Origin of the sequence: Streptomyces sp. MBT53 (assembly GCF_016654115.1) — a bacterium.
In the GTDB taxonomy this organism is placed as follows: Bacteria; Actinomycetota; Actinomycetes; order Streptomycetales; family Streptomycetaceae; genus Streptomyces.
In genome coordinates this window covers 1-57,671 of the sequence record NZ_JAEQAZ010000040.1, presented here as the reverse complement: position 1 = coordinate 57,671, position 57,671 = coordinate 1, and the positions used below count along the sequence as shown (strand labels likewise).

Below are 57,671 nucleotides of genomic sequence, written 5' to 3'. Positions count from 1 at the left end.
GCCGGGCGGGGTGGGGGCGGCCGTCGTGGTGGGCATCGGACGGAGGACGGTGACGGCGGCGAGGACGGCGACGGCCGCGGTCAGGCCGGCCGTGACGAACGCGGTCGCCCGCCGCGCCGGGCGGCGGGCGAGGCCGAATAGGGCGAACGCCGCCCGGCCCAGCACTCCGCCGGCCAGGGCGCCGCAGACGAGACCGACGATGGCCAACACCGGCACGCTCGCGGTGACGAACGCCGCCGCGAGGAAACCGGCCACCGCCACGGCAGGGGTCAGCAGGAGAGCCAGGAACAGCAGGACACCGCCGGCGACACGACGGAGAAGTATGCGTGACATGCCTTCGAGGCTAGGAAGCCGACGCGCGCTTCCCGTCCAGCTCAGGGACGGTTTCGGCGGGGGAGAGGGCCGCCGTGCGGCGGGGTGTCGTCCCCTCCTTACGGCGGGGGAACCGGCTCGGGTACGGCAGGCGCGGTGCCGTAACAACTGTCAGGGGCCGTCCGCCAGTTGGATCGAGACTCCCGCGCCCGGCCGACACACCCACCCCCGCCCTCACCCTCCACCACCCGGCCTGATCAACCCCGTCTCATACGCCGCGATCGTCGCCTGCACCCGGTCCCGCACCCCCAACTTCCCCAGCACGACCGACACATGGTCCTTCACGGTCGCCGCGCTCACCCCCAGCACACCCGCGATCTCCGCGTTGGACAGCCCCCGCGCGACGTGCCGCAGCACTTGCGTCTCGCGCGGCGTGAGCGGGGAGAGGCGGGCGGGGTCCAGCGGGCCTGGCGTGTCCGTGAAGCGGTCGATCAGTTTGCGGGTGACCGCCGGGTCGAGCAGCGCGGCGCCCCCGTGGACCACCCGTACCGCGTCGATCACCCGCTCCGGCTCCGCGTCCTTGAGCAGGAAACCGGCGGCCCCGGCGCGCAGCGCGGCGAACAGATACTCGTCGAGACCGAAAGTGGTGAGGACGAGGACCCGGGTGGAGGGACTGCGCTCGGTGATTGCGGCGGTCGCCGCGAGCCCGCCGATCCCCGGCATGCGGACGTCCATCAGCGCGACGTCGGGTCGCGCCGAGAGCGCGAGTTCGACCGCCGTGTCGCCGTCCGGCGCCTGCCCGACGACGCACAGGTCGGGTTCCGCGTCGAGGATCGCCGCGATCCCGGCGCGTACGACGGCCTGGTCGTCCGCGACGGTCACTCTGATCGCCATGGGAACGCCTCCGGGAGCCACACGCGGACCGCGCCGCTGTCGGTCGTCGAGAGGGTACCGCCGGCGGCGTCCGCGAGGACGCGCAGCCGCCGTTCCACTCCGGGAGCGGCGGGTGCCGGACCGGAGACCTCCACGCCGTCGGGGAGCGTGCGCACGGTGAGGGTGACCCCTACGGCCATGAGCGCGGAGGCGGTCCGGTACGCGAAGACCTCCACGGCGGCGGGCAGTGGACGGCGTGCCCCGGCGTAGCGGACGACGGCGCCGTAGCGCGCGGCCAGCGCGGTGATCCCGGAGACGGTGGGCGGCGGGGCGTCGTCGGCGGCGTCCCCCGCGCACGGCGCGGACAGCAGGTCCCGCAGAGCGGTCAGTCCGGCGCGGGCCTCTTCCCGTACGGCCCGCAGGTTCCCCTTCTCCGCGGCGGCGACGACCGCCCGCGCGTGCCGGAGCGCCGTGTCCCGCAGCCCGGTGGCGAACAGCAGACGTTGCGCGGACACCGCCGCGTCGGCGTCCTCGTCGAGCAGCACCCGCCGCCGGGCATCCGCGGCCCGCAGCCGCTCGTGCCGCCGGGCGGTGCAGCGCCCCCACGACCAGACGGCGAGGGCGGGGAGGGCCAGCACGCCCGCCAGTACGGCCCAGGCCGCGGTACGGCTGCCGGTGATGCCGCTGCCGCTCGCCAGTGCGAGCCCGCCCACGACCGCCACGGCGAGCGGCGCCAACAGGCCTCGGCGCCACGGCAGACGCAGACCGACGCTGTGGGCGAGCGTCAGTTCGACCCACCCGTACACCAGGAAGATGTCGCTCACCGGCGGCTGGGTCCAGCCCGCCCGGTCGCAGGCCCACCACAGCAGCAGCGCCGACAGCACCGCCGCCAGCGCGCGGCCGGGCGCCCGTGAACGCCAGGCCAGCGGCACGGCGTGCAGGCCCGACAGCACGACCGTCACCAGCGCGGGCAGCAGACCGCCGAACGGAGCCGGTACGTCGGCCGACAGCAGGCTCGCACCGAGCGACAGCGCGATCGCCAGGGCCACCAGCGCGTAGTCGAGCGCGGCCGTCCCACGCCACCGGGGCCACCGGCGGCGGGGAAGAACCGTCGCCGCAGGCAGCGAGGCCCGCACGCGCCAGCCCTCTCCACGGCCTTGCCCCACGGGTCCCGCGCGGAATGTCCCGCCCGCCGCGGTGACCGTGGCCGCCAGCCCCGCGAGACCGCGCCCGGTCCCGAGGCCCGGCTCGACGGCCGTACCGCCGTCGTCCGTGACGGTCACGACGAACACGTGTCCGCCACCGGCCTGCACGGGCTCGTCCGGGTCGTCCGTCGCCTCGATCCGGACGCGCACGGTCGCGCCGTCGGCGTACCGGGCCGCGTTGGTCAACGCCTCCCGGACGACCCGGTACGTCGCTTCCGCACTGCCCGCCGGTGCGCTGTCGACCGTGCGCCGGTAGTCCACCGCGTGCGCGGCGGCCAGGGCGTCGACCTCGGTGAAGCCGGCCGCGGTCGCGTCCAGTTCGGTGAGGCGTTCCAGTTCGCGGACGGCCTCGCGGCCCGCCTCGTCGGCGTGGCGCAGCGCGTCACCGGTCCGTTCCCGGTCGGCGAGCCTGAGCGCGGCGCCCGCGGCCACCACGATCCCGGTCAGCCGATGCGCGGCCACGTCGTGCAACTCCGCCGCCAGCCGGTCCCGTTCCGCCAGCGCCGCGAACAGCGGGACCGCCACCGTGCCGGCCTCGTAGTCCGCCAGCGCGGACCGGCGGGCCGACCGCTGCCGACGGGAGCGGCCCGTCGCCCAGACGACCGCCATCAGCCCACCGGCCGTCAGCGCGACCCCCGCCACGTAGTGCGGCGGTTCACCGCGTACGGCGGGGACCGCGGCGACGGCCAGCGTGAGCACGACGGCTCCCGTGAGGGAGGCACCGGCGGTCCTGCGTACGGCAAGCAGACGGACCGTGATCAGGACGCAGACCGCCGCGACGAGGGAGAGGGCCCACACGTGTCCCGCGACGCCGTTCATCGGCCTACGTCGACGACGGGCGACCGCTCGACGATCTCCATTCCGGCAGACTAATCGGCTTTTTCGGCGGAGGTGAGGAGACGTCGTTGATCGTCGACTGGTGCGCGGACGGGCAGGGGTGACGCCCTCACCGGGGCCGGTGGCCCGCAGCCGGGCGACTTCACGGGGCTGGGGCGCGGGCCGGGGGCAGACAAACCGTTCCTTCCCGTCAGCTGGCGAGCAGCCTTCGGGCCGCCGGTATCGAGGCGACGGAGCTGAACATCCCTGCCTGGTCCCGCGGTACGGCCAGATCGGCGACGACTTCGCCGGCGTCGACGAGCATCACCGCCCGGTCGGTGGCGACCCTGCCTGGATCAGGTCCGGCCCCGCGCGGCCGACGCGGCCGTAACGTCGTCGAGTACGCGGCGGTCGGGCCGGTGACATCGGCGCGAGATCCACCAGCAGGCACGCCTCCGCATGTCCGACCATCCCCGAAGTATCGGCACCGACCTGGGTCGTGGGACGCAACCCGATACCCCGCACGTGGAAAAGTCCTCTCCGCCTGGACTGACAGAACCCCTCAGCAAGGTTCATCGCCCCAGGTCGGCAAGGACATTCGCGTTTCCGCCACGACAGCCGCCCTGCCCGGCCGCCATGGCGAGGTCAGGGACACCCCTGATCCCGGCCTCGGGGTGGCCGGACCGTTGTTCAGGGAAACCCCTTCGTCCCCGAGGTGGATTTGTCGAACTGGCGTAGACGGGCAGCATCGTCCACGCCACTACGACGGGGATCACAGGGAACAGTGAGGGCGGGAGAACGATGAGGGGCTCACTATGCGGGGCGTTGACACTGCTGACGGTGTGCACGCTGGTCGCCGCGGCGGGCGGTGCGGTCGCCGCACCGACCGCCGCGGCACCGGACGTAACCGCTTTGCAGGCGGCGCTGGATCGGGTGACGGCAACCGGTGCGATCGGCGCGGTCGCCGAGGTTCGGCAGGGTGGCGCCGTATGGCGCGGCAGCAGCGGCAGGTCCGTGCTCAACGGTCGGCAGCCCGCGCCTGTCGACGGCCGATTCCGCGCCGGAAGCGTCACCAAGACGTTCACCGCCACCGTGGTGCTCCAATTGGTGGGTGAGGGACGACTGCGCCTGTCAGACACCGCCGAGCGTTGGCTCCCGGGCCTCGTTCCCGCCCCCGGAGGCGACCGGATCACGGTCCGGGATCTGCTCCAGCACGCCAGCGGCCTGCCCGAGTACACCGACGGACTGCTCGACGGCGACGCCCCCCGCGACCGCTTCCGCACCTGGACCCCCGCCGAGCTGGTCCGACGGGCCGTCAAGGACGGCGCCGGGAACCGCCCTCTGCTGTTCCCGCCGGGCACCGATCACCACTACTCCAACACGGACTACATCGTGCTCGGCATGATCATCGAAAAGGTCACCGGCCGCTCCTACCGCACCGAGATCGACCAGCGCATCATCCGGCCCCTCGGACTCCGGGACACCCGCCTGCCGGGCTCCTCCCCCTTCCTCACCGGGCCCCACTCCCACGGCTACGAACCGGTGGAGAAAGCGGACGGAACACTCGTCCCGGTCGACTACACCACCGTCAACATGTCCGTCGCCGGTGCTGCCGGCGAGATCATCTCCAGCACCGCCGACCTCGACCGCTTCTTCCGCACCCTGCTCAGCGGCGGCCTTCTGCGCCCGGCCGAACTGCGGGAGATGACCGCCGACCCCAGCGGCGGCGGCTGGGGCCTCGGCCTGGAGATCGCCACGCTCCCCTGCGGCACGATCGTGGGCCACGGCGGCGGCACTCCCGGCTATCGCACCGTCTCCTTCCACACACTGGACGGCACCCGACAGGTCACCGTGGACTGGACCGACTGGGGCACCGACGCCGGCCCCGCGGCCCTTGCCCTGCTGACCGCCGCCCTCTGCCCCTCGTAGCCGCCAACGGCCGAACTCCTTGCCTGGTCCGCAACGAGGTAGCAGCTGGAAACGGTGGGCTGAGGGCGCTCCTTGCATTCGGCCACTCGGTGGTCGGCTCCACGCCGGATGCCCTCGCCGGGATGGCGATCGGCGGGTCGGAAGGGACCTTTGGCATGGGGCATTCGGTCGAATGGTGTCGCGGCGGGCCTTCGCCGGCGTCCCGGTGTCGGTGTTGTCGTGGATGGCGGCCCGCAACCTACCCCGAAGGGCGACACCGGTGAGGCGAGAAGAAGACAAGACGCCGGGCAACGTACGGGTCACCGATGATGCTTTCGCCGCGTGCATCGAACCGGTCGTCGCAGTGAATCCACTCGATCCGCGCAACCTCCTGGGCGTCTGCCGGGTGTTCGTAGGATCCGGCATCGGCTCAGCCGCGTACGCGTCGTTCGACACCGGCAGCACGTGGCGGGCCGGAGGCCTGTTGCCCGGCCTGGTACCGGACTTCGACGGCAATCCGGCCGTGGCCTTCGACAGCCGTGGCCGCGCCTTCGTGTGCTGCGTCGTGGCCACCCAGGGGCCGCCGCGCCGTCCTGATGTGGCGCAGCGACGACGGTGGGCGCGGTTTCCACCCGTCGGCCACGGCGATCGCGAGTGGGCCTGGTCTGGTGGACCATCCCAGCCTCACGATCGGCAAGGGAAGCCGCCGCGCATCCGCGCCTCTGTACCTCGCCGCGGGGATGTACGGCACCGCCGACGACGGTGTGGTCGTGGCCCGCTCAACCGACGTGCCGGTTCGCGCCGGACACCTCAAGGGGTCGCCCGGGTGTTGTGGCGGTCGCCGACATGTTCGCGGCGGCGGCCGCTGTCACCCGCCTGACCCGGCTCGGCTCAGGATCGGCGATTCTTCTCGTCGGCGTCGAACCTGCGCACCTCATTGCGTATCCGCGGGCCCCATTCGGTGAGCAGCGCCGTGATCTCCGGTGTGGCCACGTGCTGGTCGAGGGCCTCCTGGGACGTCCACTGCTCCAGTACCGTGACGGCTCCGGTCGCCGCGTCCTCCACGCAGAACGACATCAGCACGTTCCCCGGATTCGCCGCGGCGAGCGGGTACGAGGTCGCGCGTGCCTCGGCGACGAACGTCTCGACCTCCTCGACGGGAACGAAGACGCGGCCGGCGATGATGACGGTCGTCCGGGCGTCTTCCTGGGGCTTGTTCAGCGCATTCATGGTTCTTTCTCGTCCTTCGTGTCGGTCAGGCGGCGTACTGGTAGGCGGGGTAGGTGAGATAGCCCGAGTCGCCGCCCTGGTAGTACGTGGCCGGGTCGTCGGGCGCGACGGGCAGTCCGGTACGCAGCCGTTCCACCAGGTCGGGGTTGGCGAGGAAGGCGCGGCCGAAGCTGATCAGATCCGCGCCCAGGCCCAGCCAGCGGTCGGCTGCGGCCCGGTCGGCCTGCTTGGGGCCCATCGGTACCGCCGGGTTCATGACCAGGCTGCCTGGCCACGCGCGGCGCAGTCCCACCAGCACCTCCTCCTCGGCGGTCGCCTCCAGGTGGACGTAGGCGAGGTCGAAGCGGGCGAGTTCGGCGAGCAGGGCCCCGTACAGCTCCGGCACCTCCCTCTCCTCGACGCCCCAGAAGGTGCCGCCTGGGGAGAGCCGGATCGCGGTGCGGCCGGCGCCTATGGCGTCGACGGTGGCGGCGACCGCCTCGACGGCGAAGCGGATGCGGTGGGCGATCGGGCCGCCGTAGGAGTCGGTGCGCAGATTGGCGTTGGACGACAGGAACTGTGAGATCAAGTAGCCGTTCGCGCCGTGCAGTTCGACGCCGTCGAAGCCGGCGTCGACGGCGCGCCGGGCGGTCTCGGCGTAGGAGCGGGCCTGTTCGGGCACCTCGGAGAGGTTCAGGGCGCGGGGGACGGGCGCGGGTCGAGGCCCGGTCGGGGTGAACACGTCGCCCGCGGCCGCCACCGCCGAGGGTCCGACCGGTTGCAGGCCCGTGGTCTCGGGGTGCGAGACCCGGCCGCCGTGCATGATCTGGGCGAAGATCCGCCCGCCGTTGGTGTGCACGGCGTCGGTGACGGGCCGCCAGGAGGCCACGTGCTCGTCGGTGTACAGGCCCGGGGTGCCCGGGTTGGACTGCCCGACCAGGCTGGGCTGCACGCCCTCGGTGACGATCAGACCGGCGGTGGCCCGCTGGGCGTAGTAGATCGCCATGGACGGGGTGGCAAGGCTCCCGGCCGCCGCCCGGCCCCGGGTCATCGGAGCCATCACCACCCGGTTGGGCAGCTCCAGACCGCTCAGGCGGTAGCGGTCGAACAGCGTGGTCCTGCCGGTCATGCCACATCTCCTTCGTACGGGTGGAAGGCCCAGGAACGGCGGGCCCGACAGGTACGCTAGAACCTGACATCAGTGTGAGGGGCAAGCCCCTGGGGCGGGGGCACCACCGGGAGGGTGAGATGCGGATCGGTGAACTCGCGGCGCGGACCGGGGTGAGTGTCCGTTCACTGCGCTACTACGAGGAGCAGAACCTGCTCACGAGCACCCGCAGCACCGGAGGGCAGCGGCACTACGCGGACGGCGACATCGAGCGGGTCGTCTTCATCCAGCGCCTGTACGTGGCCGGGCTGTCCAGCCGCACCATCCTGGAACTGATGCCGTGCAGGGACGCGCCCAGCGACGAGAACTCCGACGCCGCACTGGAACGCATGGCCAAGGAACGTGACCGGCTTTCCACCCACATCGTGGAGCTTCTCGGCACTCGTGACTCCCTCGACGGTCTGATCGCCGCGGCTCAGGCCCATCGCGACACCCGTAGGACCGCGGCATGAGGTCGCCCGCGCCCGAATTGATCGAAAATTCCTTTGATGAATTCTACGAGTTCATGATTTTCATCATTCCAGAAGTGGTCGCGCGACGATATTGATGCTCACGGTGCGCCTACTTCGCTCCATCCCCGAGCTCAATGCCTTCGCAATTGCTGCGGGTGTGTGACCCCTGTCGGCACTGTTTTAGTCGGGCGGACTGCTCACCTCTGCTGTGAAACGGCATCGATTCCAGGCTGCCACATTTCATAGTTTCCACATTCTGCCGTGATCTCGGCCGTCTCCTGAGCGGCGGTGATGAAGTCATCGACCACTGGCGAGGTCTGCGATGCCGCCACCGCGAGGCACACCTGGTCGGGCGTCAGTTCCGGGATGGGCACATAGATGATGTTCGGATGTGAGTAGAACACGGTCGCCGAACGGGCCAGGAACGAGATGCCCCGGCCGGCCGCTACATGCTCGAGCGTCTCGTCCACCCCGCGAGCCAGGTATCCGGCGTTGGGGTGCGGGCGCCTGGTGGGCTGAGTGGCCGGGTCGGCATGCCAGACCAGGGGTTCGCCGACCAGGTCCGCCTCGGTGACCTCCTCCTTGCCGGCCAGCCGGTGGCCGGCGGGCAGCACCGCCACCCGCGGCTCGGTGTACAGCGGCGTGACGTGCAGTCCGGCCTCGTCGATGGGCAGCCGCACATAGCCGATGTCGATGCGGCCGTCGAGAAGCATCGGGCCCTGGTCGTCCCCTTCGATCCGCTGCACGTCCACGACCACGTCCGGGTGCCGGGCCTCGAACGCACGTGCCGCCGGGATGACGGGGATGCCGGCCCGGAAACCGACCATCAGCCGCCGGCTGCCGCGGGCGGCCACGGACACCCGGCGGCGGACCGCATGCGCGGAGGCGAGCAGCGGACCGGCGTCGACCAGCAGTTGTCGGCCCGCGTCGGTCAGCGCGACGCCGTGGCGATCCCTGGTGAACAGCGAGGCGCCGAGATCCTGCTCGAGCGCGCGGATCTGCCGGCTGAGCACCGGCTGCGCGATATGCAGCTCTTCGGCGGCGCGGCCGAAGTGCAACCGGTCGGCCACGGCGGCGAAGTAGCGCAATTTGCGCAGGTCCAGATCCATGGCGTCTCCCAGTCCGGTGATGCCTTCAGGGTATCACCGCGACCAAAAGAAGTCTTGGACACCCACTCAGGACAATGGCAGCCTGAATAGGTACCCAGTGAATTTGATTCGGATGCCCATTAATTCAACGGAGTGATCGTGGGAAAGCTCGATGGCAAGGTAGCGGTGATTACCGGCGGATCCACCGGCTTGGCACTGGCCGGCGCAAAACTGTTCGTCGAGGAAGGGGCGCACGTCTTCATCCAGGCCCGGCGGCAGGAAGCATTGGACGATGCGGTCAAGCTGATCGGCCGCAATGTCACCGCCGTACAGGGCGACGCGGCCGAACTGGACGACCTGGACCGCTTGTACGACACCGTCAAGCGGGAAAAGGGCTCGATCGACGTGCTGTGGGCCAGCGCCGGGACGGGCGAACCCGCCGTCCTCGGCGAGATCACCGAGGACCAGTTCCACCGCGCCTTCTGGCTCAACGCGCGCGGCACCCTGTTCGCCGTGCAGAAGGCACTGCCGCTGATCAACGACAACGGCTCGATCTTCATGACCGGATCCAATGCGTCCCTCGGCGCCTTCCCCGACTGGAGCCTCTACGCGGGAAGCAAGGCCGTCCAGCAGGCCTGGGCCCGCGTCTGGCTCAACGAACTGCGCGACCGCGGGATCCGGGTCAACGTCCTGACCCCCGGTCAGGTCGCCACCGCCAAACAGGAGGAACTGTTCGACGAGGCGGCCAAGGCCGCATTCGAGTCCCTCATCCCCCGCGGAAAGATGGGCCGCCCCGAAGAGATCGCCGCCGTCGCCCTGTTCCTCGCCTCCGACGACTCCAGCTACGTCAACGGCCTGGAACTGGTCGCCGACGGTGGCACCACTGCCATCTGACCCACCCACCAGGAATGCCGCGGGCGCATCCCGCAACGCCCTGGTCGCCACAACGACACCTTGAGCACAGAAAGAGGGCACACCTCATGAGCAGCATCACCCTCATCGGTACGGGCAACATGGCCCGTACCATCGGCACGCTCGCCCTGGCGGGCGGCAACACCGTCGAGGTCATGGGCCGCGATCAGTCCAAGGCCGATGACCTGGCCAAGGCTCTGGGCGGCGGCGCGACGACGGGCAAGTGGGGCGCCGTTCCGGCCGGGGACATCGTCATCACGGCTCTGCTGTACGACGGTGTCGTTCCGGTCGTCGCCGAGTACGGGGACGCCCTCGCGGGCAAGGTCGTCGTCGACATCAGCAACCCCTTCAACGCCGCGTTCGACGGACTCGCCCACGGCGAGGAGACCTCGATCGCGCAGGAGGTCGCCAAGGTGGCCCCGGCCGGCGCCAGCGTGGTGAAGGCCTTCAACACCATCTTCCGCAATGTCCTGGACAAGGGCCGGCCCAACGTCTTCATCGCCGGTGACAGTGCGCGGGCCAAGGCGGGCGTGGGGGCATTCGTCGAAAGCCTCGGGCTGCGCCCGCTGGACGTCGGCGGCCTGAAAATGGCGCACTGGCTGGAAGGAATGGGCTTGGTCACCATGGGCCTCGCCGGCAACGGGGTTGGCCACTGGGACTTCGCCCTCGGCGTCAACGAATTCACCGGCTGAGCCCCCTGGGCCGAGGAGTCGGCGAACAGGGCGCCGTGCGCCCTGTTCAACGGGTGACCCGGCCGGGGAGATCGTTGTCCTCGCCGTGCCCTGGGTCGGCGAGGCGGCGGTGGTGAGTGAGTACGGGGACGTACTTGCAGGGCAAGGTCATCATCGACATCACCAACCCCGTCTCCCCGGTTTCCAGGGCTTTGCCACCCCTGACGGCAGTTCCGGCGCGCAGGAGATCGCCGAGGCCGCCCCCGCCGACGCGCATCTGAGACCGGGCAGCCGCCAGTGGCGCGAGCTCCGCAGGACGTCGCCCTGGCGCAACTGGGCCTTGTCGCACACTCCGTCAGGCACACCGAACCTTCCTCGGCGTCAGCATTCGCGGCTGAGCGCACCCGCACCACCACGTCTCGCGCCACATCACGCCAGTGGATCTGCGGCACGGGGAGAAGCAGCCACTCGACCTACTCTCAGGAGGAGCAGCACCATGCGCGTTTTCGTCACCGGTGGGACCGGCCATTCCGGTTCGTACATCGTCCCCGAGCTCATCGCCGCCGGACATGAGGTCACCGGCCTGGCCCGCTCGGACACGGCCGCGGCGGCGTTGTCCGCGCTCGGCGCGAAGGTGCGCCGCGGCGACCTCGAGGATCTCGACGGGCTCAAGGAGGCTGCCGCGGACTCCGACGGTGTAGTCCACGTCGCGCACCGGCAGGATCTGCTTTTCTCCGGCGGGATCGACGCCGTGGCCGCCGCGGAGCTCCCGATCATGCTCGCGTACGGCGAGGCACTGGCGGGAACCGGAAAGCCGCTGGTCGCGGCGGGGAGCATAGGCTCGCCAGGTAACCTGGGCCGGCCTGCCACCGAGGAGGACCCGGCCCTTCCCGGCGGCGACGACTACAAGGGCACCCTGCGGGCTCGCAACGTCGTGGAAACCGCCGTGGTCGGCCTCGCCGAGCAGGGAGTGCGGTCTTCCGTCGTGCGGATCGCCAACATCGCGCACAGCACGACCGATCGCGCCGGATTCCTCGTGCGTCCTCCCGCTAGGACGAGGTCGCTGATACCTCGGCCCGGCACCGGTCGCCCGCGCGGCGGCTGGAGTGGTCCCGCTGGCGCCGCCGCCATCAAGGCATCGCCCGCCGCTGCCACTGCCAGCGCCGCACGCGCCCCGATCGAGTGAGTCACGAACCACCACCGGCCTGATGCGGCGTCAGCCGACCAGGCGCCGAAAGGGCCCCGTGACCAGGGAACATGGAGAAGTGCAACTGGAGTACCAGCACCAGTGCCGTTCTTTGCGACCAGACGCCTGAGCCACCTCCTTGGTCGCGAGGAGGGGCGACGTGCGCGCAGTCGCAGGAGGCCTTCCGTCGGCGATCGGGACGCTGTTGACCATGGTCGGCGCCCAGGAGTTCGCCTCTCGCCGCGCACGCCTTGACGCCGCCACCCGCCACAAGGATCTCCAGCCCGGCAGTGCCGACACAACGGGGGACGTTCACGTCGGCAGCGGCAGCTCCGCCCAGATGGTCTTTCCGGTGGGCGTCTGCCGGCTGCCCCAGCGGTCCGCGAGCTGGGCGACGAGGAGGAGCCCGCGTCCGCCCTCGTCGAAGGAGCGGGCCCGCCGCAGGTGCGGGGCGGTGCTGCTGCCGTCGGAAACCTCGCAGACGAGTGCGTCGCCGCGCAGGAGGCGCAGTTCGACGGGGGCGCCGCCGTAGCGGATGGCGTTGGTGACCAGTTCGCTGACTATGAGTTCGGTGGCGAAGGTCAGCTCTTCCAGTCCCCAGGCCGTCAGCTGATCGCCGGCCATCCGACGGGCCCTGGCGACGATGGCAGGGTCCGTGGGGAGCTGCCAGGTGTGAACCCGGTCGGCACCGAGTGCGGACGTGCGGGCCAGGAGCAGCACGATGTCGTCGGCGGGGGCGGTCGGTATCACCTTGCGGACCACGTGGTCGCAGATGTCTTCCAGCCCGCAAGGTGGATGGCTCAGCGCGTCCCGCAGCAGGCCCAGTCCCTTGTCGATGTCCCGGTCGGCGGCTTCGATCAGCCCGTCGGTGTAGAAGGCGAGCACACTGCCCTCCGACAGTTCCACCTCGACGGCTTCGAACGGCAGGCCCCCCACTCCCAGGGGCGGCCCTGCCGGCAGGTCGAGGAACCGCACGGTCCCGTCGGGGCTCACCAGGGCGGGCGGCGGATGACCGGCGCGGGCCAGACGGCAGCTGCGGGAGACCGGGTCGTAGACGGCGTACAGGCACGTCGCGCCCACCTCGCCCGACGCACCGCTCGTCGATCCCCGGGCGTCGGGTCCCTCCTCCCGGTCGAGCCGGACGACGAGGTCGTCGAGCTGGGTGAGCAGTTCGTCGGGGGCGAGGTCGACGTCGGCGAGTGTGCGGACCGCGGTGCGCAGACGGCCCATCGTTGCGGAGGCGTGGATGCCGTGGCCGACCACGTCACCCACCACGAGGGCGACCCGTCCTCCGGACAGGGGGATGACGTCGAACCAGTCGCCGCCCACCCCGCTCGCGGAACCCGCCGGCAGATACCGGTGGGCGAGCTCCACGGCCGTCGGGGAGGGCAGCCGCTCGGGCAGCAGGCTGCGCTGAAGTGCGAGCGCGGTGCGGCGTTCCTGGGTGTAGCGCCGGGCGTTGTCGATGCTCACGGCCGCTCTGGCGGCGATCTCCTCGGCCAGCAGCAGGTCGTCGTCTCCGAAGGGTTCCGGCGTGCGGTGCCGCACCAGGTACACCAGGCCCAGGGTGACGCCACGGGCGCGCAGCGGGACCAGCAGCACCGAGTGCATCCCGTACCGGCGGGCCGACACGCGGCGAGCCGGGGACGCCGCCAGCCACTCGCGGAGCACCGGGTCCCCCATGCGGTGCAGGGTGCCGCGGCCGGTGCGCAGCGCCCAGGCCGCCGGGGAGTGCGAGGGGCGGGTGGCCGTCTCGCCCACCGGCACCACGGCCTCGGGGCACCCCGGGAGCACCGAGGCGTGGGCACAGCGGGACAGGACGACCGGTCCCGTGGGCGGGACCGGCTCCGGTTCGTCTCCGCGGACGACCGACTCCAGAAGGTCGACGACGACGAAGTCGGCGATTCCCGTGACGGCCACCTCGGCGAGTTCCTCCGCGGTCCGCGTCACGTCCAGGGTGCTGCCGATGCGCGCACTGGCTTCGTTGAGCACCTCAAGGCGGCGTCTGGCCCAGTACTGCTCGGTGGTGTCGATCACCAGGGCCGACAGGCCCCGCACCGAGCCGCCCGGGTCCTTGAGCGGGGTGAGATAGACCGACCAGGCATGGTCCTGGACCTCGCCCGGGGCCCGGCCCGGCTGCTGCTCGCTGTGGATCGCGTCCCCGGTGCGCAGGACCTGCCGCTGGAGAAGGTCCATCTGCTCGTGGCTCGCCTGTATCTCGGTGAGGGTCAGACCTTTCATCTCGTCGCTGGTCAGGCCCATCGCCTGGCTCATCACCTGGTTGCATGCCACGAACCGGGCCCCGCGGTCGTAGACGGCGACGGACAGCGGGAGCTGCGCGAGCGTCAGGTCCCACAGTTCGGCGGCGTCGGCCGTGCTCGGGCCGGAGGCGTACGTCACCGCGGCGCCCGTCACGAGCCAGAGCGGGCGGGTCTCACCGGTCGGCAGCGGGGTGCCGCGCAGCCGTGCGACGACCCGGTCGCCGTCGCGGTGGCGCAGTGCCACGTCGCTGGTCCAGGGTTCTCCGGCGGACAGGCGTCGGCCGGCGGAGTGGGGCAGGTCCGTGGCGAGCAGGTCGGCGGCCGGACGGCCCACGGCGTCGTCCGGCGAGTGCCCCAGCAGGGCCCGGGCGCCGGCGCTCCATGCCATGACGTTCAGTTCGGCATCGATGACGACCGCGAAGTCCTCGGGTACTCCGGTGCTTCGTGCCGCACCGGAGACGGCGGACTGGTTGTCCATGGGACGACCCACTCTCGTTTCCTGCCATGACGCCGGACCCGCCGTACCACACGTCACGGGCGGTGCGTCCAGCATCGCGCCCTGGCGCGTCCCGCTCAACCGATGCCAACGTTAGACAAAATGAGTACTACTTATATCTGTCTGTAAGTGCTGGAAAATATTAGCGGTTCCGTCGGGTTGATCGGAGTGTTAGTCGCAACTACCTGGTGTGTTGCAAGGGTTGGTGTCACCTCAGTGGAAAATGTGCCTGCCTATCATCTTGACTCAGGCTAGGAGCTGCCCCGATAAATGCAACTCATGAGCAGTGTTGCTCGGAGAGGACACCCGCATGAGACCCCTACACATAGGCTCCGGACTGGCCAAGGCACTCGCGGCCGGAGTCGTAGTCTTCGCAACCCTGGTGCCGGTCCAGTCGGCGCAAGCGGCCACGACGAACTTCTACGTCGACCCCACCGGCGGTAACGACAGCAACTCCGGAACCAGCACCGCCGCCGCCTTCAAGACAATCCAGGCGGCCCAGGCCGCCGTCCGCGCGTCGAACACGAACATGTCCAGCGACATCGTCGTGAACCTGCGCGGCGGCACCTACAACCTGTCCAGTCCGATCACGCTGGGCACGAGCGACTCCGGTACGAACGGCCACACGGTCGTCTACCAGGCCTACAACGGCGAGACCCCCGTGATCGGCGGCGGCCGGTCGATCACCGGCTGGACCGCCGCCTCGAACGGCGAGTACAAGGCTTCGGTGGGCAGCCTCAACTTCCGTCAGCTGTACGTCAACGGAGTGCGCGCCACCCGCGCCCGGTATCCCGACCTGGGCTCGGACTTCCAGCTCCAGGGCAGCGACAAGGCCAACAAGCTGCTGCAGGTGCTCAGTTCACAGATCTCCAACTGGAGCAACCTCAGCCGGACCGAGATGGTCCTCGAGCTGCAGTGGGCGGAGAACTACCTGCGGCTGAAGTCGTTCACCACCGCGGGCGGCACCGCCAACGTCTCCATCCAGGACCACGAGGCCGGCATCCTCTTCCAGCGGCCCTTCCCCGTCCTGTCCAACGGCTCCCCCCTGCACTTCGAGAACGCCCACGAGTTCCTCGACGAACCTGGCGAGTTCTACGTCGACACGGCCGCGCAGACGGTCTACTACAAGCCGCGCTCCGGCGAGGACATGTCCACCGCCACCGTGCAGGCACCCACACTGCCGACGCTCGTGGAGGTCAAGGGCACCAGCCTCGACGCCCCGGTCCACGACCTGCGCTTCTCCGGCATCACCTTCGCCCAGACCACCTGGATGGAAGCCACCGACAACGGTCTGCTCAACGGCCAGGGCGGCCTCTACAACCTGTCGGCCGACTCCTCGAACCACCAGTACATCGACCGTCCGCCGGCCGGGGTCCACGTCGCGGACGCCGACCGCGTCTCCTTCACCGGGAACACCTTCACGCAGATGGGGTCCACCGCCCTCGACCTGGACCACGGCGTCCACGACAGCAGCGCGACCGGCAACGTCGTGTACGACATCGCGGGCAACGGCATCATGGTGGGCAAGTTCTCCGACCCCACGGTCGAGTACCACACCATCTACAACCCGCCCACGTCCCCGGCGGGGGAGGACGCCCGCGAGGTCGTCAAGAACGTCACCGTCAACGACAACCTGATCACCCGGATCGGCGAGGACTACCTGGGCACCGCCGGCATCAACGCGGGCTTCGTCAACAGCACCACCATCAACCACAACGACATCAGCGACGCCCCGTGGGCCGCCCTCTCGCTCGGCTGGGGGTGGCAGTCCGCGGCCAACGCCGAGGGCAACAACAGCATCAGCTACAACCGGATCGGCAACGTGCTGAACCGGCTGTGCGACACCGCCGGCATCTACCACCTCTCCAACGACCCGGGCACCGTCATGAACGGCAACTACGTGCACGACGTGGTCCGGGGGCCGGCCGCCTGCGGGTCCGCGGTGGCGGGGCTCTACCTGGACGAGGGCTCCAACAACATGACCCTGTCCAACAACGTGCTGTCGCACACGGACGGTTTCATAAACCAGAACGCCAACGGCAGCAATGTGACGCTGTCCGGCAACGCGACCTCGGGCACCTCGGTGATGCAGGCCTCCGGGCTGGAGCCGGCGTACCAGTCCCTGGCGGTGAAGCTCAACCTCGCCTACAACAAGCCGGCGACCGCGTCCACGGTCCTGAACTCGGGCGTGGCGGCCTCCAAGGGCAACGACAACGACAGCTCCACCGGGTGGTCGCCGACCGGGACGGACACCTCGGCCTGGTGGCAGGTCGACCTCGGCCGGCCCTACCAGCTCGGCCAGTACTCCCTGACGATGCGCCAGGACATCGACCAGCCCGAAACGCGCAGCAACTTCGAGATCCGCGCCTCGAACGACCCGTCGTTCGCCACCTACACCGTGCTGGGACGCCAGGGAGCCACTACGCTGCCGATGGCCTCCACGCTGACGGGGAACATCGACGTCCGCCAGAAGTTCCGTTACGTTCGGGTCGCCAAGACCGACGGCGCCTACTTCTTCTTCTCCGACTTCAGCGTGCAGCAGGCCGGCGGTGCGCTGGAGGACGCGACCGGCACACCGAACGTCAACCCGTCGACGTACTACACCATCAAGAACGTCAACAGCGGCCAACTGGCGGACGTCTACCAGGCCTCCACCGCCGACGGCGCGAGCGTCGTGCAGTGGCCGGCCAACAGCGGCACCAACCAGCAGTGGAACATCGTGCAGGTCAGCGGCCAGCTCTACAAGATCGTCAACAGGAACAGCGGCAAGGTCCTCGACATCGACAACGCAACTCACTACCGAGGGACCAATCTGCAGCAGTACACCTACAACGGCGGCAACAACCAGCTCTGGTACTTCGAGCCGACCAGCGGCGGATACGTCATCCGCAACTTCGAGACCAAGCAGGTCCTGGAGGTCGGCGCCGGCTCGACGGCCAACGGTGCCGCCATCGACCAGTGGATGGCGCTGAACCAGTCGAACCAGGCGTGGACCATCCAGTGACCGGATGACGCGTCGAGGGTCAGAAGACGGCGGGGCCGGAAAGGCATGGCTTTCCGGCCCCGCCGCCGCGAGCTAGTGGCTCTGCTCGAATCGTCGGCCGGGTAGCGGGCCTCTCTGGGAGTTCCGATCCCGCCAGACCTGCGGAGAAATGCCGCGACGGATCTTGCAGGTCGTGTCAGTGTGTGGGGGTGGCGACGATCGAGATGGCAGATGTGTTTGCGAGCGGACGCCGCCGTGGAGGTGGGAGTCTCTATGCGTACCGGGTGCGCGGGCGAGGCCGCAGCGCGGTAGTTCTGTGGATCGGTGGGCGGGGCGACGAACCCGATCAGGTGTATGCGTCGACAGAAGATGGTCACCGGCAAGTGCCGGCGTTCGTGACCGTTCGGCAGGCGCGGGTGTACGCGAGTCGACGCGGGCGGCGCCTGGCCACCTCTGAGGCCAACACGCTGGAGCTTGTCCGTGTCCAGCACTGGCTGGAGGATCCTGTGCGCCGGAAGGTCCCGCCGGGTGCGGTGCTGGAGACGTGGAACTTCTTCGAGGATCTGGCCCGCAGCCTCCACGCGGTCCACCGGCTGCCCCTGCAGGGAGCTGTGCACAACAGCGCCTACGAGAAGCTGTTCGGAGGCGAGTCCGCCGCGTGGACTCCCGACGAACAACGCGCGGTACTGGAGCTGATCACTGCCGGGGTGGAGCTGTGGAACACTTGCCCAGTGATCGTAAATCCGTGCTCGGTGATCGTCTCGGACGGTGAACCGGGCATCCCCCGGGTCTTGTGATCCGTGCGTTGTCGCCTCGCTGAGGTGCCTTCATGCGGCCTTCGTCGGGTGGTGGGCCCAAGTGCGGATCGGTGAATCTGGAGCGAAGTCGGTCTTCGGTTCGGCCCGTTGGCGGCGTCGGCGCATGTAGCTGTTGACGGCGGCGTTCTGCCCGCCATGGCTGCGGTGATCGGTGCCGTTGAGGGCAAAGGAGCGCAGGGCGGCGAACTCGGACTCGATCCAGGCAAGCCAGGATCCGTAGGTCGGCAGGAAGACCGGCTCGACGTCGTTGGCCGCAGCCCAGGCGTGGACATTTCGGGTACTTGTGCGGCGAGAACCTGTCCAGCGCCAGGGAGAACCGGGTTGACGTAGGTGCCGTCGCCCTGGTCGCCCCACTTCCCGGCCGACAGTGCGGCTGCCTCCGCCGGGCCCGGTGACAGCAGACCCGGCAGCAGGAGCGCCCCGGTCCCGACCGGGCGAGCCGTCCGAGTTGTCGTCTGGTGATGTCCACAAGTCCCGTCCCCTGGTGGGCGTCATCACATGTGAGGTGACGCTGCTCGACTTGAATGCGCGGTGATGGAGGTAGGCGGGGACGGCGCCGGTCCGCGTTCGGCCGGCACCGCCCCTCACACCCCCTTGCCGAGCGGATCAGCCGACGTCGACGACCTTCCACAACTGGCTGTCGGCGTTCGTGTCCGTGTTCTGGGCGAGCTGAGTGCCTCCCGAGGACACGTCGAGCACCTTGTCGCTGTTCACGTTCTTGATCTTGTAGTAGCCGTTTCCGGTGGCGACCGGTGTCCAGTGCTGGTTCGCGGCGTTCGCGTCGGCCGACTGGATGACGGTCGCGCCGTCCGCGGTGGAAGCGCCGCTGACGTCCATGAGCAGCGCGCTGTTGCGGCTGACGATCTCGTAGCTGCCGTCACCCACCGGGACGAAGCGCCAGTTCTGGTTCCCGGCTCCGGAGTCGGTCCACTGGATGACGTCGGCTCCGGCGGTCAGCGATCCGCCTGACACATCGACCGCCTTGTTGCTGCCCTTGTTGACCAGCTTGTAGTTGGCGCCCGCGGTGGGGAACTGGATGGAGGCGAACGCGTCCACCGCGCAGACGGTGCTGGAGGCGGCGGTGTTCTTCGTCCCGGTGCACACCACTCTGATCGTGTGCGGGCCCGCGGCCAGGTTCGTCTTCTCGAACAGTGGGACCTGCTTCGTCACCGTCGGGGCGTAGGCGTCGATGCCCGCCTGGGTCAGGGTGCCGTCGATGTAGACGTCCAGCTTGCCCATGTTGGGCTGCGTCATGCTGAGGTATCGGACGCCCGTGCCGGTGAAAGAGAATTCGGCGTAGTTGCCCGCGGTGCTCGTGAACTTCTCGGACCCGTTCATGTCCTTCGTGTCGTTCCAGTTCGACCATGTCCCGGAGTACGTCACGCCTGCGGCCTTGTCGTCGACGTGGCTCCAGCGCTGCCGCACGAGGGCCTTCGACGCGGGAGACGCGTTGCCCTGGGCGTCCACGACGTAGAGCCGGTAGTCACCCGCCGTCTGCGGGACACGGATGCTCGTCGAGGTGCCACTCGCGCTGGTCATCGTGGGACCGGCGGAGAACGTCGTCGTACCGGCCGGAGCCAGCCACAGCGTCTTCGTCGCGTCCTTGGGGCTGCGCACCGGGATGGTCATCACGCCCGTGCCGGCGAATGTGCTCGCGGGCAGGGTGTAGTCCTGGAGAGCCACTCTGCTCTGGGGGACGAGGTTCTTGTAGGCATCCTCCAGACCCGCGTTGAGGGCGATGCTGTACGCCTGCGACGGCCACACGTCGTCCCCGTAGCCCCGCACGTCCGTGATCGTGCTGTTCGGGACGTTCCTTCCGGCGATCTTGTTGACCGTGCCGTAGTTGTCGGTGAGGGTCAGGTCGTGCTGCCGGCCCCAGGTGCCGGAGTTGATGGCGTAGTACACGCCCCGGTCGACGTCGAGCACGTTGTCGTGTTCGTTGATGAAGGCGGAGCCCTCATCGGGGTGCAGGCCGTACTTGTGACCGGCCGGAACGCCCCTGATGTAGTTGTTGCTGATCTCCGTACCGGGCTGGCTGCCCAGCGTGTAGATGGGACCGGAGTCGCCGAGCACCTGCATCGTGTCGAAGATCTCGTTGTACTTGATGGTGTTGTTCTTCGCCGTGGTGGTCGGGTTCCCGGGATTGACGGAGTTCGTCGAACCGTCGAAGTTCCACCAGCCCCAGCCGAGGGTGATGCCCGCCCACGGGGACTTCTCGATCCGGTTGTGCTGCACGGACAGGGAATCGACGAAGTACGCCGACAGCGGGCTGGACCCCTCGAACAGCACCGCACTGTCGTAGAGGTAGTTGTCCGTGATCGATATGTTCTTGCACAGACCCTCGACGTCCACCGGGTACTTCTCGTGGTTGGTCGAGGTGTAGTCCCCGACGTACACGTGCTGGGGGTGCCCCACAGTGATCGCGGACCCGGCGATGTCGTTCGTGACGTTGCCGGTGAGCTGCGAGTCCGTCACGTCGTTGGCCAGGGTGATCCCGTCGGCGCCAGTGTGCTGCACCGTGTTGCCCTGCAGGACGATCCCGTCCGCGTTCTCGATCTGCACGGCCGCGGGCGGCAGGTCGACATTGCGGTAGGTGTACGCGTGGAAGTTCTGCTTGGCATACACGTTCGTGCTGGCGTTGCCCTGCTGGCCCTGCCGGAAGACGGAGCCCGCGACATTGACCAGGTTCCAGTCGGAGTGCTCGATCGTGAGCCCGGAGAACGTGATGTTCCGCGCGTGGTCGGTCCTGGACGTGCCGGCGACGTGGATGAGGGTGGAGAGGTTGTTCGGCGCGAAGACCTGCGCCGTCGTCATGTCATCGGAGCCTGACTTGTAGTAGTACAGCGTGTGGGTGCTCTTGTTGAAGTAGAACTCGCCCGGCCGGTCCAGGAACTCGAACGCGTTCATGATCGTGTGGCTGCCGTTGCCGGCGACGAAGCCGGCGTACGCCGATCCCTGGGCCATGGCCGCGCCAGGTTCCTGGAACTGGGCCACGCGGCTGGCGCCGTCCGAACTCGTGGTGATCGCGCGGACTCCGACGATGGCCGTGTTCCAGGTGCTCGTCGACTTGATCTCGACGTCGTCCTGGTTGGAGGCGATGGCCGGCAGGTCGGAGAGGCTGTACTTGGACCCGTCGCACTGCGAACCCGACTCCCAGGCCCAGGGAGCCTGGCCTGCCGTGACGCTGTAGGTCCCGTAGCATCCGGCCGAGTTGATCGTCTTCGACGCCATCTGAGCGCGCTTGCCGTTGACGTACAGCGCGCGGAGCTTGTTGTCGCGGTTGAGAGTGGCCTTCCAGATGTTCCCGCTGTCCTGAGTCCAGCCGGACACCTGAACGCCTGCGTCCAGAACCGGCTTCTCGCCCGGGTAGGCGGCATAGACGACGCGGTGCCCGTTCGTGCCGGAGTCGGCCGAGGCGAAGTCGATGGTGCTGCTCACCGGGTAGGTGCCGCCCCGGAGGTAGACGTTGATGTCCCCGGTCATGCTGCTGTTGACCGTGCGCACGACATCCCGGGCGTGCTGCAGGGTCTTGAACGGTGCCGTGATCGTGCCGGCGTCGGAGTCGTCACCGTTGGGGGCGACGTAGTAGGTGGCCTGGGTCGCGGCCGAGGCGGGTGTCGACGTGGTGAGGGAGGCCAGCACGGTGGCCGAGAGCGCCATCGTGAGCGCTGCCGGGAGGAAGCGCAGACCGCGGGCGGCTGGGTGTCTGCCCCTCTTCGGGGCGCGGGCATTCGGGAACGTGAACATGAGCGGCTCCAGACGGTGTGTTCGGACGACGGCTGTGGTGCCGCCGTGCCGGTCAGGAACGGCGGGGGTGCCGCTCCTCGTTCGCGGTGGGCACGTCGGCCCTGATGAGGCCCTGCGCGCGCAGTTCGTCCCAGAGCCCGTCGGGGACGCGCCGGACGTGCAGTTCGGCGTTGCGGCTGACCTGCTCCGCAGTGCGCATGCCGAGGGTGACGTTGACGATGGCGGGGTGCGTGCGGGGGAAGGCGATGGCGGCGGCGGGCAGGGTGGTGCCATGGCGTTCGCAGACGTCGGCGATGGCCCGGGCGCGGTCGACGAGTGCGGGCGGGGCGGCTTGGTAGTCGTATTTCATGCCTTCGGCGGGCCGGTCCTGGGAGAGGAGGCCGGAGTTGAAGACGCCGACGGCGACGACGGCCTTGCCGTGTTCCTGCGCGGCGGGCAGGACGTCGTCCAGGGCGGACTGGTCGAGGAGGGTGTAGCGGCCGGCGAGCATGACCAGGTCGGCGGGGGTTTCGCGTAGGAAGCGGGTGAGCAGGGCGGACTGGTTCATGCCGGCGCCGATGGCTCCGATGACGCCTTGGTCGCGCAGTTCGGCGAGGGCGGGCATGGCTTGGTCGGCGGCTTGTTGCCAGTGGTCGTCGGGGTCGTGGAGGTAGACGATGTCGAGGTGGTCGAGGCCGGTGCGCTGCAGCGTGTCTTCGAGGGAGCGCAGGATGCCGTCGCGGCTGAAGTCCCAGTGGCGGCGCAGGTCGTCGCGAACGATGAAACCTTCGGCGTCGATGCCCTGTGGGTGGTCGTTGGGGACGAGGAGGCGGCCGACCTTGGAGGAGATGACGTACTGCTCGCGGGGCCGGTCGCGCAGGGCGGCGCCGAGCCGGTGTTCGGAGAGGCCGAGGCCGTAGTGGGGAGCGGTGTCGTAGTAGCGGATGCCCGCGTCCCAGGCGGCGTCGAGGGCGGCCGAGGCGACATGGGCGTCGGTCACCCGGTAGAGGTTGCCGATCACGGAGGCGCCGAAGCCCAGTTCGGTGACCTCGACGGGGGTGTGAGGGATCTTCCGGCGGTGCAAGAGGTGCTCCTGAGAGGGTGGTTCAGCGACGGACGTGGGCCGTGGCGCCTGTGATGAGAGCTTCGACCTCGGTGAGGGTGGCCATGGAGACATCGCCGGGAGTCGTCATCACCAGGGCGCCGTGCGCGGTGCCGTAGGCGAGGGCGCGTTGCAGGGAGTGGCCGGCGAGCAGGCCGTAGACGAGTCCCGCGGCGAAGCCGTCGCCTGAGCCGATGCGGTCCAGGACGTGCAGCCCCGGCATGACGGGGCCGGTGACGCAGCCGGTGTCGGCGGACCAGGCTGCCGAGGTCCAGTCGTTGACGCCCGCCGAGGGCACCTCGCGCAGGGTCGTCGCGAGTACCTTGGCGCCGGGCAGCAGCTCGGCCATGGCGGCTAGGGCGTCCGGCACCTCGTCGGCCGAGAGCCGCACGGCGCCCGGATGCTCGCCCGCCAGGCCCAGGGCGCCCACGACGACGTCGGCGTGCCGGGCCAGCCGCAGGTCGGTCTCCCGGGCCCGCTCCGGTCCGCCCCGGTCGGCCCACAGGCTGGGCCGGTAGTTGGGGTCGTAGGAGACCGTGAGGCCGTGCCGGCGCGCGGCGGCCATCGCCTCGTCGGCCACGTCGACCGTGGTGTCCGACAGGCCGGCGAAGATGCCGCCGGTGTGGAACCAGCGCGCCCCGGCCGAGAACACGGTGTCCCAGTCGACGTCGCCCTTGCGCAGCTGTGAGACGGCGGTGTGGGCGCGGTCGCTGACACCGAGGGCGCCGCGGATGCCGAAGCCCCGCTCGACGAAGTTGAGACCGTTGCGGGTGGTGCGGCCGACGCCGTCGTCGGACCTCCAGCAGATCATCGAGGCGTCGACGCCGCCCTGGAGGATCAGGTCCTCGACGAGGCGTCCGACCGCGTTGTCCGCCAGGGCGGTGACCACGGCGGTGCGCACTCCGAAGCAGCGGCGCAGCCCGCGTACGACGTTGTACTCGCCGCCGCCCTCCCACACCTGGAAGCTGCGGGAGGTGCGGATGCGGCCCTCGCCCGGGTCGAAACGCAGCATCACCTCGCCCAGGGCGATCACGTCGGTCACAGTGCAGTCCTCTCCACTGCCTCGGCGGTCAGCCGGCGGATCTCCGCGTAGTCGCCGCTCGCGAGGAGGGCGGGGGTGGCCATCCAGCTTCCGCCGACGGCCAGCACCGCGGGTTCGGCGAGGTAGCCGGGCAGGGCGGCGGCGGCGATCCCGCCGGTGGGCATGAACCGCACCCCGGGGAAGGGCGCCGCGAGCGCCCGGAGCATCGCCGTACCGCCGAGCGGCTCGGCGGGGAACAGCTTGACCGTGTCGAGGCCGGCCCGCAGGGCGCTCATCACCTCGGTCGCGGTGGCCACGCCGGGGAGCACGGTGACGCCCAACTCCCGGCACCTGGCGATGACTTCGTGGTCCAGTCCGGGAGAGACGACGAAGCGTGCCCCGGCCGCCACGGCCCGCTCGGCGGTCAGCACCGTACCGGCGCCGACGACCAGATCGCCCTGGGCGGCCATCGCCTTCACGACCTGCTCGGCGTCGGGGGTGCGGAAGGTGACCTCCGCGCAGCGCGCACCGCCCGCGGCCAGGGCACGGGCCAGCGGAGCGGCCGTGACGGGATCCGGCACGGTCAGAACCGGCACGATCCGCGCCTCGGCGAGGAGGTCGGTGAGGTCGGTGAGGTCGGTGAGGTCGGTGGTCATCGTCCCAGCCATCCGCCGTCGACCGGGAGGACGGTGCCGTGGACGTAGGCGGCGGCGTCCGATGCGAGGAAGACCGTGGCGCCCGCCAGGTCGTCCGCGCTGCCCCAGCGGGCGGCCGGGATCCGGTCCAGGATCGCCTTGCTGCGCACCGGATCGTCCTGCAGCGCCTGCGTGTTGTCGGTGGCGATGTAGCCCGGCGCGATGGCGTTGACGTTGACGCCGTGCGGCGCCCACTCGTTCGCCAGCGCCTTGGTGAGACCGGCGACGCCATGCTTGGCCGCGGTGTAGCCGGGGACGGTGACGCCACCCTGGAAGCTGAGGAGGGAAGCGGTGAAGACGACCTTCCCCCGGCCCCGCGCCACCATCGACGCACCGACCGCCCGGGCCAGCGCGAACTGGGCACTCAGATTCACCTGGAGAACCAGATCCCAGTCCGCATCGGTGTGTTCGGAGGCGGGGGCGCGGCGGATGGTGCCCGCGTTGTTGACCAGGATGTCCACCGGCCGCTCCCGGCCCGCGAGGTCGACGCCGAGGGCCCGGACGGCCTCGGGGTCGGCGAAGTCGGCGCGGATCGCCTCGAAGCTGCGCCCCGCGCCGGTGACGTCCTTCTCCACCGCGCTGCCGGACTGCTCCAGTGTGGCGCTCACCCCGATGACGTCCGCACCGGCTTCGGCGAGCGCGCGGGCCATGGCCCGGCCGATCCCGCGCCGGGCGCCGGTGACGACGGCGAGCCGTCCGGTGAGGTCGAAGGCGTTCATACGGCGGCCTCCTGGGCCTCGTCGGTGCAGTCCACCAAAATCTTCATCACGTCTCCGCCGCCCTCCAGCGCCTCGAAGGCGGCCGGTGCCTGCCCGAGCGGGACGACCTTGCTGATCAGCCGGTCGGCGGGAATGATGCCGTCGGCCACCAGCGCCACGGCCTTCTCGAAGTCGGAGCGGTCGTACAACCGGGCTCCGACGAGGGTGAGTTCGCGCCAGAAGAAGCGGTGCAGGTTCACTTCGCGGGGGCGGGGGTGGATCGCGACCAGGCACAGTCGGCCGCGCACGCCGAGCACGTCGACCGCGGTGTCCACGCCGCCCGCGGCGCCGGACACCTCGAAGGCGACATCCGCTCCCGCGTCGCCGGTCCACTCCCGGACCAGCTCGGCCGGGTCCGCTGCGGCCGGGTCCCACACGGTCAGCCCCAACTCCTCGGCGAGCAGCCGCCGGTGGGCGCTCAGCTCCACCACCCGGACGTCCGCCCCGGCGGCCCGGGCCACCAGCGCGATGAGGATGCCGACGGGTCCGCCGCCGACCACGACGACCCGCTCGCCGTCGCGCACTCCCGCCCGGCCGACGTCGTGCACCGCGACCGCGGTGGGCTCGACGAGTGCGGCCCGGTGCAGCGGGAGGGTGTCGGGCAGCCGTATGAGCGTGGAGGCGGGCACGGTCCAGCGCTGCTGCATGGCGCCGGGGGAGTCGATGCCGATGAAGTCCAGGTGCTGGCAGATGTGCTGGTGACCCGCGCGGCAGGCCGGGCAGGTGTCGTCCCAGCGCAGGGGCATGACGGTGACCGCGTCACCGGGTGCCCAGTCCTCGACGTCGGGGCCCACTCGGACGACACGGCCCGACATCTCGTGGCCGAGGACGGCGGGCACGGTGACCCGGGCGTCCATGTCGCCGTGGAAGATGTGCAGGTCGGTGCCGCAGATACCGACGTAGGCAGGGGCCAGCTCCACCTCGCCGGGGCCCGGCGGTGTGCTGAGGACCGGTGCGGTGTCGAGGATGCGGGCGGACAGATAACGGGTTGCGAGTGTCACGGGGCAGGTTCCCTTCGGCGCAGACCGGGGGCGGATGCCAGGGGCTCGGCATCCGTGGTGATGTGTGCTGCGCGGGTTCGGCGCGATGTTCGGTGGGCGTGTTCAGCTCGTCCGGGCCGTGGCGTCTCCCTTTGCGGCGACGGGCGCAAGGCCGTAGAACGCGGTGGCGGTACCGGCCAGGAGCGCGTCGATGTCGCTCTCGCTCCAGCCGGTGAGCAGCTCGGCCACGGTGGCGGCCCACCGGTTCCAGCCCCCCGCCAGGTTGGCGACCGGCCAGTCGGAGCCGAACATCAGCCGCTCGGGGCCGAAGGCGGAAAACAGCACGTCCCAGGCAGGGCGGATGTCGGCGGTGGTCCAGTGGGTGTGGTCGGCCTCGGTGATCAGCCCGGAGACCTTGCAGACCACGTGCGGGTGTGTGGCCAGCTGTCGGATCCCGCGTTCCCAGTCCGCGATGTCCTGTCGGGCGAGGTCCGGCTTGCCCGCGTGGTCGAGCACCTGAGGCAGGTCGGGGAAGTGTTCCGCGAGCCGGATCGCCTGGTGGAGCTGGTGGGCGCGCACGAGCACGTCGTAGCGCAGTCCGCGGTCCCGGGTCGCCCGCAATCCGCGTTCCACGTCGGGGCGTTGGAGCCAGTTCGGGTCCGTCTCGCTCTGGACGAGGTGGCGCAAGGAGCGCAGGTACCCGCCGCCCGGACCGGTTTGCAACTGGTCGAGTACGTCACCGATGGCCGGTGACGTCAGGTCGGCCCAGCCGACCACGGCCTGGATCAGCGACTCCCGATCGGCGAGCGCGAGCAGATCCTCGGTCTCGGCGACCTCCGCGACGCACTGGACGACCACCGAGCCGCCCAGCCGCCGGCCCGAGATGGGGTGGGTGGCGGTGGAGCGCAGGTCGTCCGGGCTGAAGGTGCGGCGGATCGATGCCGCGTCGGGGTCGTCGAGCCAGGGTTGCGGGCGTTGGGCGAGGTCCCACAGGTGGTGGTGGGCGTCGACGAGCACGGATGTGTTCACGGAGTGATCCAAGTCGGGTCGGGCTGGTGCGGGGCGGGTCGTCAGCCGGTGGTGTCTTCGCCGGGCGGACTCAGGTGCCAGATTTCGGGGAGTTCGCTCCACTGGCGGCCTTCGCCCCGGTCGGGGAAGGGTTCCTGGCACGGGTCGGTGAGCTTCCACCAGTGCTGGGTCTCGGGGTCGGCCTCGATGGATGCCATGTCCCTCTCGAAGTCCTCGCCGTGGTACTCCATGTAGGCGAACAGCACGTCACCGTGGAGGTAGATGCTGTAGTTGCGGATGTTCGCCCGGTAGAGGGCGGCTTCGACGCCCGGCCACACGGCGGAGTGGAGCCGGAGGTACTCCTCGCGGTGTTCGGGGCGGAGTCTGATGGTCTGGGCGATGCGCTTCACGCCGATTCCCCTGACATGTCGGTGGAGTGGGCCTGCTCGGCCACGGTGTCGAACGGGGTCCGGTAACTGGGAGTGCGGGTGCGCAGCCCGAGCCGCAGGGTGAGCCGGATACGGGTGGAGGCGGGCAGACGGACCGTCAGGTATGGGCCGTCGCACGGGACCTCGGCCTCGGTGACGACTGGCTCGGTGTGGCCGTAGTCGTACATGTCGCCGATCCAGCTGTCGTCCGTGCAGGTCGTGTGGCGGACGCCGGTGATGGTGTGCTCGGCGAACGCGCCGGCCTGGACGATGACCGTGTGGTCGGTGCCGGGGGAGAGGTTGACCAGTTCGACGGTGGTGGCGTCGGGGTCGATGGAGGTGACGAGGGCGGCGACATCGGCGGGCAGCCCCGCGCGGCGGGCGTCGGCGTCGTGGTAGCGAAGCCGCGCCTGTTGCAGACCGCCCTGATACACCACCTGCGGGCCGCCCCAGGTCAGCTGTACCAGGGCCTCGGTGGCCACCGGGTTGCACTGCTGCCAGACGTGGATGTCAGCCTCGGGGACATCCAGGTCGCGGTAGCGGTCGATACGCCGCAGTCGGTGCCTGATCTGGGCCTGGGCGGTGGCGAGGATGCGCTCGGGGTAGTCGGGGTCGTCGCCGGCGAGGAAGGCGAACCACGCCTTCTCGTGCCCGGACTCCTCCTTCGCGCGGAAGGGCCGCACGGTACGCCAGTCGATGCCGTCGGCCTCGCGCAGCCGCTCCAGGCGGGCGCGGTCGGACTCGGAGAAGGTGTGGTGCCACAGGGCCACCGGCACGGGGGGTGTGGCCGGGTTGTAGTCGAACCAGCCCGAGTCGTTGTGCCGGAACGGCAGATGGAGCGTGGGCGTGTCACGGTCCGTACCGAGTTCGACGGCCCACTTGGAGGGCAGGCTGGAGTCGGCCTCCGTGTGGGGCATGACCTTGGCGTGGTCGATGAGGGTGTCGAGCGAGGTCGCGACCATGGAGAGGTAGTCGTCGTCCCCGGTGACCGTTGCCGCCGCGAGCGCCGCCACGCAGGCCGCGTGCCCGAGGCTGTGCCAGCCGTGCGGCCAGGACCAGCCGTAGTGGCCGCCGTACCAGCGGCCTTCCAGGAGGCTGCCGACGACTCCGTCCGGGCCGACGTTGTCCGGGATCAGGCCGCCGTGCTCCTGGGTGCGCTCGCGCCAGGCGCCCACGTACCCGACGATCCAGTCGCGGTAGCGTTCCTCGCCGGTCAGGATCCAGGCGTTGAGGACCAGTCCGGCCGCGGCGAGGTTGAGCGCGGTGTCGCCGACGCCCGTACGGTCGCGCATCTGGTCGCCGAGGCGCGGGTCCGCCGAGAGCGGGTACGGGCCGTCCTGGGCCTCGGGGAGCCATTCGAGCGGGTAGCCGTAGGTGTCGGCCTCCTTGAGCAGCCATGGGTAGACGTCGCCGTCGAAGAGGCCGGTGCGGTCGGGGTCGCTGCCGTTGTGGGGGCGGGTGATGATGCGGTGTTCGGGGTCGTAGTTGCCCTTGGCGGGGTCGACGTACAGCTCGGCGAAGCGCAGGGCGCGCTCACGCCAGCGGTCGGGGGCGGCCATGCACAGGAAGTAGAGCAGGAGCAGGCTCTCGCCCTGGTGGAACCAGTCGTAGCCGCGTTCGTACTCGTCGTGCAGCATGTTCAGTTCGGTCAGCTGCCGGGTGACGCCCTCCCAGTGCTTCTCGCTGGCGGGCAGGAGGTCGTCGGCGCCACCGAGGAGGTAGAGCTGGGGCCAGTTGAAGAAGACCTCGTAGAAGTCGTCCACGCCGTCGCGGGTGGTCAGTTGGTTGTTGTAGTTCAGTCGTCCGTCGGGGCCGGTGAAGGCGTCCTCGAAGTGGCGCCAGGAGTGGTCGAGCAGGTCGAACAGGGCGCGCTGTGCGACGGCCCAGCCGGGGGCTTCGAGCAAGGGGACCGTGGCCTGGGCATCGGGTATCGAGTCGCCGGAGGCGTCGGGGTGGGGGCTGAAGGGCATGAGAGCGGTTACTCCTTGGTGGCGCCGGCGAGCATTCCGCTGACCAGGAAGCGCTGGGCGAACAGGAACACGACGAGGACGGGGGTGATGGCGACCAGCGTCGCCAGTGCCAGTTGCGGGCGTTGGATCGCGAGGTCGCCGACGGTCGGGTTGAACGAGGGCACATTGCTGAGGAGACTGCCGACGCCCACCTGGATCGGCATCTGGTTGCTCTCGGGGAGCATCACGTACGGCAGGAAGTAGTTCGTCCAGTTGGCGACGAAGCTGAAGAACCCGACCAGCGCGATGACGGGCGTCGCCAGCGGCAGAGCCACATGGCGGAACACACCGAACTCGGAGCAGCCGTCCATCCGCGCCGCGGCCAGGAGGTCCTTGGGCACGGCGGTGGTGAAGTAGATGTACGTCAGGTACACGCCGAATGGGTAGAACGAGTACGGCAGGATGATCGACCACATGGTGCCGATCAGGTGCACCGCGTTGATCTCCAGGAACAGCGGTACCACCAGCGTGGCGTTCGGCATCAGCATCACGACCAGGGTCGCGATCAGCAGCGCGCGCCGGCCGCGGAACTCGGTCATCGCCAGGGCGTATCCGGCCGGAATGGCCAGGCAGAGGGTGATGACCAGCGAGATGGCGGCGTAGAGGGCGGAGTTGCGCAGCCACTGCAGGATGGCGTCGTCCTGGAAGGCGGTCAGCGCGTGCCAGTTGGTCGACAGCGCGTGCCAGGATCCGAAGGACAACGGGTTGTCGTGGACCAGTTGCTGGTCGGTCTTGGTCGCCGCGAGCAGCAGCCACAGGACCGGCAGCACGAAGAACACCACGAACACGGTGAGTACGGTGCCCGCCAGCAGCCGGGAAGTCATGTGCTGAGGTGTCCGTCGGCGCTGCCGTGGTTGTCCGTGCCGGGTACGGATCACGACACTCCGATCCCGTTCCGTGCGTGGGGCGTTGGCAGGGGGAGTGGGTCGTGTGTCAGTCGGCATCGAAGAACCCCGATCGTGCGACGAAGACACCGGCGACCGACACACTGACGACCAGGAGTTCCACCGAGACCGCGGCGGCGCCGTTGATGTTGTTCATCTGGAAGGCGAAGTCGTACGTCAGCTGGTTGAGCGAGTAGTCGCGGCCGGCCACGCCGTTGCTGGCGAGGGAGAGCAGTTGCGGCTCGACGAAGAGCTGCGCGCCGCCCGCGAAGGCCAGGATCACCATGTACACGATCCACTTGCGGAGCATGGGGATCTGGACCCGCCAGGCGGTCTGCCAGCCGTTCGCGCCGTCGATGCGGGCGGCTTCCATGATGTCCTTGGGGATGTTGTTCAGGGCCCCGTACATGACGACGATCCAGCCGCCCGCGCCGGTCCAGAACGCGATGATCGTGAACAGCAGCGCGAGGTTGCCGGGGGCGATGACCTCGCCGAAGGTGTGGAAGCCCAGCGTCTCCAGCAGGGAGCTGACCGGACTGACCGTCGGGTCGAGCATGAACAGCCACACCAGGACGCTCGCGGCACCGGCCAGGGCCCCGGGGATGTAGTAGAGGAAGCGCAGCGTCTGGCTGAGCGGCCCGGAGGACAAACGGTGCAGGAGCAGGGCCAGGACCACCACGAACATCACGAGCGACAGCAGCCAGAAGACCAGATAGAGGGCCACGTGACTCAGGGAGTCGGCGAAGCGGAAGTCCTGTGCGGTGGTGACGAAGTTGGAGATGCCGGTGAAGGAGCCTGAGGCGTTGGTGAACGCGAAGTAGATCGCGTAACAGGTCGGAAGGACGCCGAAGGCGATCAGCAGGAGTACATAGCCGGCGACGAATGCCACGCCAGCCCGGCTCTGCCGGGAGGTGCCGCGAGGGCGCCCCCGGCCAGAGCCGGCCGAGGAGTGCGTGAGGGTCACTGGGAGACCTTGTATCCGTCGGCCTGGGCGTACTTGACGATCGAGTCCTGCCAGGCGGACAGCAGCGACTCGATGGTCTTGCCCTGGGTCAGGCCGGGCTTGACGGTGGCCGCCCAGATCGCCTCCTGGCTGAACTGGCCCGAGCCCCAGTCCGACCACACCTGCGGGGCGGCGTCCTTGAGGGCGGTGAGGTCCCCGGCGAAGTACCCGGAGGCGGACTGCGCCTTGAGCCAGTTGTCGGCGGCCGGCGCGTACGCCGGGAAGCCGGGGGCCTTCTCGCCCTGGTAGGCGTTGTCGGTGGTGACCCACTTCAGGAAGTCGGTGGCCGCCTTGATGTGGGCGGAGTGCTTGGACAGCAGCCAGGTGCCGCCGCCGACGTTGCCGGTGGAGGGTGAGGTGTCTCCCTGCCACTGCGGGATGGGCGCCACCGCGATCTGCTTGGCCGGGGTCTTGAAGGTGCCCTCGAAGACCGCGCCGCCGTACCAGGCCGGGCCGGGCATGAGCAGGACCTTGCTGGCCTTGTTCTTGCCGAAGTCGGTGCTGAAGACGCCGCTGGTCGACATCGACTTGTTCTTGATGAGTACGTCCATCAGCTTGGCCATCTTGGTGCAGGCCTCGCTGGTGGTGTTGACCGAGACGGCCTTGGGACCGGTGATGTGGTTGGCGCCGCACTTGCTCGCCCACAGGTAGATCTCGGGGGTGAAGGTGTCACCCGCGTCGCCGACGAGGTAGCCGGGGTGCTCCTTGGCGACCTTCTCGCCGAGCGTCTGGTACTCCTCCCAGGTCGTGGGCACCTTGTAGCCGAACTTCTTCAGCAGCGGCGCGTTGTACCAGAGCACCGCCTGGGAGAGGTCGTTGCGCAGGCAGTAGAGGGTGCCGTCGACGGTGCAGACATCGTTGGCGCCCTTGGCGAACCCGCCGAGGGTCGCGCCCGGGATCAGGCCCTTGTTCAGCGGCGCCGCGAAGCCCGCCTGGACGGCCCAGCTCGCCTCGTTGTTCTGGGAGCTGAAGACGATGTCCGGCCAGCCCTTGCCGGTGCGGTTGAACAACTGGACCTTCGTCTGGAGGTAGTTGGATCCGTTGGCGTCGCCGTCGTAGCTGACGATGTGCAGTTTCACGTCCGGGTGCGACGCCTGGTACTGCTTCGCGGCGGCCATGCGGGTCGCGTCCACCCAGACGGTCAACGCCCCCTTGTCCTGGGCGGCCTGGGCGAATCCGTCCTTGGTCGTGCCGGTCGAACCGCCACCCCCGCCGCCCCCGCCACAGGCGGTCACGGTGAGCAGCACGGTGGCGGCACAGCCGGCCAGCAGCGCGGCTCGTCTCCTGCTGGTCCCTGGCTCCTGGGTGACCGAAGGCTTGTAGACGGACATGTGCGACTCCACTCGGTTTGCGTGAGGCTGACGGCTCTGTCATTGCCGCTGCGGAAGAAATTAGCCGCCATATTGGAGAGTTCGTCAAGGGGTGTGTACGGCTTTTCTCGGAGCCTTGTGGGTGTATGAGGTGGATCTATTGACGCATCTAACCGAGCAAATGGGCATATTGAGGGCAAATTACGCGGAGCACATGATCAAGTTCGGAAAAAATGAGTACGACTTATGTTTGGCTGGGGTACGATGAGTGCGGCTTCACACCAGATCGGTCACCTTCGTCGCAGTCACCCGGAGGCAGGACACATGAACGACACGCCCGCCGTGCCAGCAGTGGTGAACGGCGCGGACGAGCGGCGCGACTACCGGCCCGGATACGAGGTCGTGGCGGAGCGGATCCTCGAGTTCATCGCCGAGGAGCGCCTGGTAGCCGGCGACCGGATGCCCACGGAGAACGACCTGGCCCAGCGGCTGGACACCAGCCGGGCCGTGGTCCGGGAAGCCGTGAAGATCCTCTCGGCGCTCGGCCGGGTGCGGGCGCACAAGGGACGCGGGCTGTTCGTCTCGGACGACGAAGGCATGCTGATCACCAGTCGCTGGGGAGGCTTCTTCAGGCCTGTGGACCTGGACCACGTCCTCATGCTGTTCGAGTTCCGCCGGGTCCAGGAGATGGCCGCCGCCAGACTCGCGGCCACCCGCGCCACGCCGGCCGAACTGCGTACCATCGAGGTCGCGATGCAGCAGTGCCGGCACGGGTACGTCCATGGTGAGGTCGAGGTCTTCAACCAGGGCGACGACGACTTCCACGCGGCGGTGGCCGCGGCCTCGCACAACACCTTCCTCGGCAGCGCGGTGCGCGACGCCCGACGGCTGCAGCGCCAGTCCAGCGCCATCGGCATCCACAGCACCCTCGGCGAGGGCACCCCGGCCGCGGTCGAGGAGCACGAAGCCATCTACCGCGCCATCCGTGACGGCCACCCCGACGAAGCGGCCGAAGCCACGGCCGTACACCTGGACCGGACCCTGGAGGACTACCGGCGGGAGATCCAGCGGCGCCTGTTCGGCTGATCCTCCTGCCAGGACACGCAGAGCGGCATACTCCCGGCTCATGCGGCAGGGCTCGGATCGGCGTGATGGCGCCGAGCGGGCAGCCTGCCCAAGCGGCGGCCGGTGTCGTGCACCGGCACCGCGTCGCCGGATGCCGGCACCACCGCCGTCACTTCGAAGCGGTGGCCGACGTCACCCCGAACGGGCACGATGACCTGATCCAGGTACGACAGCGGCCAGGCGGCCAGGCGGCCAGGACCACCAGGTGCCCGTTCTGACGTTCAGCCCGTGGTCGTTGACGACGAACAGGCCGGCTTCGGCCTCCCGACGGCCTGCGTCGCACGACATGTCCCGGTCACTCCCGCCGTGACCGGATCGGTCCGTTCATGACTTGATGAGGCCTGTCGCCACTCCGGGTGTGCCAGTCGGGCTGGGGGCATGACCCGAGCACTGGTCGTCATCGACGTCCAGGAATCCTCCCGCGTCCGCCCGCTGTGGCAGACCGTCTCCAACCCGGAGATCGCCGACCAGATGGACCGACTGGTCCGCCTCTTGCGCCGGGCCGGGACCTCGTGGTGTGGGTCTTGCATACGGCGCCCGGCAGCGGCGACGTCTTCGACCCGCCCTCGGCCGTGTCCGGCTCATGGAGGGGCTGGAGCACCGGGACACGGAACCGCTGATCCACAAGACCTCGCACACCGCCTTCACCAGCACCAACCTCCAGCAACTCCTCACCGGGCGCGGCATCCACGAACTCACCGCCTGCGGCATCCGCACCGAGCAGTGCACGCCCCGGGCAGACACCCGCGCGTTCCGGGACCGTGCCCGGCCGCACCACCCCATGGGACGCGATCCCGAAGACCCGAGTGCCGTCTCGGGATGGCGCCGGATTCCACTGCTCCGGGTGTTGAGGTGCTGTCGAAGGAACGGGAAATCCGCTGGTCAGCCAGGATCGGGCAGGTGGGTGACCCGGTCGAGGGCTGCGGTGAGGTAACTGGTCCAGGGTCAGTGTCCAGCCAGGCGGAGGATCCGTCGGCGGCCGGCGGTCACGAGCTGTCCGGGCGCGGTGAACAAGCGGAGCCGTGGTCGGCGGGGCTCCCAGAGCCTGGCCTCGCCGGCCAGGGCGAGCATCGGCATCCAGGCCAGCAGATCGAGAGCGAACTGCACGATCTCCAGCCAGATCAGGTTCTGGGCCGTGCGGTGCAGGGGCACGTTGCGCAGGCCGGTGGCCCAGGTGGCGCGGATGCGGTCCTCGACCCGCGCCCGCAGCCGGTGACGCAGTTCGAGTTCGGCGATGGGCCGGCCCAAGGTGTTGGTGGCGAAGCAGGTCGGCCGCATGGCGTGCGCATCCGTGAGCCGCGACTGGGCTCCGGGGTGCGGCCGTTCCTGCCTGACGATCAGCCGCATGCCCTTGGGCCGGCCGTCCAGGGCGTCGCCGGTGAGTTCGGCGGCCCAGGCGCCGTCGCGTATGTCGCCGTCCGCCTCGACGGCCGCCGTCCCGATGCCGGAACCTTCAGCACATGCTGGTGGATCGCCTCGGTGACCATCATGGCCACCGAGTAGGACAGCCACCGTCCCCGCTGAGTGAGCCAGGCGACGAAGTCGTGCGTGCCGCCCGCGGAGTCGGTGCGTATCAACGTCCGGCGTCCGCGCCGGTACTCCTTCGGCGGCTGGGCCACGGCCGGTCGGGCGGCGGCGATGTGGTCGGCGGCCGTGTTCGAGCCTGCGTTGCCTGCTCTGAGCAGAGCCGCGACCGGTTCACCGGTGCCGCCCGGTCCGTGGTCGACACACCCCATCAGCGGGTGGTGGCCGTAGGTTCGCTTCCACGTGGGTGCGGCGTCCTCCTTGTCCGAGTACGCGATCACCAGCACCCCGTCGAGGTCGACGGTCACCGTTCCGCCGGCATCAGGCGCTTTGCGGTCGGCCAACCGCCAGACACGTTCGCGGACTTCAGCCCGCGCGGCACGGAGGGCCCGCAGGGGCGTCTCGCCGGAGACTGCAAGGGTGTCGGCGAGGCGGGAGACCGTCGGGCCGGAAACTACCGGCCCGAACACGGCCGGCTCGGCCCACAGCATGGCGACATCCGCGAGGCAGTCCCCGCCCAGCGCGGCCGCCAGCGCCACATCCAGCAGGATCTTGCCCGGATCGTGCACCGCCCGGGTCTTCCGCCACGGCGTCAGTGCCACTGATATCGCGGTGTCCAAGCCGGCCTTGCGGACGGTCTCGACCAGCAGCACGCCCCCGGCCCGCGAGACCACCGTTCGGCCGCCGCCGTCGATGCGCACACGCGGGTACGACCCGATGCGCTTCTTCACCTGGAGAGTGCTTCTTTCCGTGCCGCTCGCAGGACCCTGGACAAGTCCCATCGTTGCAGTTCAGGACAATGCCGGTGATTTAGGGTGTTTTCGCAGTTGAGGCTAGTGTGTTGGGTTCCGGGTGACGTTGAGTGAGTAGCTGACGCGGCTGGGAGGGCGGGGCTCGTCCCGGCGTTTGGCTTCGAAGGTGTTCCTCGGTGGTTTCTTCAGTCGTTGGCAACGGCGGTCGCGGCGTGAAGGCAGGAGGTCGTTGAGGAGTTCCTGGACGACTTCGAGTCGGGCAGCGCGCAGGGCCTGCGGGGTCGCTGCCGTCTGTCCGGCGGTCGTGAGCCGGGCGAGCTGCACCGTCGTGGTGAAGGAGATCCGGTCGGGATCGACCTCGCCCTGTTCGGCTGCGTGGACTTTAAGCGCGGACAGTGCCTGGTAGACGGTGAGGAGTGCGTAGATCTCCTGGCAGATGAGCTCGGGGGTCTTGGAGCGCAGGATGAAGCCGGCGCCTCGCAGCCGGTTTTTGAGTTCGGCGAAGCCGTTCTCGATCTCCCAGCGCTGGTGGTAGAGCTCGGCCAACTGCCGTGCGGGCGCCTGTCGGTGGTCGAGCAGGCTGGTCGCCAGGCGGAACTTCTCGGCATGGGGCGGCACGTCCTGGGACCGGACGGTGACGGTGTAGTCGATGATGCGTACGAGGTGTCCTTGCGGCAGCCCTGTCGTGGTGCGGCCGTGGAAGCGGGCGTCGCCCAGGCGCTGGCCCTCGGCGGGGGTGGGCATGACGGACACGTACGAGCCGTCGGGCAGCACCCACAGTGGTGGCAGGACGAGGTTCTTCTTGATCCGCCAGGCGAGGTGGCAGCCGGTCGCCTCGACCAGGCCCCACAGTTCATGGCCGGCGAAGTTGCGGTCGGCCAACAGCAGCATGCCGGACCGCAGAGAGGCGAGCAGGCGGCGGGCGAGCTTGTGCTCGCTGAATCCGGCGATCGAGTCGAAGGCTGCGTCGATGATGGCGTGGGTGCCGCACTCGAGCAGGGCCATCATTCTGACCTGTGGGTTTCCGCTTTTGTTGGTGCCGTCGCGGCCGGTGAACCCGAACGCGGCGGCGTTCTCGGAGGTGTCCGGTACGTCCAGTGCGGTGCCGTCCCAGGCGACCAGCCGCAGGCCGAAGGCGAACGCTCCTGGGGTCGCGGGTGTCGCCTGGGCGCCGCACCGGCGTTCGAAGGGCGCCTGGAAGGGCTTGTCGCCCAGGCGCTGGCGGGCTCTGGTGAGGGCCGAACTGGTGGGCAGGCGCTGGACGAGGCCGCCCGGCAGGTGCCGCAGTTTCTCGGTCAGGGTCCGCAGGACCACCCGGTATCCCGGCGGCCCGGTGCTGTCGGAGCTGCTGAACAGGCACAGAGCCAGGACGAAGTAGACCACTGCGCGGGCCGGCAGGAGCCTGCGGCGGCGCTCGGCCCTTCCGGTCAACTCCAGTACGTCGTCGACCATTTCGGGGGTGATCTCCTCGGTGAGTACGCCGAGCCGGATCCGGTCGCCGAACTGCGGCTCCAACCGCCTTCGGGAGCTTTGAGGGGGCACTGGACGGGACGTCGACATGACGATTGAAGCAGCAGCGATGGCAGACTGAGCGCCCAACGGGGCTCCCTTGCAGACAGTCGGATCTTGGTCGATCTTCTGTCCTACCGGGAGCCCCGTTGCCGTGTCCCGAGATCATCTGGCGCATCACCAGATCGGGGCGAATCCCCTCATGCACCTCAGGTTCCTACCCACCCAAAACCGCGACCGGCATGGCGTCCCACCTGCACCGATGCGCTAAATCACCGGCATTGCAGTTCAGGAGCACTCTCTGCTTATTTGATCAAGCCTGGGACACCCGCCTCGTGAAAGCGCGAGGCCAACGGCGCCTACGTGGTGACCGTGTGAGCGGACGAGATCGGCCAGGTGTGGCGCTCGGGCGGGTTCAGGAGTGGTTCGCGTCGCGCAGTCGAGTGTCGGGGGTCAGCGGTGACGGCTCGACGCGCAGCAGTCGGGCGAGCCCGGCGGGAAGCCACCAGTTGTACTTGCCGAGCAGTGAGACCGTCGCGGGCACCAGCAGGGCCCGGACGACGGTGGCGTCCAGCAGGATGCCGGCGCCGAGCGCAGTGGCGAGGACCCTGATGTCGGTGCCCGGCGCGGAGGCGAGCGCGGCGAAGGCGAAGAACAGGATCAGGGCGGCCGACGTGACCAGCCTGCCCGTGCGGCCCAGGCCGTGCTCCACGGCGTACGCGGTCGAGCCGGTGCGGTCGTACTCCTCGCGCATCCGGGCCAGGATGAACACCTCGTAGTCCATGGACAGTCCGAACAGGAATGCGAAGATCAGGACCGGCAGCCAGAACGTCAGGGCACCGGTCGCCGCGATCCCGAAGACCGCGTTGGAGCCGTGTCCGTCCTGCCAGAACCAGGTGATCATCCCGAACACGGCGGCCACGCTGACCAGGTTCAGCAGCACCGCCTTCAGGGGCAGCAGCAGGGAGCGGAAGGTGCGGACCAGCAGAACGTAGGTGACCAGCGCGATCAGGCCCAGGACGTAGGGGAAGTCGTCGAAGACCGCCCGTTGGTAGTCGAGGACGACGGCGCCCCGGCCGGTCACACCGATGTAGCCGGGCAGGTTTCTCGTCGCCTCGCGGACCGAACTCACCACCGCCACGCTGGAGTTGTCCACCGTCTCGTGGGTGGGTACGACGACCACCTCGGTGACGCCGTCGCGTCCGGGCGGGGCCACGACCGCCATCCGCACGCCGGGTACGCGCCGCGCGACAGCCGCCACGGCGGACGCCTGCGGACCCGACCGGACGAGCAACGGCATGGGCGTCAGCACCCCGCTGCCCACCCCGCCGGCGTCGAGCGCGGCCAGGGTGTCGTGGGCGACGCCGCTGTGGGCGAGGGAGGCGGAGCCGGCCTGGCCGATCTGCAGGCCGAACACCGGGACGATGGCCAGCGCGAGCGCGCCCAAGGCTGTTGCGGCGGCGGCCCAGCGGTACCGGACGACCCCGCGCGCCCAGGCCGCCCAGGCCCGGGAGACCCGCGCCTCCTTACGGATCCTGGGCCGGTCGATCCGGGGGCCGGCCAGGCTCAACAGGACGGGGAGCAGGGTGAGGACGACCAGCGTGCTGATCACGGGGATCACCATGCCGCCGAAGCCCATGCTGCGGATCAGCGGCACGTCGACCGTGACGAGCGCGACGAGGCTGATCGCGACGGTGATCCCGGAGGCGAGCACCGCGTGCCCGGCGGTCGTCACCGCGGTGATCACGGCCTCGTCGTTCGATCGGCCGCGGGCGCGCTCCTCGCGCCAGCGGGAGACCAGCAGCAACGAGTAGTCGATCGCCACGCCCAGCCCGACCAGCGCGATCAGGAACTGCACGACGAAGGACACATCGGTGAAGGTCGTCAGACCGAGCACGACCAGGAACGTCGCCAGGATCGACACGCCCGCGACCACGAGCGGCAGCAGGGCGAGGAACGACGCGAACACGAAGGCGAGGACGAGTAGAGCGCCGAGCGCGCCGATGAGGGTCTCGCCCAGCACGCTGAGACCGCCGTCGTCACCGCTGGTACTGCCGGCCGCGAGCTGGTTGTAGCCGGTGACAGCGGCGGTCAGGCCGTGTTGCCGTGCGGCCGTCTTGACCGTACGGTCGACCGTCACTGCCAACGGGTCGGTGAAACCCGTCGGTTGGGGACCGTAGACCAGAAGGAAGGTGCTCTGTCCGCCCTCGGTCAGGAAGGCCGGGTCTCCGGTGGTTCCGTAGTCGAGGACGCGGATGCCGGGGATCGTACGGATGCGGTTGGCCACGGCGGTGACGTCCGCGCGGTCGATCGGGCGTCCGGCGGGCGCGGTGAGGACCGGCAGGTAACCGAGGTCGGCGGATATGCCGTAGCTGCGGGCCAGTTGGGACTGAGTCTCGGAGCCCTCCTGGCCGGGGAGGGAGAAGTCCGACGAGAGCCGGGACGGGAGATGGCCGGCCGCGGTGCCGCCTGCGAGCAGGACGACCAGCCAGAACGCGATCACCCACCGGCGGTGGCGCAGGACGAAGTGCGCGCATGTGGACACGAGTTGCTCCTCAGCGGGTGGTCTGGAAGGTCGCCATCATGGCCATGTCCTCGTGTTCGAGGTTGTGGCAGTGCAGGAGGTAGCGGCCGGCGTGGTCGTCGAAGCGGATCGCGATGTCGGCGTACTCCTTGGGGCGGAGGTCGATGGTGTCCTTCCACCCGTGGTCTCCCGGATCGAGCGGGCCGCCGTTGCGGGAGAGCACCTGGAACGGCGAGAGATGAATGTGCACGGGGTGGTAGGCGTCGGTGGCGAGGCGCCAGATCTCGACCTCGCCGAGGCGGGGAGCCGCGTCGATACGCCGGGGGTCGAACTCACGGCCGTTGATGACCCAACCGGCCGTGTTCGCGCCCATGTTGGTGACCTTGCCCTTGCGGAACATCCACGGCCGGGTCGTCGCCGACGCCGTCGACAGGGCCTCGACGGTGGACAGTCGGGCGGGGATCCGACTGTCGTCGGTCGCCTTGCGGGCGACCACGAACCGCATGACACGTGAAGTGCCGCCCCGGCCCGCCCCGTTGGTGAGTGTCACCCGGGTGCCGACCGGATAGCGGGAGAAGTCGACGACCACGTCGAAGCGCTCGGCCGGTGCGACGGGGATGACGGTGTGCTCCAACGGCGCTGCCAACAGGCCCTGGTCGGAGCCGATTTGGGTGAACGAGGGGCCGCTCCGGGGTGCCGGGTCGAGCGCGAGTTCGTAGCGGCGTGCGTTGGAGGCGTTGAGGAGACGGAACCGGTAGCGGGCCGCGTCGACTTCCAACTCCGGCCAGGGCGCGCCGTTCACGAGGACGACATCACCGGCCGCGCCCGCCATGTGCGCGGCGTCGACACCGGCCATGCTGATCAAGTGGGCATCCATCGCGGGGTAGTTGAGCGCGCCGTCCGCGTCGAAGGCGCGGTCCGTGATCATCAACGGGACGTCGCGGTCGCCGCGCGGCAGCGGCAGCGCCTGCTCCTCGTCGTCGGTCAGGAGCAGGAATCCGGCCAGCCCGCGCCAGACTTGGGGGCCGGTGAAGCCCATCCGGTGGTCGTGGTACCAGAGCGTCGCGGCCCGCTGGTCGAGCGGATAGGTGTAGTCGCGGGTGCCGGTGATGGCCGTACCGCCGACGGCCTGGTCCGCGAAGCGCTCGCCGCCGGTGGCGGGCAGTACGAGGTCGGTCGGGAAACCGTCGCTCTCCGGCGGGGTGTGCCCGCCGTGCAGGTGCACCACGGTCGGCACGCCGAGCTGGTTGCGGTAGCGCAGCACGGTCCCGCGTCCGCGGCGGGCCGCGATCGTCGGCCCGGGGAAGATCCCGTCGTAGCCCATGATCGTCGTGCGCAGGCCGGGCAGGATCTCGACGCTCGCCTCTCGCGCGGTGATGTCGTAGTAGTCCGTGTCGGGGGTGCTCCGGGACGGTCGTTTCACCGGGGGGATCGGAAGGGGGACGGTGAACGGTTTCGGTAGCGCGGCGGCGGAGGTGAGCGTACGGCCGCCGTATTCGGCACCGGTCGCGCCGGAGGAGGCCGCGTCCGATCCCGGGGACTTGCAGCCGGCCGTCGTCCCGAGCGTCACGGCGCCGGTGAGCGCGGCCATGGTGCGCAGAAACCGTCGGCGCTCGGGTCCAGGTGGTTCGGTCATGGCGCAGACGATGGGTGACACGGGCCGTCGTCCACGTCGTCCGGACGCGGTGGATCCGGCATACCGCGCACGCGGTACAGCGGCACCGGTGTCCGTACCGCGTCCGGACGACGTGGACGCGGACGGGCGTTCGATACCGTGCGGCCCATGGCTGACTACCGGTTGTCCCGCATCCGCGGCCGTGTCATATCCCACCCGCAGGCCGTGGACGTCGCTTTCGGCTTCCTGGTCGTCACCGTGATCCTGCTCGCCGTCCGCGCCGGACGCCCGCTGCGCGCCGAGGACTTCCTCGCGGGGACGCTCGCGTTCGCGCTGATCGCCGCCCGGCGCAGATGGCCGCTGCCCGTCTTCGCGGCGGTCACGGTGGTCAGTGCGGCGTTCAATCTGCACGCGGCACTCGTCGGCCCGCTGCTCGCCGCGAACGTGATCTGCACCTACACGGTCGCCTCCCGTACCGACCGGCGGATCGCCGCGGTGACGGGCACGATCACCGTCGTGACCGTGTACGTCGCGGTCGTCATCGGCGCCGGCCGGACCTGGCTGGACCCGCAGAACGCCGCGATCGTGGTGTGGGGCACGCTGGCCGTCGTCGTCGGCGACGCCACCCGCATCCGGCTGGCCAACCTGGAAGCCGTCGAGATCCGCGCCCGGCAGGCCGAACACAGCCGCGACGAGGAGGCCCGCCGCCGGGTCGTGGAGGAGCGGCTGCGGATCGCGCGGGACCTGCACGACGTCGTCGCGCACCACATCGCCGTCATCAACGTGCAGGTCGGCGTCGCCGCCCACCTGCTGCGCGAGCAGCCCGACGACGCGGAGGAGGCGCTGGCCCACGTCCGGCAGGCCACCCGCACCGTACTGGCCGAACTCTCCACCGTGCTGGACGTGTTGCGCTCCGAGGACCGGGACGCCGAGGGCACGGATTCCACGACCGAGCCGCCACCGGGCCTCAGCCGACTGGCGTCGATGCTGGACTCGCTGGCCGCGGCCGGACTGCGGGTCGACCACCGGCAGGAGGGCGAGGCCCGCCCCCTGCCCTCCGTGGTCGACCTCGCCGCCTACCGCATCGTCCAGGAGTCCCTGACCAACGCCCACAAGCACGGCAGCGAACCGGCGGCCCGGCTGCGGCTCGACTACACGCCGGCGGGCCTCAAGATCCTGGTCGAGAACGCCGTCGGCCGCCCGGCGCCGGACGCCGACGGCTGCGGCCACGGACTCATCGGCCTGCGCGAACGCGTCAGTTCGGTCGGCGGGAGCGTACACACCGGGCGCGACGCCGGCCGCTTCACCGTCGACGCCTTCCTTCCCGCCGCACCCGACCGACAGGACACCCCCACGTGACGATCCGCGTGCTGCTCGCCGACGACCAGACACTCATCCGGGCCGGTTTCCGCGTCCTGGTCGGCGGGGCGCCGGACCTGGAGGTGGTGGGGGAGGCGACGACCGGCCGCGAGGCGGTCGACCTCGCCGGCAGCACCCGCGCCGACGTGATCCTCATGGACATCCGGATGCCGGAACTGGACGGCATCGAGGCGACCCGGCTCATCACCGCCGACGAAGACCTCGCAGGGGTACGGGTGTTGATCCTCACCACCTTCGAACTCGACGAGAACGTCCTGCGCGCACTGCACGCCGGCGCGAGCGGGTTCCTCAGCAAGAGCGTCGAACCGGGCGACCTCCAGGAAGCCATCCGTGTCGTCGCCCGTGGGGACGCCCTGCTGTCACCGAAGGCCACCCGCGGCCTCATCGCCCGCTTCCAGTCCCAGCCGAACCCGGGCCCACTGCCCAGCCCGGTCCAGCTCGACTGCCTCACCGAGCGGGAGCGCGAGATCATGGCCCTGGTCGCCGCCGGGCTCTCCAACGACGAGATAGGGGAGAGGCTGTACGTCTCTCCGCTGACCGCGAAGACCCATGTCAACCGGGCAATGATGAAACTGGGCGCACGCGACCGCGCCCAGCTCGTCGTCCTCGCCTTCCGGAGCGGGTTGGTCAGTCCTGGCGATCTTCCCGTGCAGTGACGGTGGGACAGGTTTGCGGTGCGCGGCCAGGACCCGTTCTCCGTCCGTGAGGTGCACGCTGTCGCGCAGCGCGATCAGGACCGTGGAACCCGTGACCATCAGGAAGGCCGCCTCGACGGAGGAGAGGTCCGCCGGGGCGTGCGAGAGGCGGTCTGCGGACACCACGACGTACTCGGCGGCCTCGGCGATCTCGCTCGCCAGGTGGCGTGCTTCACCGGTGGCCAGCTTGCGGGACTGGTCGTCTGCGAGTGCGTAGGAGAGGGTGTAGGCGGGGACCGGATAGGGCGGGGCGGCCGTCACCGGAGCCATGATGGACCCGACCTGGAGCGTGATCGGGCCGTCCGGGATCGGGTGGTCCGCCACTACGGCTGAGAGTGAGCCGATGCGTCGTCGTACGATGACGCGCCGCTCGCCTCCTGGAACTAGCCACCCTGTCGTGATGATGTCAACGTCCCGCACACTCGTCACAGCCCCCAAATTCGCATCCACACCCGCAGCACGATCACCATTAGTGATCACCTATCCACCAGCTCCGACAGAGGATGCGGCACGGACCGCTCAGCGGAACAAATCTTGACGGGATTTTCCTCACCCACCACATTGCTCACGGGCCCCCTGCGCGGCGAACCACCCGATGCACGGGGACATTCTCTGGTAGTGAGAAATGGGGGAACGGCACATGGGTGCTGGGGGTACCACCGACACCGCTGCGGGAGGGTCGGTCATCTCGTTGCCCAAAGGGGGCGGCGCTGTGGGCGGGTTGGGGGAGAAGTTCTCGCCCGACCTGTTCACCGGGACCGGGAACTTCTCGGTGCCGATCGTGCTGCCGGCCGGACGCGGGGGTCTGCAGCCCCAGTTGACGCTGGCGTACAGCACGGGCAGCGGGAACGGGCCCTTCGGGCTCGGATGGCAGCTCTCCCTGCCCGGCGTCTCCCGTAGGACCTCGCGGGGGCTGCCCCGTTACGCCGACGCCGACGTGTTCGTGCTGTCGGGCGCCGAGGACCTGGTCCCCGTCGAGGGCAGCTACCCCGGGCGGGTGCGGTATCGCCCGCGTACCGAGGGCATGTTCGCCCGGATCGAGCACGTCAAGGACTCCACCGGCGACTACTGGGAGGTCCGCGCCAAGGACGGCTCCCGCACCCGATACGGCACCCCGCGGCCGGCCGGCGCTCCGGACGACTGGCCGGACCCGGCCGTGGTCGCCGACCCCCGCACGCCGGGCCATGTCTTCGGCTGGCGGATCACAGAGACCTCCGACCCCCTCGGCAACCTGGTCAGATACTCCTACTTACGCGATCTCGGCCAGGAACCGGGCCATCTCTGGGACCAGCCGCTCCTCGCCCGTGTCGCATACGCGGACTACGGCGACCGGGCCGCACCGGAGTTCCTGGTCACGGTGGACTTCGACCACTCGGAGCGCCCCGACCCGTTCTCCGACTACCGGGCCGGCTTCGAGGTCAGGACGTCGCTGCGCTGCAACGCGATCCGGGTGACCACGCACGCGGCCGGCGGGATGGCCCGGGTGTCCCGCGAATACCGCCTCGGCTACGACCAGGCCGCCTTCAACGGCGTGTCCCTTCTCGCCGACGTGACGTGCGTCGGCATCGACGAGCCGGCCACGGCCACCGGGACGGAGGGCCGTGGGGCGGGGACAGGGGCGGGGCACATCGTATCCGGCGGCCCGGGGTCGGAGGACGGGCCCGGCGGTCCCGCGTCCGGTGGCGAGTCCTTCGCACCGGCGTCAGAAGCCGAGCCCACCGAGCTCACGATCACCCCGGCCGCCGTCATACCTTCTACGACCCCAGCCGCCACCACACCCGGCCCCGCCACACCCACACCCGCCGCCGTCCCGGCCGTCGAGTCCCTCCCGCCCCTGGTGTTCACCTACGCCGACTTCGACCCGGCAACCCGCTCCTTCGCCCCCGTGACGGGGCCCGGCCTCCCGACCATCGCGCTCAGCAATCCGACGTACGCGCTCGTCGACCTCCGCGGTATCGGCCTGCCCGACGTGGTGGAGCTGGGTGGTGCCAGACGGGTCTGGCGGAATGCTGGGAAGGGTCGTTTCGAGCTGCCGAGGACGCTGGCCGAGGCTCCGCCGTTCCCGCTCGGCGCGGCCGGTGTGTCGTTGCTGGACGCGGACGGCGACGGGCGTGCCGACCTGGTCGTCTCCCCGGCCGCGACGCCGGGATCCCGCGCGGCGGGGGGCGGCGGGCCGACCGGGTACTACCCGATGTCGTTCGCGGGCGGCTGGTCCAGGCGTTCGTTCCGGCCGTACCGGCAGAGCCCCAGCGTGAGCCTGGCCGATCCGAACGTGAAGTTGGTCGATCTCGACGGCGACGGGCTGACGGACGTGCTGCGCTCGGGCAGCCGTCTCGAGGCTTGGTTCAACGACCGGGATCCGCGACAGGCCTGGCAGGCCACCGCGGTGAGCAATGGCGCCGGGCCCGGCGTCGACCTGGCCGATCCCCGGGTGCGGCTCGCGGACATGACCGGCGACGGCCTCCAGGACCTCGTGCTGCTGCGCGACGGCAACATCTCGTACTGGCCCAACCTCGGTTACAACCGGTGGGGTGAGGAGGTGACGATGCGTGACTCGCCGCGGCTGCCCGACGGGTACGACCCGCGGCGGGTGCTGCTCGGCGACGTGGACGGTGACGGCACCGCCGACCTGGTGTACGTCGACCGCGGCCGGGTGTCGTTGTGGGGCAACCGGTCGGGCAACGCCTGGACCGCCGAGCCGGTTACCGTCGCCGGCACACCGGATCTCGTCGACTCGGACTCGGTCCAGCTGTGCGACCTGTACGGCACCGGACTGGCCGGGCTGCTGTTCAGCCGCGCGGCGGGCGGCCCGGGGCGCGGCGGGTCGAGCCTGCGGTTCCTGGACATGACCGGCGGTACGAAGCCGTACCTGCTGACCGGCATGGACAACAGCCTCGGGGCGGTCACCCGAGTGACGTACACGCCCTCGACCCGGGAGTATCTGCGGGACCAGGCGGACCCCGCGACGCGCTGGCGGACCACGCTGCCGTTTCCCGTGCAGGTCGTCACGAAGGTCGAGGTCGACGACCGGATCTCGGGTGGGCGGCTGAGCACCGAGTACCGCTATCACCACGGCTACTGGGACGGCGTGGAGCGGGAGTTCCGCGGTTTCGCGATGGTCGAGCACCTCGACACGGAGACCTTCGGCGCAGCGCCCGCCGGGCCCGGCGCGGTACCGCCGGAGCACTACTCGCCGCCCACCCTGACCAAGAGCTGGTTCCATTCCGGGCCGGTGGCCGCCGCGGAGGCCGGCGACTGGAGCGAACTCGACCTGCGGCACGAGTACTGGGCAGGCGACGCGCCGATGCTGTCGCGACCGGCCGCGCAGGACGCGTTCCTGGCCGCCCTGCCCCGCGACGCGCGCCGGGCCGCGCTGCGGACGCTGCGTGGACAGGCCCTGCGCACGGAGTTGTACGCCCTCGACGACAGCGCCCGCAAGGCCCTCCCGTACACGGTGACCGAGACGGTCTCGGGGGTCCGGGAGGAGTCCGCCCCGGCCACGGCCGAGGACGCCGACCGGGAACGGATCTTCTTCCCGTTCCTCCTCGGCAGCCGGACCACACAGTGGGAACGCGGCGCCGAACCCATGACGCAGTTCGCCTTCCCCACCGGCCACGACGCGTACGGCTTCGCGACCGGACAACTCGCCGTCGCGGTACCGCGCGGCCGGGACCCGCTGGCCGCGGCCCCGCCGGAGACATCGCCCGAGTCGTACCTGGCCTCCTACACGACCACTGAGTACGCCCGCCGCGACGACGTCGACCACTACCTGGTCGACCGCGTCGCCAGGACGACCGGCTACGAGGTCGTCAACGACGGCCGGTTACCGGTCGCCGACCTGCGTGCCGCCGTACTCGACGGGCCGGGGCAGACCGCAGGCAGTGGCGTGTCGCTGCGGGTCATCGGCCACGCCCGCACGTTCTACGACGGCGACGCCTACGTCGGGCTGCCGCTCGGCACGCTCGGCGAGCACGGCCTGGCGACCCGCGCCGAGTCGCTCGCGTTCACCGACGCCTTCCTGGACTCGCTCCATGCCGCGGACAACTCGCGGCCCCCGTACCTCACGCCCGGCGGGGCGACCGCCTGGCCGGCCGAATACCCGCCGGAGTTCCGGCGCCTGCTGCCGCCGCTGGCCGGCCACACCCACTACACCGACACGGACGTACCCGGATCGCCCGGCGGCTACTACGTGACCGGTGCGCGCCACCGCTACGACGTCCACGTCACCGGAAGGGTGCCGCGCGGGCTGCCGGTCGCTTCGCTGGACCCGCTGGGCGCCGAGAGCCGGATCGACTACGACCAGCACGACCTGCTGCCGGTGCGCACGGTCGATCCGGCCGGGCTGGAGATGACCGCCGTCTACGACTACCGGCTCCTGCGGGCGCAGGTGGTGACCGATCAGAACGGCAACACCTCCGAGGTGGCCTTCTCCCCCTCCGGTCTGGTCACCGCCCACTTCGTGCGGGACAAGAACGGCGCGGGCGACCTCGCCGCGCCGAGCACCCACATGTCGTACGACCTGCTGGCGTTCACCACGCGCGGCGAGCCCGCGTCCCTGCGCAGCACCAGGCGGGTGCATCACGACACCGACACCGGTGTTCCCGCCGACCGGCGCGACGAGGTGATCGTCTCGGTGGAGTTCACCGACGGGTTCGGCCGGGTGCTGCAGTCCCGCGGACAGGCCGAGGACACCCTGTTCGGCGACCCGCAGTTCGGCGGTGGCCTCATACCGGCCGAGGATCTCGCACCGGCCGGCGACACCGCGGGACGCACCCGCGGTCCGTCCGACTCGGACAATGTGATCGTCTCCGGCTGGCAGATCTACGACAACAAGGGCCGGGTCGTACGGAAGTTCGAACCGTTCTTCTCCGCCGGCTACGACTACGCGCCCGCCCTCGACTCCCAACTCGGGCAGCGGACGAGCACGTTCTACGATCCGCGCGGACAAACCGTCAAAACGGTGCACCCGGACGGCAGCGAGCAGCGCGTCGTCCTCGGCGTCCCCGCCGACCTGAGCGACCCCGACCGGTACGCACCGACGCCGTGGGAGTCGTACACCTACGACCCCGACGACAACGCCGGCCGCACCCACCCGGACACCGGCACCGCCTTCCAGGGGAATTGGAACACCCCAGCGAGCGCCGAGTTCGACGCGCTCGGCCGCACGGTGCGCGCGGTGGTCCGCAACGGGACCACCGGCGACGACCGTCTGACCACGGTCTCGGCGTACGACATCCAGGGCAACCTCCTGTCGGTCACCGACCCGCTGGGCCGCACCGCTTTCGCCTACACCCACGACCTGGCCGGACGGTGCTGGCGCACGGACGGCATCGACGCCGGACGCCGCGACACCGTCCCGGACGCGCTCGGCAGCCCGGTCGAATCCCGTGACGGCAAAGGGGCGTTGACGCTCGGCACCTTCGACTCCCTGCACCGGCCGGCCCGCGTCTGGGCCCGCGACGACGCGTCCAGGGCGGTGACGCTGCGGCAGATCGTCGAGTACGGCGACGGCGGTACGCCCGGCCAGGCCGCCGCCGACCGTGTCGCGGCCCGCGCGGCGAATCTGCTCGGCAGGGTGGTACGCCACCGCGACGAAGCGGGCCTGGTTCTCGTCACCGCGATCGACTTCAAGGGCAACGTGCTGGAATCCGCCCGCCGTGTGATCGCCGACGCCCCGGTCCTGGCGACCTACACGGCCGCGGCGGCGAACGGCTGGCGGGTCGCGCCGTTCCAGGTCGACTGGACGCCGGCCGCGGGCCAGGACCAGGCCGCGCGGGACGCCGTCCTGCTGGAGCCGTCCGGCTACCTCACGACGACGAGCTACGACGCGCTGGGCCGGGTCGTGTCGCGGCTGTTGCCGGCCGATGTGGAAGGCCGCCGCCGCGAGCTGCGGCCCGTCTACAACCGGGCGGGGGCGCTGGAGGCGGTCAGCCTGGACGGTACGGTCGTCGTGCAACGGCTCACCCACGACGCCAAGGGCCAGCGGACCCTCGTCGCGTACGGCAACGGCGTCATGACCCGGTACGCGTACGACCCGCGCACCTTCCGTCCGACCCGGATGCGCACCGAGCCATACACGCTCGCCGACGGGCCGGTGTACCGCCCGGCCGGAGCCGTACTGCAGGACCACGGCTACGACTACGACCTCGTCGGCAACATCCTGGCCGTACGCGACCGCACGCCCGGCAGCGGTATCCCGGGCAACCCCGAGGCACTCGCCACGAGCGACCCGGTCCTGCGCGGGCTGCTCGGCAGCGGCGACGCGCTCAACCGCAGGTTCGCCTACGACCCGGCCTACCGGCTGCTGTCCGCCACCGGACGCGAGCACCGGGCACCCGCCGCCGGTGACCCGTGGCCCGGCCTGCCGCGCAGCACCGACGCGACACAGACCCAGGCGTACACCGAGACCTACGGCTACGACCAGGCCGGCAACCTGCTCACCCTGGCCCACGCCGGCGCCGGAGGTTTCACCCGCGCCTATTCCGTCCCGACGGGCGGCAACCGGCTCCAGCGGATGACCGTGGGGAGCACGGCGTACGACTACGTCTTCGACGCCAACGGCAACCTGCTGGCCGAGACCACGTCACGGCACTTCGGGTGGGACCACGCGGACCGGTTGACCGCGTTCGCCACCCAGACGGCGGGGGCCGAGCCGTCCGTGCACGCCCAGTACCTGTACGCCGCAACCGGCGAGCGGGTGAAGAAGCTGGTCCGCCGGCAGGGCGGGACCGTGGAGGTCACGCACTATCTCGACGAGACGTTCGAACATCACCGTTGGGCGACCGGGACGCCGACGGCGGGCGAGAACAACCATGTTCACGTGACGGACGAGAACCAGCGCATCGCCCTGGTCCGCTCCGGTCCCGCCCACCCGGACGACCGGGGACCGGCCACCGCCTACCACCTGCCCGACCACCTCGGCAGCAGCACCGCCGTCGTCGACGCCACCGGCGCCCTCACCAACCGCGAGGAGTACACCCCGTACGGCGAGACCAGCTTCGGCAGTTACGCCCGCAAGCGGTACCGGTTCACCGGCCGGGAACGCGACGAGGAGAGCGGGCTCGGCCATCATCACGCGCGCTTCTACGCGTCGTGGCTGGCCCGCTGGACTTCCTGCGACCCCCTCACCTCGGGCCACGGGGCGTCGAGCTACTGCTATGTGTCGAACAAGCCGACCGGGCTGGTGGACCCCGACGGCGCCGACGACAGAAAGCCGCCGGGACAAGGCGGAACGGCCGGCGCGTCGGTGAACGTCGCCGCCGGCCCGAGCGGTCCCGTCGCGGAGCATGACATCCCCTACCAGAAGGGGATCAGGGGCTTCGCGGAGTCGATCCTCGTCGGCGGACGAGGCTCGGCGGGCAACGCCCGCTACGACTCCCTCGGGCCGGACCAGGCCTTCGCACGCGGGTTGATGGACAAGGGGTGGGGCTGCACGCTATGCCACATCACCACCCAGGTCTGGAACACCTGGGGGCCCCGCGGCGTCAACCCGGTCAACAACCTGCCGCTCGACTGGACGATCAACACCCAGGGATTCGCACGGTTCGTGGCCCTGAGCGTCTTCTCGCGCGCCGTCGTGGAGTCGGCCCTCGGCGCGAAGGGACTCGTGGACGGCTTCCGCGGACCGGGACAGCGACGGAATCCGGAGCCGAACCGTCCCGCGCCCACGACGCCGAGCCTGCCCGCCGCGCAGCCGCCGCAGGCGGTCATCAGGTACACGCCCGCGATGGCGGGCGCACCGAGCGACGCCCAGTTCCTCCGGTTCAACATCGAGTGGGCGCAAACCGAAGGGGGTCCCCTGGTCCGTGGCCAGCGGCTCCCGAACGACGCCGCACTGCGCAGGACGGCCAGGAACCACATGGACGCGATCGGCTTCGACCGGACCGGACGGCAGGCCATGCATCCGCTGGACTCCGTCGCCAACCGCTATCTGACGACCAACGGGCCGGTCGGCACCACCTACTACTTCGGCGACGCGTCGGTGAACGCGTCCTTCGGAGCGCAGCTGGGCAACGAGCTGCGACGGCTCGGTGTCCGGCCGGGCGACAGCTTCACCGTCAGGTTCGTCGGCTTTCCCGACTACAACTCGGTGCGGCCGCTGGCACCGCCTGCCAGCCCGCCCAACCTCAGAGGACATCGCTGACCGCCGGTACCGGCGGCACCGAGCCGGTGACCTTCCAGACCCCCGGCACGCACACGTTGGTGGCGTCCGCGGTGACCACCGACGGCGCCGTCTACTCGTCGGACCCGATGAGCGTGCGGGTCTACGCGGCCGGGCCGCCCGCGTTCACGGTGGCGGCACCCGTCGCCGGCACCACGGTCAACCTCGACGAGGCCGGAAAGGACGTCACCGTCCAGGTCACCACGACGAGCGACCAGTACTTCCCGCTCAAGGTCAGCATCACCTGGGACGACAGGGTGAAGACCGGGCAGATACTCGCCGGCAGCACCCAGTTCCAGACGACCGTCACCCTCGCCCCGATGCCACTGGGCACGCGGACCATCTGGGTGACCGTCGCGGATCCCGACGAGGTCGGCTCGACCAAGACCACCTCGGTGAACTGCCGGGACGTCTCACCGGCACAGGTGCTGGTCGACTTTCCGCCGCAGAACGGCAACATCCCGGGCGCCGACACGGGCGCGGCGACCGTCTCCATGCACGGCACGGCGAAGGACCTCCAGAGCGGCATGGTCGGCGGCAGCGCCTCGGTGGCGTGGGCCCTGACCCCCACCGGGACCAGGACGGCCGCGACGCCGGGGGCGGCCGGGGACTTCAGGAACTGGACCGCCTCGGTGCCGCTGACCCCGGCCGGGTTCGGCGCGCACACGATCTACGTGTGGGCGACCGACGCGGCGGGCAACACGATGCCGTCCCCGCAGACCGTCCCGGTCACGGTGATCAGCTCGTACACCCCGAAGAACCTGGCCGAGCGGCTCAACGACCGTGAGTACCTGGCCGCGTTGCTGTCGTTCGCCCAGGAGCAGGTGACGTTACCGGGGAACCCGCCGACTCCCCTGGACACCCACACCCTGGTCGGCGCCCTGACGCAGCCCGTCGACCGGTTGAGCCAGCCGCTGTCGGCGGAAGTCGACCAGGGAAACCGTGAGATCAACCAGTTGCGGGTGCCCATCGAGGTGCTGCGGTCCTACATCACCGCCACGAACACCTCCACCGCGCCGGGCGCGACCGGGGACCGGAACTACCGCATCGCCGCGTACACGGCGCTGCTCGCCGCCGCCGGGACCTCGTACGCGGAACTGCGGCTGGCCCGGGGCGCCGATCCGGCCGTCCGGCAGGCACTCGCCGCGCGGCTGGGCATCAGGCTGTCGGCGACCTCGCCCGACGAACTCGACCTGTTGCTGCTGGACGCCACGGGACCGGCCGAGTCGGTGCTGGAGACCGTCTTCGGGTTCCAGGCGACCACCGGCGCCGACCCGTTGCGGGTGCCGTCGACGCCCTGGCTGCTGAACTGGCGGCAGACCGCCCTCGCGCTGACCTGGGCCGAGCAGGACCAGCACCCGATCGTGCCACCGCACTACCGGGTGCTCGCCGACCCCGACGTGATCGGCGCCGCGGACGTCGTACCCGGCCCCAACGGCGACCGTGTCCGTACGCTGCTCGGCGCCCGGACCCTGCTGCTCACCCTGTACATGACACAGCTCAACGACGCCCGGACGAAGGCCGCCAATCCCGCGGCCGACCTCGCGGCGATGCAGAACCTGGCGCTGCCCGGCGTCGACCTCGCGGACCTGGAGACCAGGGACGGGAAAGGCGACGACATCGGCGCCGCCCTCGCCGCGGCGGGGCTCACCCGCAGCGGGTTCCTCCTCCTGCGGAAACTGAGCAGGCTCGCGGCCACCGGGACCGTCACGACGGCCGAGTGGGGCGACGCGATGGCCGTGCTCGTCGGCGCGCACAAGGAGACGCTCTACGCGGGCTGGCGGGCACAGGAGTCCACGTTCGTGCTCTCCCCCGACTTCTTCGTGCTCACCGCCGGCGCCGGACCCGCGGTCAGTCCGTACCGCGTCGACAGCCGTGCCCGCGCGGACTGGCAGTCCGCGCTGCGCGGCCGTGTCACCCAGCGCCAGGACCTGATCGACGCCAACGACCAGGCCGTCGCGGCGGCCGAGCAGACCGCCCTGCCCATCCTGCGCGACGCCCTCCTGGCGGACCTCGCCCCCTCCACCACGGGCACCATCGGCGAGGAGATGTCGGCGCGGTTCTTCGTCGACGTCCTGGCCGGCGGCACACTGCGCACCACCCGCATCCGGCAGGCCGTCGAGAGCATCCAGTCCCTGCTGTCGGCGAAGCGCTCCGGCGAGCTGCCGGCCAACCATCCCGCGGCGGCCTGGATCCTCAACGGCTCCTCGTTCAGCGGCGCGTGGACGTGGATGGGCGAGAAGCAGAGCTGGCAGGCGGCCACCCTGGCGTTCCTCTTCCCCGAGCGCCATCTCGACCCGGCCCTGCTCGTCCCGGCCGACGGGCCGCTGCACAGCCTTTTCGAGACCGTACGCGGCGCGGGCGTCTTCAACGGCTCCGTGGCCGCGGACGCGGCGAAGGCCTACCTGAAGGCGATGAACAGGACCTTCGGCTACTTCGACCCGGCTCTGAGCACCGCGCAGCGCCCGCCGGAACCGGACAACACGCAGATCTTCTGGACCGTACCCATGCTGCTCGCCCAGCGGTTGCAGGCCTCCGGCGACTACCAGGCCGCGCTCGACTGGTACCGGCTGATGTACTCGTACGACGTCTACGACGCCGGGAAGCCGGTGTCCCTCTACGACCGGATCAACACCGAGAAAGTCTTCCGCCCCGACCTCAGTTTCCCGCCCGGCTGGACGACCGCGCTGGATCCCTTCGCGCTCGTCGCCAAGCGCCCCGCGCCCTACACCCGCTACACCCTGCTGTCCGTGATCAGATGCCATCTCGACTACGGCGACGCCCAGTTCACCCGGGAGACCGACGAGTCGGTGGCGCAGGCCCGCACCCTCTACGTCACCGCGCGCCGCCTGCTCCAGAACCCCGCGCTGCAACCGCAGCTACCGCTGACCGACGGCGAACCGCCTCTCGCCATCCCCGACCTGGACGTGCTGCGCAACCGCGCGGAGGCACAGCTCGCCAAGATCCGGCAGGGACGGAACATCGCGGGCCTGCCCCGCGCGCAGGGTTCCGAGGCCGCGACGGTCGTCCAGCCCACCCCCTACCGGTTCAAGACCCTCCTCGAACGGGCCAGGCAACTCGCCGCCCAGGCCGCCCAGATGGAGGCCGGTTTCCTCGCCGCGCTGGAGAAGTACGACGACCGGAGCCTGCGCCTGTACGACGCGGTCAAGGGCATCGACCTGACGGCCGCGCAGCTCGGCGTGGCGACGAGCCGGGTGCAGGAGGCCGACGACGCGGTCGTCGCCGCCGTGGCGCAGAAGACCAAGGCGGACACGATGGTCGCGTCCTACACCGCCGCCATCGACGCGCCGCCGAGCCAGTACGAGCAGAACCTGCTCGACAGCTATGGCGACATGCGCGAGATCAAGGACCACATCTCGGAGGCGAACACCGCGATCGGGGTGGCCCAGGCGGCCTCCACCGCGGCCAGTCTCTTCGGGTTCTTGGAAAGTGGCGGCGCGAAGGCGGCGCTCGCCGTCGGCATCGAGGTGGCGACGTTCGCCAAGGGAGCCTTCGAGCTGCAGCAGAACTCCCTCGAAGCGCAGATGCAGGCCAACCAGTTGCAGGCGGGCATCGAACAGCGCAAGAACGAGTGGCGGCTCCAGCAGGTCGCCGCACAGCAGGAATCGCTCGTCGCCGCCGCCCAGGTCACCACGGCCCGCGACCAGGCCGCGATCGCCGTCCAAGAGCAGGGGGTCGCCACGCTTCAGCACGACCAGGCGGTGGCCATGCTGAAGTTCCTGGGCGAGCAGTTCACCAACGCCGACCTGTACCTGTGGATGAGCAACACCCTGGGCGGCGTGTACCGGTACTTCCTCCAGCAGGCGACCGCCACCGCCCGGCTGGCCCAGGCCCAACTGGCCTTCGAGCGGGCCGAACCGGTACAGACCGTGATCCGCAACGACTACTGGCAGTCGCCGGCGGAGCTGACGGCGAACACCGGCCAGGCCGACCGGCAGGGCCTGACCGGCGCGGAGCAGCTGACCGCCGACCTGGCCCGTCTCGACGACTACTCCTTCAACTCGGCGCGGCGGCGCCGAATCTGTCGCAGACGTTCTCGCTGGCCCGGCTGATGCCGGTGGAGTTCATGGAGTTCCGGCGCACCGGGACGCTCGCGTTCGCCACGCCGACGTCCCTGTTCGACGCCGACTTCCCCGGCCACTACCTGCGGTTGATCCGCCAGGTGCGCACGAGCCTCGTCGCGCTCGTACCGCCCGACCGGGGCATCCGCGCCACCCTGTACTCCAACGGCATCTCCCGGGTGACCACCGGTTCGGACGGCACCTTCCAGGACGTGACGGTGCGCTCCGATCCGGGAGTGGTGGCGCTGACCTCACCCCTCAACGCCGGCGGGGTGTTCGAACTCGACGTCCAGTCGGACCTGCTGCTGCCGTTCGAGTCCAGCGGCGTGGACACCTCCTGGGAGTTCCAACTCCCGCCCGCGGCGAACCCGTTCGACTTCTCCAGCATCGCCGACGTACTGCTGACCATCGACTACACCGCGGCGTACGACGACACCTACCGCAGACAGTTGCTCACCCGGCTCAACGCCGACCGCAACCGTGGCGCGGACTGCCTGTTCAGCCTGGCCCGCGATTTCCCCGACCAGTGGTACGACCTGAACAACCCGGCCGACCCCAAGGCCCGTTCGGTGACCGTCCCCTTGCGGGACATCGACTTCCCGCTGGGGATCGACTCCCTGTCCACCGCCGCGATCGCCGTCCACCTCTCCAGCGGCGCGGAGGTGCCCGACACGACCGTCACCCTCACCCATGGCCAGACCGGAGGCACGGCCACCACCACGAACGGCATCGCCAGCACCCGACGAGGCAATGCGACCGCCTGGACACCGCTGTGCGGTTCGAGTCCCACCGGGACCTGGCAGCTCTCCTTCGGAAGCGACGCCGCCGCGCTGTTCGCCTCCGGCGCCCTCGACGACATCGTCCTCGTCATCAGCTGGACCGGCCAGGCCCCCACCTGGACACCGTGAGCCGACCCGGTCCCCTCCGGTCCAGCCTCGGAGGGGACCGCGAAGAGCAGGTCGGTGCCGTGGACGAGTGCGATGCGTGGGCGGGTGGGCAGCGCGCGGATCAGGGCCGGTGTG

General features: G+C 70.2%; 35 protein-coding genes and 3 pseudogenes (1 of these 38 running past the window's edge). 13 read left to right on the top strand and 25 right to left on the bottom strand.

What is annotated here, in order from left to right; genetic code table 11:
- The 4 genes from JHN45_RS17135 to JHN45_RS17120 form a co-directional block, all read right to left on the bottom strand.
- On the bottom strand, positions 1–333 hold the 5' end (the start) of the coding sequence (locus JHN45_RS17135; RefSeq protein WP_201049611.1) for an alpha/beta fold hydrolase. It extends 933 nt beyond the left edge of the window; the window shows 333 of its 1,266 coding nt (coding positions 1–333); its start codon is at positions 331–333; the stop codon falls past the left edge of the window.
- A gap of 213 nt (positions 334–546) precedes the next feature.
- Positions 547–1,206, bottom strand: coding sequence for a response regulator transcription factor (locus JHN45_RS17130; RefSeq protein WP_201049610.1), 660 nt, complete (start codon positions 1,204–1,206; stop codon positions 547–549).
- Positions 1,191–3,209 carry a histidine kinase gene (locus tag JHN45_RS17125; protein WP_201049609.1) on the bottom strand — a complete coding sequence of 673 codons (2,019 nt, stop codon included), beginning with the start codon at positions 3,207–3,209 and terminating at the stop codon, positions 1,191–1,193. The genes JHN45_RS17130 and JHN45_RS17125 overlap by 16 nt, the downstream gene beginning before the upstream one ends.
- A 208-nt stretch (positions 3,210–3,417) precedes the next feature.
- On the bottom strand, positions 3,418–3,657 hold the full coding sequence (locus JHN45_RS17120; RefSeq protein ID WP_201049608.1) for a hypothetical protein: 240 nt from the start codon (positions 3,655–3,657) through the stop codon (positions 3,418–3,420).
- Between the two features lie 374 nt (positions 3,658–4,031).
- Here JHN45_RS17120 and JHN45_RS17115 point away from each other — a divergent pair, with 374 nt between their 5' ends.
- The gene (locus tag JHN45_RS17115) at positions 4,032–5,135 is read left to right on the top strand and encodes a serine hydrolase (protein ID WP_201049607.1); all 1,104 of its coding nucleotides are present in this window, start codon (positions 4,032–4,034) and stop codon (positions 5,133–5,135) included.
- Positions 5,136–6,005: 870 nt separating this feature from the next.
- On the opposite strand, the gene JHN45_RS17110 is transcribed toward JHN45_RS17115, so the two are convergent.
- The gene (locus JHN45_RS17110) at positions 6,006–6,344 is read right to left on the bottom strand and encodes a putative quinol monooxygenase (protein WP_201049606.1); all 339 of its coding nucleotides are present in this window, start codon (positions 6,342–6,344) and stop codon (positions 6,006–6,008) included.
- A 25-nt stretch (positions 6,345–6,369) separates the two neighbouring features.
- Complete coding sequence (locus JHN45_RS17105; protein ID WP_201049605.1) at positions 6,370–7,452, bottom strand: alkene reductase; 1,083 nt, start codon at positions 7,450–7,452, stop codon at positions 6,370–6,372.
- Positions 7,453–7,571: 119 nt separating this feature from the next.
- Between JHN45_RS17105 and JHN45_RS17100 the strand changes: the two genes are divergently transcribed.
- Positions 7,572–7,943: a MerR family transcriptional regulator gene (locus tag JHN45_RS17100; protein ID WP_201049604.1), complete on the top strand. Its 372-nt coding sequence runs from the start codon at positions 7,572–7,574 to the stop codon at positions 7,941–7,943.
- Positions 7,944–8,140: 197 nt separating this feature from the next.
- Here the strand turns inward: JHN45_RS17100 and JHN45_RS17095 are convergent, their stop codons facing one another.
- Complete coding sequence (locus tag JHN45_RS17095; RefSeq protein WP_201049603.1) at positions 8,141–9,052, bottom strand: LysR family transcriptional regulator; 912 nt, start codon at positions 9,050–9,052, stop codon at positions 8,141–8,143.
- A 138-nt stretch (positions 9,053–9,190) separates the two neighbouring features.
- On the opposite strand from JHN45_RS17095, the gene JHN45_RS17090 reads away from it, so the two are divergent.
- Positions 9,191–9,925, top strand: coding sequence for an SDR family NAD(P)-dependent oxidoreductase (locus JHN45_RS17090; protein ID WP_201049602.1), 735 nt, complete (start codon positions 9,191–9,193; stop codon positions 9,923–9,925).
- Positions 9,926–10,011: 86 nt separating this feature from the next.
- Positions 10,012–10,635 carry an NADPH-dependent F420 reductase gene (locus JHN45_RS17085; RefSeq protein WP_201049601.1) on the top strand — a complete coding sequence of 208 codons (624 nt, stop codon included), beginning with the start codon at positions 10,012–10,014 and terminating at the stop codon, positions 10,633–10,635.
- A gap of 46 nt (positions 10,636–10,681) precedes the next feature.
- On the opposite strand, the gene JHN45_RS17080 is transcribed toward JHN45_RS17085, so the two are convergent.
- Entirely contained in the window at positions 10,682–10,891 is a 210-nt protein-coding gene (locus JHN45_RS17080) for a hypothetical protein (protein ID WP_201049600.1), read from the bottom strand.
- Positions 10,892–11,110: 219 nt separating this feature from the next.
- Here JHN45_RS17080 and JHN45_RS17075 point away from each other — a divergent pair, with 219 nt between their 5' ends.
- Positions 11,111–11,800 (top strand): NAD(P)H-binding protein, encoded by a 690-nt coding sequence (locus tag JHN45_RS17075; RefSeq protein ID WP_236583760.1) that lies wholly within the window; start codon positions 11,111–11,113, stop codon positions 11,798–11,800.
- 312 nt (positions 11,801–12,112) lie between these two features.
- Here JHN45_RS17075 and JHN45_RS17070 read toward each other — a convergent pair whose 3' ends face one another.
- Complete coding sequence (locus tag JHN45_RS17070) at positions 12,113–14,539, bottom strand: SpoIIE family protein phosphatase (RefSeq protein ID WP_201049599.1); 2,427 nt, start codon at positions 14,537–14,539, stop codon at positions 12,113–12,115.
- A 328-nt stretch (positions 14,540–14,867) separates the two neighbouring features.
- On the opposite strand from JHN45_RS17070, the gene JHN45_RS17065 reads away from it, so the two are divergent.
- Together JHN45_RS17065 and JHN45_RS52995 are read left to right on the top strand one after the other, a co-directional pair.
- Entirely contained in the window at positions 14,868–17,561 is a 2,694-nt protein-coding gene (locus JHN45_RS17065; protein ID WP_201049598.1) for an RICIN domain-containing protein, read from the top strand.
- Between the two features lie 188 nt (positions 17,562–17,749).
- Complete coding sequence (locus JHN45_RS52995; protein WP_236583759.1) at positions 17,750–18,337, top strand: hypothetical protein; 588 nt, start codon at positions 17,750–17,752, stop codon at positions 18,335–18,337.
- Positions 18,338–18,964: 627 nt separating this feature from the next.
- Here the strand turns inward: JHN45_RS52995 and JHN45_RS17055 are convergent.
- The 12 genes from JHN45_RS17055 to JHN45_RS17000 all read right to left on the bottom strand — a co-directional run bounded on the left by JHN45_RS17055 (position 18,965) and on the right by JHN45_RS17000 (position 33,303).
- A complete protein-coding gene (locus tag JHN45_RS17055) occupies positions 18,965–22,105 on the bottom strand; it encodes an RICIN domain-containing protein (protein WP_201049597.1) in 3,141 nt (1,046 codons plus the stop codon).
- Between the two features lie 52 nt (positions 22,106–22,157).
- Positions 22,158–23,168: an aldo/keto reductase gene (locus tag JHN45_RS17050; RefSeq protein ID WP_236583758.1), complete on the bottom strand. Its 1,011-nt coding sequence runs from the start codon at positions 23,166–23,168 to the stop codon at positions 22,158–22,160.
- A 22-nt stretch (positions 23,169–23,190) separates the two neighbouring features.
- Positions 23,191–24,228: a sugar kinase gene (locus JHN45_RS17045; protein WP_201049595.1), complete on the bottom strand. Its 1,038-nt coding sequence runs from the start codon at positions 24,226–24,228 to the stop codon at positions 23,191–23,193.
- Positions 24,225–24,863: a bifunctional 4-hydroxy-2-oxoglutarate aldolase/2-dehydro-3-deoxy-phosphogluconate aldolase gene (locus JHN45_RS17040; RefSeq protein ID WP_201049594.1), complete on the bottom strand. Its 639-nt coding sequence runs from the start codon at positions 24,861–24,863 to the stop codon at positions 24,225–24,227. Before JHN45_RS17040 ends, JHN45_RS17045 begins: the two co-directional genes overlap by 4 nt.
- A complete protein-coding gene (locus JHN45_RS17035) occupies positions 24,860–25,621 on the bottom strand; it encodes an SDR family oxidoreductase (protein ID WP_201049593.1) in 762 nt (253 codons plus the stop codon). Before JHN45_RS17035 ends, JHN45_RS17040 begins: the two co-directional genes overlap by 4 nt.
- Positions 25,618–26,661, bottom strand: coding sequence for a zinc-binding dehydrogenase (locus JHN45_RS17030; RefSeq protein ID WP_201049592.1), 1,044 nt, complete (start codon positions 26,659–26,661; stop codon positions 25,618–25,620). Before JHN45_RS17030 ends, JHN45_RS17035 begins: the two co-directional genes overlap by 4 nt.
- 102 nt (positions 26,662–26,763) lie before the next feature.
- Entirely contained in the window at positions 26,764–27,669 is a 906-nt protein-coding gene (locus JHN45_RS17025) for an amidohydrolase (protein ID WP_201049591.1), read from the bottom strand.
- Positions 27,670–27,710: 41 nt separating this feature from the next.
- Positions 27,711–28,058 (bottom strand): L-rhamnose mutarotase, encoded by a 348-nt coding sequence (locus JHN45_RS17020; RefSeq protein ID WP_201049590.1) that lies wholly within the window; start codon positions 28,056–28,058, stop codon positions 27,711–27,713.
- Positions 28,055–30,046, bottom strand: coding sequence for a hypothetical protein (locus JHN45_RS17015; RefSeq protein ID WP_201049589.1), 1,992 nt, complete (start codon positions 30,044–30,046; stop codon positions 28,055–28,057). Before JHN45_RS17015 ends, JHN45_RS17020 begins: the two co-directional genes overlap by 4 nt.
- 8 nt (positions 30,047–30,054) lie before the next feature.
- A complete protein-coding gene (locus JHN45_RS17010; RefSeq protein WP_201049588.1) occupies positions 30,055–30,909 on the bottom strand; it encodes a carbohydrate ABC transporter permease in 855 nt (284 codons plus the stop codon).
- Between the two features lie 109 nt (positions 30,910–31,018).
- A complete protein-coding gene (locus tag JHN45_RS17005) occupies positions 31,019–31,933 on the bottom strand; it encodes a carbohydrate ABC transporter permease (RefSeq protein WP_201049587.1) in 915 nt (304 codons plus the stop codon).
- Entirely contained in the window at positions 31,930–33,303 is a 1,374-nt protein-coding gene (locus JHN45_RS17000; RefSeq protein ID WP_201049586.1) for an ABC transporter substrate-binding protein, read from the bottom strand. Before JHN45_RS17000 ends, JHN45_RS17005 begins: the two co-directional genes overlap by 4 nt.
- Positions 33,304–33,606: 303 nt before the next feature.
- On the opposite strand from JHN45_RS17000, the gene JHN45_RS16995 reads away from it, so the two are divergent.
- Complete coding sequence (locus JHN45_RS16995) at positions 33,607–34,368, top strand: FadR/GntR family transcriptional regulator (protein ID WP_201049585.1); 762 nt, start codon at positions 33,607–33,609, stop codon at positions 34,366–34,368.
- A 417-nt stretch (positions 34,369–34,785) separates the two neighbouring features.
- Positions 34,786–35,134: pseudogene (locus JHN45_RS52990) on the top strand (isochorismatase family protein); the annotation flags it as partial.
- 155 nt (positions 35,135–35,289) lie between these two features.
- Here JHN45_RS52990 and JHN45_RS16985 read toward each other — a convergent pair.
- From JHN45_RS16985 to JHN45_RS16970, 4 genes and pseudogenes are all read right to left on the bottom strand, one after another.
- Positions 35,290–36,662 (bottom strand): annotated as a pseudogene (locus JHN45_RS16985) (IS1380 family transposase).
- 102 nt (positions 36,663–36,764) lie between these two features.
- Positions 36,765–38,198 carry an IS4 family transposase gene (locus JHN45_RS16980; protein WP_201049584.1) on the bottom strand — a complete coding sequence of 478 codons (1,434 nt, stop codon included), beginning with the start codon at positions 38,196–38,198 and terminating at the stop codon, positions 36,765–36,767.
- 409 nt (positions 38,199–38,607) lie between these two features.
- Positions 38,608–40,737, bottom strand: coding sequence for an MMPL family transporter (locus JHN45_RS16975; RefSeq protein ID WP_201049583.1), 2,130 nt, complete (start codon positions 40,735–40,737; stop codon positions 38,608–38,610).
- Between the two features lie 10 nt (positions 40,738–40,747).
- The gene (locus tag JHN45_RS16970; protein ID WP_236583756.1) at positions 40,748–42,352 is read right to left on the bottom strand and encodes a multicopper oxidase family protein; all 1,605 of its coding nucleotides are present in this window, start codon (positions 42,350–42,352) and stop codon (positions 40,748–40,750) included.
- Between the two features lie 147 nt (positions 42,353–42,499).
- On the opposite strand from JHN45_RS16970, the gene JHN45_RS16965 reads away from it, so the two are divergent.
- The 4 genes and pseudogenes from JHN45_RS16965 (at position 42,500) to JHN45_RS54395 (ending at position 57,557) form a co-directional block, all read left to right on the top strand.
- The gene (locus JHN45_RS16965) at positions 42,500–43,690 is read left to right on the top strand and encodes a sensor histidine kinase (protein ID WP_201049582.1); all 1,191 of its coding nucleotides are present in this window, start codon (positions 42,500–42,502) and stop codon (positions 43,688–43,690) included.
- Positions 43,687–44,367: a response regulator transcription factor gene (locus JHN45_RS16960; RefSeq protein ID WP_201049581.1), complete on the top strand. Its 681-nt coding sequence runs from the start codon at positions 43,687–43,689 to the stop codon at positions 44,365–44,367. Before JHN45_RS16965 ends, JHN45_RS16960 begins: the two co-directional genes overlap by 4 nt.
- 751 nt (positions 44,368–45,118) lie before the next feature.
- Positions 45,119–52,549 carry a SpvB/TcaC N-terminal domain-containing protein gene (locus JHN45_RS16955; protein ID WP_201049580.1) on the top strand — a complete coding sequence of 2,477 codons (7,431 nt, stop codon included), beginning with the start codon at positions 45,119–45,121 and terminating at the stop codon, positions 52,547–52,549.
- 107 nt (positions 52,550–52,656) lie between these two features.
- Positions 52,657–57,557, top strand: a pseudogene (locus JHN45_RS54395) (neuraminidase-like domain-containing protein).
- Positions 57,558–57,671 lie beyond the last annotated feature (114 nt).

Bases quoted from the DNA above. Each gene is read 5' to 3' on its own strand.
- JHN45_RS17130 (WP_201049610.1), bottom strand. From the start codon at position 1,206: ATGGCGATCAGAGTGACCGTCGCGGACGACCAGGCCGTCGTACGCGCC.
- JHN45_RS17125 (WP_201049609.1), bottom strand. From the start codon at position 3,209: ATGAACGGCGTCGCGGGACACGTGTGGGCCCTCTCCCTCGTCGCGGCG.
- JHN45_RS17110 (WP_201049606.1), bottom strand. From the start codon at position 6,344: ATGAATGCGCTGAACAAGCCCCAGGAAGACGCCCGGACGACCGTCATC.
- JHN45_RS17105 (WP_201049605.1), bottom strand. From the start codon at position 7,452: ATGACCGGCAGGACCACGCTGTTCGACCGCTACCGCCTGAGCGGTCTG.
- JHN45_RS17100 (WP_201049604.1), top strand. From the start codon at position 7,572: ATGCGGATCGGTGAACTCGCGGCGCGGACCGGGGTGAGTGTCCGTTCA.
- JHN45_RS17095 (WP_201049603.1), bottom strand. From the start codon at position 9,052: ATGGATCTGGACCTGCGCAAATTGCGCTACTTCGCCGCCGTGGCCGAC.
- JHN45_RS17085 (WP_201049601.1), top strand. From the start codon at position 10,012: ATGAGCAGCATCACCCTCATCGGTACGGGCAACATGGCCCGTACCATC.
- JHN45_RS17080 (WP_201049600.1), bottom strand. From the start codon at position 10,891: ATGCGCGTCGGCGGGGGCGGCCTCGGCGATCTCCTGCGCGCCGGAACT.
- JHN45_RS17075 (WP_236583760.1), top strand. From the start codon at position 11,111: ATGCGCGTTTTCGTCACCGGTGGGACCGGCCATTCCGGTTCGTACATC.
- JHN45_RS17070 (WP_201049599.1), bottom strand. From the start codon at position 14,539: ATGGACAACCAGTCCGCCGTCTCCGGTGCGGCACGAAGCACCGGAGTA.
- JHN45_RS17065 (WP_201049598.1), top strand. From the start codon at position 14,868: ATGAGACCCCTACACATAGGCTCCGGACTGGCCAAGGCACTCGCGGCC.
- JHN45_RS17055 (WP_201049597.1), bottom strand. From the start codon at position 22,105: ATGTTCACGTTCCCGAATGCCCGCGCCCCGAAGAGGGGCAGACACCCA.
- JHN45_RS17040 (WP_201049594.1), bottom strand. From the start codon at position 24,863: ATGACCACCGACCTCACCGACCTCACCGACCTCACCGACCTCCTCGCC.
- JHN45_RS17035 (WP_201049593.1), bottom strand. From the start codon at position 25,621: ATGAACGCCTTCGACCTCACCGGACGGCTCGCCGTCGTCACCGGCGCC.
- JHN45_RS17015 (WP_201049589.1), bottom strand. From the start codon at position 30,046: ATGCCCTTCAGCCCCCACCCCGACGCCTCCGGCGACTCGATACCCGAT.
- JHN45_RS17010 (WP_201049588.1), bottom strand. From the start codon at position 30,909: ATGACTTCCCGGCTGCTGGCGGGCACCGTACTCACCGTGTTCGTGGTG.
- JHN45_RS17000 (WP_201049586.1), bottom strand. From the start codon at position 33,303: ATGTCCGTCTACAAGCCTTCGGTCACCCAGGAGCCAGGGACCAGCAGG.
- JHN45_RS16995 (WP_201049585.1), top strand. From the start codon at position 33,607: ATGAACGACACGCCCGCCGTGCCAGCAGTGGTGAACGGCGCGGACGAG.
- JHN45_RS16970 (WP_236583756.1), bottom strand. From the start codon at position 42,352: ATGACCGAACCACCTGGACCCGAGCGCCGACGGTTTCTGCGCACCATG.
- JHN45_RS16965 (WP_201049582.1), top strand. From the start codon at position 42,500: ATGGCTGACTACCGGTTGTCCCGCATCCGCGGCCGTGTCATATCCCAC.